Below are 55851 nucleotides of genomic sequence, written 5' to 3'. Positions count from 1 at the left end.
CTGATCGGGCGCTCAGGGGCGGGGAAATCGACGCTGGTGAAGCTGCTGCTGCGTTTCTACGACCCGGAAAACGGCCGCATCCTGATCGACGGGCAGGACGTGACGGCAGTGACACAGGACAGCCTGCGCAGCCATATCGGCATGGTGCAGCAGGATTCCGCGCTGCTCCATCGCTCGATTGCCGAGAACATCCTTTATGGCCGCCCGGAGGCCAGCCAAGCCGAGATGATCGCCGCCGCGAAACGCGCCGCGGCGCATGAGTTCATCGAGGAACTGGCCGACCAGGAAGGCCAGTCCGGCTATGAGGCGAAGGTAGGTGAGCGCGGGGTGAAGCTCTCCGGCGGGCAGCGGCAGCGGATCGCGCTGGCCCGCGTGATCCTGAAAGACGCGCCGATCCTCGTTTTGGACGAGGCGACCTCGGCGCTCGACAGCGAGGTCGAGGCCGCCATCCAGGACACGCTTTATGGCGTGATGGAAGGCAAGACGGTAATCGCCATCGCGCACCGTCTGTCCACCATCGCCCGGATGGACCGGATCCTCGTGCTGGACGCGGGCCATATCGTCGAGCAAGGCACACATGCGGAACTGCTGGAAATGGGCGGCCTCTATGCGAAATTCTGGGAACGCCAATCGGGCGGTTTCATCGGAATGGACGACGCGGCGGAATGAAGATTTCGGACCTGATCCCCGCCTTCGCCCCGGCAGAAGGCCCGCCTCCGACGCAGCTTGGAGCCTTTCTGCATTGGTGCCTGAAGGGCACCCTGCCAATCCTGTTTGGCGCGGGGCTGTTATCGGCGCTTGTCGGCACGCTGGAAGTGATCAGCGCGTTGCTGCTGGGCCGGATCATCGACACCGCGCTGGATACCGGCCCGGAGAACTTCTTTTCCGGCAACCTGCCGCTCCTGCTCTTCGCGCTCGCCTTTTTCGTAATCCTGCGCCCGCTCTGTTTCGGCGCGGCGGCAACCGCCAACTCCGTTGTCGTTCAGCCGAATGTGACGCCGCTCGTTCTGTCGCGGCTGCACCGCTGGACGATGGGCCAATCTGTCACCTTCTTCGACAATGATTTCGCCGGCCGGATTGCGCAGAAACAGATGCAGACTGCGCGGGCGGTGACGGATGTTGTCTCCGAAGTCATCAACGTGGTTTTCTTCGCGCTGGCCTCGCTTGTCGGTTCGGCACTGCTGCTGACCTCCATCGACTGGCGGGTGGCTCTCGCGCTCTCGCTCTGGCTGGCCTGCTATCTCTGGTTGATCTCGCTTTTCCTGCCACGCGTCCGCAAACGCTCCAAAGCGCGGGCCAACGCGCGCGCTGCCGTTTCGGGGCAGGTTGTCGACACAATCACGAATATCAAGACCGTGAAGCTCTTTGCCCACGCCGGCCACGAGGATCGGGCAGCACTCGGCGCGATGGACGGCTTTCGTTTGACCGCGATCGATTTCGGCATCATCGCCTCGGGGTTTCGCGCGGTCCTGATGACGCTCGCCGGAATCCTTCCGGTTCTGCTCATCGGCGGCACGCTCCTGCTCTGGTCTCAGGGGCAGGCCAGCGCCGGAGACATCGCAGCGGCCGGGGCCATTGCCATTCGCATCGCCCAGATGACCGGATGGGTCAGTTTCACGGTAATGGGGATCTATGCCAATGTCGGCGAGGTCGAGGATGGCATGCGCACGCTGGCAGTGCGCCACGGGCTGACCGACGCTGCGGATGCCCGGCCGCTGAAGCCGTCGCGCGGGCGGGTCAGCTTCGAAAACATCTCCTTCACCTACGGACGCGGCAAGGGTGGCGTGGACGGTATTTCGTTGGAACTGCATCCGGGCGAAAAGGTCGGGCTGGTGGGCGCCTCGGGTGCGGGTAAGTCCACGCTTGTCAGCCTGCTCCTGCGCCTGCACGACCCGGAAAGCGGGATAGTGCGGATCGACGGGCACGATATTTGCACGATCACGCAGGACAGCCTGCGCCGACAGATCGGGATGGTCACGCAGGAAACGGAGATGTTCAACCGCTCCGCGCGCGACAACCTGCTCTATGGCCGACCCGACGCTACCGATGCCGAGATGATCGCCGCCGCCAAGCGTGCCGAGGCGCACGAATTCATCCTCTCCCTGCGGGACTTCAAGGGACGCGAGGGTTATGACGCGCATCTGGGCGAACGCGGCGTGCGCCTCTCGGGCGGGCAGCGGCAGCGGGTTGCGCTCGCCCGCGCGATCCTGAAGGACGCGCCGATCCTGGTACTGGACGAAGCGACCTCGGCGCTCGACAGCGAGGTTGAGGCACAGATCCAGGCTGCGCTGGACCGGGTCATGGAGGGCAAGACGGTGCTCGCTATCGCGCACCGGCTCTCCACCATTGCGCGCATGGACAGGATCGTGGTGCTGGAAGAGGGCCGCGTGGCAGAGCAGGGCAATCATGCTGCGTTGCTTGCCGCGGGCGGCCTCTATGCACGCTACTGGGAGCGCCAGTCCGGCGGCTTCCTCAACATCCCGGAGGCGGCGGAATGAACGAGTGGGTGATCGAACGCCTTGGCCATCGCGGGGACGGAATTGCCGCCGGCCCTGTCTTTGCCCAGCGCTGCCTGCCCGGTGAACGGATCACCGGCAGGCTCGAAGGCGACCGGATCGAGGATGTGCGTATCCTTGAACCCTCACCGCATCGCGTCTCGCCGCCCTGTCGGCATTTCAAGTCCTGCGGCGGCTGCTCGGTGCAACATGCCGATGAGGCATTCGTCGCCGAGTGGAAGCTGGGCATCGTGCGCACGGCGCTGGAAGCGCATCGACTGGAGACGGAGTACCGCCCGGTCCACAGCTCCCCGGCGCGCAGCCGCCGTCGGGCGGTGTTTTCCGGTCGTCGCACCAAGAAGGACGTTCTGGTCGGCTTTCATGGCCGTGCCTCGGATGTGGTGATTGATGTGCCGGGTTGCGAGCTGGTCGAGCCGGCCCTGCTTGCCACTCGCCCCGCACTCGCGGAGATGACGCGGCTCGGCGGCTCGCGAAAGGGCGAGCTGAGTTTCACCGTCACTCTGAGCGCGGAGGGGCCTGATATCGCGGTATCTGGCGGCAAGCCGCTCGACCTTGACCTGCGCATTGCGCTCGCGGGGCTGGTCGAAAGCCATGGCATGTCGCGGCTGAGTTGGGGAGACGAGGTGGTCGGCCTGCGGGCCGCGCCGCGTGTGGATTTCGATGGAATCGCGGTGGTGCCGCCGCCCGGCGCCTTTCTGCAGGCAACTCGGGACGGAGAAGCGGCGCTGCGAAAAGCGGTCACGGAAGCCGTCGGATCAGCCGGGCATATCGTTGACCTCTTTGCCGGTTGTGGAACCTTCACCCTGCCGCTCGCCCGGCAGGCCGAACTGCACGCGGTCGAAGGGGAGAAGGCGCTGACCGACGCGCTGATTTCCGGCTGGCGCAATGCATCCGGGCTCAAGAAGGTGTCTGCCGAAACACGAGACCTGTTCCGTCGCCCGCTCCTGCCCGATGAACTGCGCAAGTTCGATGGCGCGATCATCGACCCGCCGCGCGCGGGCGCCCTCGCCCAGGTTGAGCAAATAGCCACTTCGGGAATCGACAACATCGCTGCCGTGTCCTGCAATCCCGTCACCTTTGCCCGCGACGCGAGTCTGCTGGTGGCGGCGGGGTTCCGCCTCGATTGGGTGCAGGTCGTGGACCAGTTCCGCTGGTCCACCCATGTCGAACTTGCAGCATGCTTCTCGCGTAGCCATATCGGCGGCTAACGGAATCGCCCAAGGAAGGCTCATGCGCGCAACCCTTACAACCTGGCTCGAACGGCCGGCCACGCGAAATCTCGTGATCGGTGTGATCATTTTCAACGCCATCCTGCTCGGGTTGGAGACCTATCCGGCCGTTATGGATCGCGCGGGCGGGCTGATCATCGCGCTGGACTATGCCTGCCTGACGATTTTCGTGATCGAGATCACCGCGAAGCTGATCGCCTATCGCTTCCGGTTTTTCCGCAGCCCTTGGAATATCTTCGACTTCGTAATCGTCGGCATTGCCCTCATTCCGGCCGCCCATGCCTTCTCGGTCTTGCGGGCGCTGCGGATCCTGCGGGTCCTGCGGGTGATCTCCGCCCTGCCACGCCTGCGCCGCGTGGTCGAAGGCTTCATCTCGGCGCTTCCCGGCATGGGCTCCGTATTCCTGCTGATGGGACTGGTTTTCTATATCGGCGCGGTGATGAGCACCAAGCTCTATGGAGAGAGTTTTCCGGAATGGTTCGGCTCGCTCGGCCGCTCGCTCTATTCCCTGTTCCAGATCATGACGCTGGAAAGCTGGTCGATGGGAATCGTGCGCCCCGTCATGCAGGTACATTCCGGCGCCTGGCTGTTTTTCGTGCCTTTCATCCTCCTGACCACCTTCGCGGTGGTGAACCTGTTGGTCGGCCTGATCGTGAATTCCATGCAGGACGCCCATCACGAGGAAGATGTCGAGAAGACTGATGCCTACAGGGATGAGGTGCTTTCCCGGCTGAATGAAATCGAGCGACACCTGAAGGCGAATGCCGCGCGAAACGACGCCGAAATGGGCCGCGAGAAGGCACCGCTCACAACGTCGTAAATCCGCCGATGGCTTCGTGAGCGCTTCATTTCACGGTGATTCTGAGGTAATTAATTCGGAAAACACCCATAGAGGCAGTGTTCGAGCATGTTGTTTCCCAGACGTAGTATTATCGCCGGTGGCGCAGCGCTGACGCTTGCGGCCTGTTCTTCCAGCAAGTTCCGGAGCTATAACGGACCGGAGGTGACCCGGCTTCAGGTGGTCAAGCACCGCCGCAAACTTTACTTGTTTCACAATCAGGAACTGCTGGCCGATTTCAAGGTCCACCTCGGCAACACGGCCGAAGGTCCCAAGCAGTTCCGCGGCGACGGCAAGACCCCGGAAGGCGCCTATTACATCGACCGCCGCAATCCACGCAGCTCGTTCCACCTGTCCCTCGGGATCTCTTATCCGAATGCCGAAGATTTCGCCTATGCGCGCGCTCAGGGGCGCGATCCGGGAGGCGATATCTTCATCCACGGAGACCGCCGCAAGACCGACCCGCGCGGCAAGGACTGGACCGCCGGCTGCATCGCGGTGAAGGACCGCCAGATCGAAGAGATCTATGCGATGGTCCGCGTCGGCACACCGATCGACATTCACGCTTGAGAGGGGAATGCGAGAACCGGCGGCGCGTTAGCCGCCGGTTATCAGCGTCCACCAGATCTTGCCGTTCTTCTCCTGGTACCAGGAGAATCCCAGATCCCGCGCGGCCGGATCCATGATCACGTTGCGCGTATCGGGCTGGCCCATCCAGGCGGAGAGGGTTTCGACCTCGGACTCGTAGGTCTCGGAGATATTTTCACCCAACATACGGCCGGTGTAGCCAACGCGGGCCACGCGATCGAGCGGCGAGGATCCGTCCGAGCCGAAATGCCAGGGCCGGTTTTGAGCCGACATGTCGCGCGAATGCGTCGCTGCGGCAGCGTTCAGCTGCGCATTGAGTTGCAAGCTCGACAGACCGGCGGCCGTCCGCGCGCTGTTGATCGAATCAAGCGTGCGATACTGGATCTTTGCCGTGTCCCCCGCGGAAATCCGGTAAGAGCCGGAACCACCGCCGGTAGGCGCTCCACAGGCAGACAGAACAAACGCCATTGCGGCAAGTAGAGCGAAAAGGCTTTTCATTTCGTGAGCACCATTCCCTTTGATCCTGTTCCCTCTAGCGGGAAGCCGGCTCCGTTTCAAACAGTTCGGGAGGAGATTACTATCGATTGATTTGCGAACGCTATCTTGACGCAATAGTATTCTTGCCGTTGCGAGAGGGTTGATTACCGACGAGGACGCTATGACCGATTCGATTTCTAACAAGCTAAACCGCCGACGGTTTCTTGGCACGGGTGCCGCCCTTCTGGGTGGGCTCGCAAGCCCCGCCATTGGCCAGAATTCGGTTTTCGAACCTGTTCCCGAGAGCGACCCGGCCATTCAACGGAATATTTCCAGCTTCCGTTCGCTGAGCTGGCAGCCCTATTTCTCCAACACGAATGGCGGCGCGATCCTTGTCGATACGACCTCGCGGGCGCTGCATTACTGGTCTGCCGACCAAACCATCTACAAGCTTTACCCGACCAGCGTGCCGATTTCCGAGGAAATGACCCGACGCGGCCGCACTTCGGTGACCCGCAAGGTCGAGGGGCCCTCATGGGCGCCGACACCGTCGATGAAGAAGCGCAACCCGGAATGGCCGGATTTCGTTCCGCCGGGACCGGACAACCCGCTTGGCACGCATGCGCTCTACCTGGGCTGGAAATATTACCGTATTCACGGCACGCATGACACGCGCAAGATCGGTCGCCGTTCCTCGAATGGCTGTATCGGGCTCTATAACGAGCATATTTCCGAGTTGTTCGCGCTGGTTTCCCCGGGTGCGCAGGTGCTCCTGATCTGATCAGTATGGCGTAACACCCTGTGACGCCTTGCGTAATTGGCAATGTACCCTTCGTCTGAGAGAATCGCCCCACGAGGAACTCATGGGGCACGGACGGACCAATTCCGGGCCGTCCAGTGCGGTACACGGAGGTTGTCATGAAAAAACTCGCTCTTGCAGCTGCGCTTTCTCTCGTAACGACTGCGGCTTTCGCCGGTGGCTATGAAGAACCGATCATCGAACCGGTCATCATCGAAGAAGAAACCGGCTCGTCCTCGGGCGCCTGGATACCGCTTCTGGTGTTCGCCGTGATTGCCGCCGCAGCAGCGTCCTGCAACTGACTTTGCCTTTACTACAAGGGGAAACGGGTGTTGCCAATTTGACGACATCTGGTCCATGCTCATCAGGTAAGTTCGTGAACAATTGCCAAAACAGAATCGGTCTGCGAGGAATTGATCACGAGGTACTACAACTTGGGGCGTGGGCGTCCTCACTAAATACGTCCGCGCAGAAACTGGAGGTTAACATGAAGAAGTTTGCTCTCGCCGCTGCTCTCTCGCTCGCCGCGACCGCCACTTTTGCTGGTGGTTACGAAGAGCCGATCATTGAGCCGGTTATCATCGAAGAAGAAACCGGTTCGTCGAGCGGCGTCTGGATTCCGCTGCTGGTCTTTGTTGTGATCGCTGCTGCTGCTGCTTCGCACCACTGATCTGCGGATCTGATGAATTGGAAAAAGGCGGACCGACCGGTCCGCCTTTTTTCGTTGTTGCCTTTGTCGACGCGATCCGGCTCTAGCGTGATTCTTCAAGAAACAGGCGAACTTCGGGAAGGGTGGGGATCGCCTCCGAGGTGCCATCCCGCGTGACCTTCAGCGCCGCGGCGTTCACAGCCAGTTCGAGACATTCCACAGTTTCCACTCCCTGGTCCCGGCCGGCGCAGAAATAGCCGACAAAGGTGTCGCCTGCCCCGGTGGTGTCGACCGGATCAACCTCCGGCGCGGGGACAGTCAGCATCTCGCCGTTCTTCAGGTCATACCAGGTGGCGCCCTTCGCCCCATGTGTGACCAGCAATTCCGGGACCGGCAGATCGGTCATGGCAAGCCCCATCGCTTCGGCCAATTGCTGCGCTTCCACCTCGTTCACCGCCAGAAGATCCACATGCGGCATCGCTTCGCGAACCGCCGCCAGTTGGAACGGCGCCGCGGAATAGACGACGCGCATACCGCGGGCCCGCGCAAGCTTGGCGGCATAGACCTGCGCATTCGTCTCGTTCTGCATCAACAACATGTCTTCGGCTTTGGCCCGAGCCAAAGCCGTTTTCACGTCGGCCTCCTCGATCATCCGGTTCGCGCCCGGATAGATCACGATGCGGTTTTCGCCATCCGGCGTCACGAAAATCAGCGCGTGGCCCGTCGGTCCGGCCAGTTCAATAGCGACATGGGTCGCATCGACCCCCATCGCCTTGAGTTGTTCCATCGCCCAGACGCCTTCGCCCCCGACGGAGCCGATATGGTGGACCACCGATCCAGCGCGTGCGGCCGCGACGGACTGGTTTGCCCCTTTGCCGCCAAGGCCGTTGACACAGCCCGTGGCGGCTACCGTTTCTCCGTTCACCGGACAGTTATCCACCCGGTAGAACCAGTCGATATTGATGGAGCCCAAGTTGTAGATTGCCATTTCGCTAGCCGATCTTGCAGGCCGCGATCGAGGCCATGTGGAGGATATCGTTCACCGTCGCCCCCATTCGGCAGATCTGGATCTGCGCGCCGACACCGGAGAGAATGGGCCCGATAATCGTCGCACCGCCCATCTCCTGCAGCAGCTTGACGGAGATCGAGGCGGAGTGACGCGCCGGCACCACGAGGATATTGGCCGGTCCCGACAAGCGACAGAACGGGTAAAGCGCCATCTGATCGCGGTTCAGCGCGACATCGACGGTCATTTCGCCATCATATTCGAAGTCGACGCCCCGCTTGTCCAAGGCATCCGACGCCTTGTGCATCTTCTGAGCGCGTTCGGAGACCGGGTAGCCGAAGGTGGAGAAACTCGCAAAGGCCACACGCGGCTCCAGACCCAGGCCACGGGCGACCCTGGCGGCTGCAATGGCGATATCGGCGAGATCCTCCTCGTCGGGCCATTCATGCACCAGCGTATCCGCGACCAGAACAATACGACCCTTGTGGATCAGGGCCGTCACGCCGACGGCGCCATCTTCGGCCGAAGCGGGGAAAACGCGGTTCATCTGATGCAAGACATGCGCCGCCTTGCGGGTCACGCCGGTAACGAGTCCGTCGCCATGACCATGAGCCAGCATCAGCGCCGAAAAGACGTGCCGGTCGCGGGCCGCCATCCGGTAAATGTCGGACGTGTCGAAGCCCTTGCGCTGAAGTTTCTTGTAAAGAAACTCCGTATAGGCATCGAGATGGCGGGTGTTGGCGGCGTTAACCACCGTTAGTTCCCGAAAGGCCTCGCCCATGCCGGCTTCTTCGAGCTTCAACTTCACATCTTGCTCGCGCCCGACGACGAGCGCCTTGCCGAAACCCTGCCGTTGATAGGCGACGGCCGCGCGCAACACCGTGGGATCGTCACCCTCGGCAAAGATCATCCGGGCCTGCGCGGCCTTTGCGCGGGCCGAGATCGAGGACAGGATTGTCGCCGTCGGGTCCATCCGGGCACGGAGGGTTTGCTCGTAACCGTCCATGTCCACGAGCGGCCGGCGCGCGACGCCGGTATCCATGCCCGCACGCGCTACCGCGGGCGGGATGGTAAAGATCAAGCGCGGATCGAACGGCGTCGGGATGATGTAGTCGCGCCCGAAGCTGAGCTTGCGGCCATAGGCCATGGCAACCTCGTCGGGCACGTCTTCCCGCGCAAGCTCGGCCAGGGCCCGGGCGCAGGCGAGCTTCATCTCGTCATTGATGGCCTTGGCCTGGATATCCAGCGCGCCGCGGAACAGGTATGGGAAGCCCAGCACGTTGTTGACCTGGTTGGGGTAGTCCGACCGGCCGGTTGCAACGATGGCGTCCCCGCGCACCTCGTGCGCCTCTTCCGGGGTAATCTCCGGATCCGGGTTCGCCATGGCGAAGATGATCGGATCGTCATTCATCGAGGCGACCATCTCCGGCGTCAGCGCGCCCTTGGCGGAGACACCAAGGAACACGTCGGCGCCCTTCATCGCGTCTTCGAGCGTGCGGTCATCGGTCTTGGCGGCATGGGCAGATTTCCACTGGTTCATGCCCTTCTTGCGGCCCTGGTAGATCACACCCTTGGTGTCGCAGACGATGCAGTTGTCCTGCTTGGCGCCCATCGTTTTGATCAGTTCGATACAGGCAATACCGGCGGCGCCGGCGCCATTGAGCACGATCTTGCAGTCCTCGATCTTCTTCTTGGTCAGATAGAGCGCATTCATCAGGCCCGCCGCACAGATCACCGCGGTGCCGTGCTGGTCGTCGTGGAAGACCGGGATGTCCATCAACTCCTTGAGTTGCTGCTCTATGATGAAACATTCGGGCGCCTTGATATCCTCGAGGTTGATGCCGCCGAAGGCCGGGCCCATCAGCTTGACCGCGTTGATGAATTCCTCGGGGTCCTGGGTGTCGAGCTCGATATCGATGGAGTTGATATCGGCGAACCGCTTGAAGAGAACCGCCTTGCCTTCCATCACCGGCTTGGAGGCGAGCGCGCCGAGATTTCCCAGCCCCAGAATGGCGGAACCGTTGGAGATCACCGCAACGGTGTTGCCCTTGGTGGTGTAATCATAGGCGCTTTCGGGGTTTTCCGCGATGGCCTCGACGGGAACCGCTACGCCGGGGGAATAGGCGAGCGAAAGGTCCCGCTGGGTCGTCATTGCCTTGGTCGCGACAACTTCGAATTTTCCCGGTGTCGGGTCCATGTGGTAATGGAGTGCTTCGTCTGATGTGATCTTGTTCTTGGCCATGATTGCTCTTTCTCCCCCCTGTCCAAACCTCTGAGATTTGGACTATCCCGCCTTTCAAGGAAAAGCGAAACCGCCGATTGACGCGGTTTGACCAAGGAAGCTGTGGATAGCTTTGCCGATGCGCTTCAAAGCCGGACACAGCTCGACTAACCTGCGCCGAACGTAACGCCGATGCCTGGGGAGATGCCCGTGACCGTCACGCCAATGATGGCACAGTTTCTGGAGATCAAGGCCGACCATCCGGAGGCGCTGTTGTTCTACCGGATGGGCGATTTCTACGAGATGTTCTTTGACGACGCGGTGGCCGCGGCCGCCGCACTCGATATTGCGCTCACCAAGCGTGGAAAGCACGAGGGCGAGGATATCCCGATGTGCGGGGTGCCAGTTCACGCCGCAGAGGGCTACCTGCTCACGCTTATCCGCAAAGGGTTCCGGGTTGCCGTCTGCGAGCAGATGGAAGACCCCGCAGAGGCGAAGAAACGTGGCTACAAATCGGTGGTGCGGCGCGAGGTGGTGCGTCTCGTTACCCCCGGCACCCTGACCGAGGACAGCCTGCTGGAGGCGCGCAGGAACAACTTCCTCTGTGCCTTTGCCCAGGTCCGGGACAGCGCGGCGCTCGCCACGGTGGATATTTCGACCGGAGAGCTGCGCGTCGGCCCCTGCCCGCTTGTGCGGCTCGGGCCGGAGCTGGCCCGGCTGGCCCCGCGGGAAGTTCTGCTCCCCGATAGCGAGGAATCGGGTATTCGCGAGCTCGTCGAGGAGTCCGGCGCCGCGGTAACGCCGATTGCGCGGAGCAGTTTCGACAGCTCCGGAGCGGAAACGCGGCTGAAGGAGGCCTTCGGTATCGCGGATCTGCAGGCTTATGGCAATTTCGGACGGGCCGAGCTTGCCGCGCTCGGCGCGGTCGTCTCCTATTTGGAGATTACCCAGAAGGGCAAGCTGCCGCTACTACGTCCCCCGCAACGGGATATCGGCGGCGAGGTGATGCAGATCGACTCCGCGACCCGTCGCAACCTGGAGTTGACCGCGAGCCTGTCGGGCGGGCGTGAAGGCTCGCTCCTTTCTGCCATCGACCGGACGGTGACCGCTGCGGGTGGGCGCCTGCTCACGCGACGGATTTCGAGCCCTTCCTGCAAGATCGAAACCGTGATCACCCGGCTCGATATCGTCGGCGGTTTCGTGGACGACATTGACGGCTGCAACCGCTTGCGCGATGCGCTGCGAAAGGTGCCGGACATGGACCGGGCGCTCTCGCGGCTGTCGCTCGAACGCGGCGGGCCGCGAGACCTCGCCGCAATTCGCAATGGTCTTGGACAGGCAGTCGATATCGCGCAGGTGCTGCGAGGCTTTTCCGACGGTGACGGGCTGACGCCCTTCATCGGCGATCTGGAAGGGCATGACGACATCGTCGAGCGGCTCGATGCCGCGCTTGTAGCGGAACCGCCGTTGATGCTGCGCGATGGCGGTTTCATCGCCAGCGGATATGACGATGAACTCGACGAAGTACGCACCCTGCGCGACGAGGGGCGCGGCGTGATCGCCTCGCTTCAGGCACGTTACGCAGAAGCGACCGGCATTTCATCTCTGAAAGTCAAACATAACAATGTGTTGGGCTACTTCATCGAGACGACGGCGACACATGCGCAGAAGATGCTTTCCGCGCCGCTCTCGGATAGCTTCATCCATCGCCAGACCACGGCCAACGCGGTTCGCTTCACGACGGTGGAGCTTTCCGAGCTCGAAACCCGGATCCTCAATGCCGGCAACCGGGCACAGGAGATCGAGAAGGCGCTTTTCGAGGGGCTCCGGCAGGAGATCTTGCGCGCCGCGGGCGAGATCGGCACCGCTGCCGCCGCACTCGCCGAGATCGATGTCTCAACTGCACTGGCGGACCTAGCGCGAGCAGAGAACTGGTGCCGCCCGACCGTCGATGAAAGCCGTGATTTCGATGTGGTCGGTGGACGGCACCCGGTGGTCGAGCTGGCGCTGAAACGCGATGGCAAGAGCTTCGTTGCCAACGATTGCTTGCTGACGGCAGCGCAGAACGCGGCCCATGTCCGGCTGCTGACCGGTCCGAACATGGCCGGCAAATCGACCTATCTGCGGCAGAACGCGTTGATCGCGCTGCTGGCGCAGGCCGGCAGCTTCGTGCCGGCGGAATCGGCCATGATCGGCCTCGTCTCATCGCTTTTCAGCCGTGTCGGTGCCTCCGATGACCTGGCGCGGGGGCGCTCGACCTTCATGGTCGAGATGGTGGAAACCGCAACCATCCTGAATCAGGCCGACGAACGCTCGCTGGTGATCCTCGATGAGATCGGGCGCGGTACGGCTACCTATGACGGCTTGTCGATCGCCTGGGCAACGCTGGAACATCTTCACGCCGCGAACCGTTGCCGGGCCTTGTTCGCAACCCATTACCACGAGCTAACCTCCTTGGCTGCGAAGCTCGACGGGGTCGAAAACGCAACCGTCGCGGTGAAGGAATGGGAAGGCGAAGTGATTTTCCTGCACGAGGTCCGCGAGGGCGCCGCAGACCGCTCCTACGGCGTTCAGGTGGCCCGTCTGGCGGGTTTGCCGGCCTCCGTCGTGGAACGGGCGCGCGTGGTGCTGGACCAGCTGGAAAAGGGAGACAGGGAGGGCGGAAAGCGGCACCTGACGTTGATCGACGATCTGCCGCTCTTCTCGGCGGTTCCAGTGGCCCCTGTCCCGGCAGCGGCAGAGCTTCCGAACGAGATTTCGGCACGACTGGAGAAGGTCCTGCCCGACGAGTTGACGCCACGCGAGGCCCTGAACCTCGTCTACGAGTTGAAGGCGCTTGCGCGGAAGGACTCGTAAGCAGCCGAAACTGAAAAAGCTCCGGCTCCGGAAATGAAAACGCGCCCCTACCGGGGAAACTCCCGGTAGGGGCGCGCGAATTTTCTGTTGTTCCGGTTGCTTTAACCGGCGGGTGCCGAGGAGACACCGACCTGGGCCGGGCGCAGCAGGCGCTCATGCAAAAGGAAACCCTCGGTCATGACCTGGATGATGTCGCCAGCGGAAGTGTTGGGCACCGGAGCCTCGAACATGGCCTGGTGGATCTGCGGGTCGAACTTTTCCCCGATCTCCGGCTTGATCAGCGTGATTCCGTGCTTCGTGAACACGTTCAGCAATTCGCGCAAGGTCAGCTCAACCCCCTCGATCAGGGCCGCCGCCTGTTCGCGCTGCTCTGTCGTCGCCACTTCCAGCGCACGGCTGAGGTTGTCATAGACCGGCAGCATGTCGCGGGCGAGCTTCGAGCCGCCATATTGCTCGGCTTCCCGGCGATCCCGCTCGCCACGCTTGCGGGCGTTCTCGGCATCGGCCAGCGCACGCATGAAGCGGTCGCGGAACTCGTCGCGCTCCGCCTTGATGGCGTCCAGTTCATCATCCGTTTCCAGTGGATCGCTCATGAAGTCCTCAGCTTCTTCGGCCAGACCTTCAATGGAGATCTCTTCGACCTGTTCTTCCAGGTTTTCGTCTTTCTTCGCTTCCGCCATCGTACCCTCTAGCTACGGTCCGATATCATCCTGCCCACGAGCTGCGCTGTGTAGTCCACGATGGGCACGATGCGTCCATAATTCAGTCTTGTGGGGCCGATCACACCGACCGCGCCCACAATCTTTCGATCCGCGTTCATATAGGGAGAAACCACCAGAGAGGAACCCGAAAGTGAGAAAAGCTTGTTCTCCGAACCGATAAAAATGCGCACACCCTCGCCCTCGTCGGTGAGTTCCAGAAAATCGGCGATGTCGCGCTTTCGTTCCAGGTCGTCGAAGAGCGACCGAATGCGGTCGAGATCCTGTGCCTCGGCGTTCTCCTCCAGCAGGTTTGCCCGACCGCGGACGATCAGGCGCTCGGTGGCGCCGCCCTCGCCCGACCACGTCGCGAAGCCACTTTCCACGAGCTCGCGGGCCAGTTTGTCGATCTCCCGCCGGTGTTCCTTGATCTCGCGTTCAATGGTTCGGCGCAGCTCGGAGACGGTCCGGCCTTCGGCCAGCGAGTTCAGGAAGTTCGCGGCTTCGCGCATCGAGGATGGCGTCTGCCCCGGCGGCGGGGTGAAGATCCGGTTCTCGACCTGACCATCGGCGAAGACGAGAACGACGAGCGCCCTGTCGGCGGCCAGTTGGACGAATTCGATATGTCGAATCGGTGCCTCGTGTTTGGGCGCCAGAACCAGGCTGGCAACGCGGGTTGCTCCGGAAAGCGCCGTACCCACCCGGTCCAGCAGGTTCGAGATTTCCTGCTCGCCCCCACCGAGGGTCGCATCGATACGCTCCCGATCCTGCTGCTCGAGATCCCGGACCTCCAACAGGCCATCGACGAACATGCGCAGCCCCTGCTGCGTGGGGATTCTGCCCGCGGAGACATGGGGTGAATTCAGCAGGCCCAGAAATTCCAGATCCTGCATAACGTTGCGGACCGTTGCCGCAGAGACCTTCTCGGACATGGAACGCGTCAGGGTGCGGGAACCGACAGGTTCTCCGGAAACAAGGTAGCCTTCGACAACCCGGCGAAACACTTCGCGCGAGCGTTCGTTCATCTGTTCGAGGATCTGTCCGGTGTCGGTCTTCATTCCCTACGAAACTCCGTGGATCAGACTATGATTTAGGTACCGAATGGGTCCGGGGTCAATCGGGGTTGCATCCTTGAGCACTCCAAGCCTAGAGGAGGGCAACGCGAGAAGGAGAAAGCCCATGCGCCCGTCCGGCCGAGACGTAAACCAGATGAGAGAGATTTCGATCGAGACCGGAGTGACCCGGCACGCGGAAGGCTCATGCCTCATCAAATGCGGCGATACGCATGTGCTGTGTACCGCGACGATCGACACACGGGTACCTCCGTTTTTGAAAAACTCGGGACTCGGCTGGGTAACGGCGGAATACGGGATGCTTCCGCGCGCCACCCATAGCCGGATGAACCGCGAGGCCAAACGCGGTCAGTCTGGAAGAACAAAAGAAATTCAAAGGCTTATAGGTCGGTCTCTTCGGGCAGGCGTTGACAGGGTTGCGTTGGGCGAACGGCAGATCGTGATTGATTGCGACGTTATCCAGGCCGATGGCGGCACGCGGTGTGCCTCGATCACCGGTGGCTGGGTAGCGCTTCGGCTTGCGGTCAACAAGCTTATCAAGGCCGGTGACGTTCTGTCCGATCCGATGACGGATCACGTGGCGGCGGTCTCCTGCGGGGTTTACGGGGGTCAACCGGTTGTCGATCTCGACTATCCGGAGGACAGCGAGGCCGGAACGGACGCCAATTTCGTGATGACCGGTCGCGGACGTTTGATCGAAGTTCAGGCATCTGCGGAAGGCGCGACCTTCGGACGCGAGGAGCTGACGACGCTGATGGACCTGGCCGAGAGTGGAATCGCCGAGTTGGTCAGCGCGCAGAAAGCTGCCGTGGAGGGCTGAGATGCGTCACTTTGAAGGTAAAGAACTGGTGATCGCGTCCCATAACGCGGGCAAGATTCGCGAGATCGGCCAGTTGCTGGCGCCGTTCGGGGTTTCGGTAAAATCCGCCGGAGAGCTTGGGCTCGCGGAACCCGAGGAGACGGAAGACAGCTTTGCTGGCAATGCCCGCATCAAGGCCCATGCCGCGGCGCGGGCCAGCGGCCTGCCGGCCCTGTCAGACGACAGTGGCCTGAGCGTGGATGCGTTGAATGGTTCGCCCGGTGTCTATACCGCCGACTGGGCCGAGACGCCGAATGGGCGCGACTTCAAGATGGCGATGAAGAAGGTTTGGGACAATTGCGAGAAGATCGCGGCGCCGGAGCCCAGAACGGCCCGTTTTCATTGTGTTTTGTGCCTTGCCTGGCCGGACGGACATGACGAGATCTTCGATGGGCGTGTAGAGGGACATCTGGTGTGGCCACTGCGGGGTGAACATGGGTTCGGCTTCGATCCGATGTTCCAACCCGTGGGCGAAACCGAAACCTTCGGTGAAATGGATCCCGAACGGAAACATGGCATGAGCCATCGCGCAGATGCGTTCGCCAAGCTGGTCGACGGATGTTTTGCCGGTAGCTGATTGGCAGAACGCGGGCTTCGGCCTGTATTTGCACTGGCCGTTCTGCCAGTCCAAATGCCCTTATTGCGATTTCAACTCCCATGTTGCGGCATCCATCGACCAGGTTCGGTGGGCCGCAGCATATGTTCGCCAGATCCGCGCCGCGGCGGAGATTGTTCCGGACAGGAAGCTCGATTCGATCTTTTTCGGTGGCGGCACGCCGAGCTTGATGGCGCCGGAGACGGTGGGACTGATCCTCGAGGAAATTCGAAAGACCTGGCCTGTTTCCAACGATTTGGAAGTCACGCTGGAAGCCAACCCATCTTCGGTCGAGGCCGGAAAGTTTGAAGGGTTTCGGGATGCCGGCGTTAACCGGGTGTCGCTGGGTGTTCAGTCTCTGAATGACGATGATCTGGCCCGGCTAGGGCGGCTGCATTCAGCGGCAGAAGCCAGGAAAGCCTTTGAAATTGCAAGAAATACCTTTTCGCGTGTTTCCTTTGACCTGATCTACGCGCGACAGGACCAATCCCTGGATGCGTGGCGCGGAGAGTTGGAACGCGCGTTGGAAATGGCAATCGATCATCTCTCGCTGTACCAACTGACAATCGAGCCAGAAACGGCGTTCGGGCGGCGTTTTGCAGCCGGTGGATTGCACGGCTTGCCGGACGAGGATCTTTCGGCGGACATGTATGATCTGACGGTGGATCTGTGTGCGAGAGCGGGGTTGGAGCTTTATGAGATATCCAATTTCGCGCGGAAAGGCTCCGAAAGCCGCCACAATATATTGTATTGGACTGGTGGAGATTACCTAGGGATTGGCCCAGGCGCACATGGGCGCTTGACCATTGATGACAACCGGTGGGCTAGCGTGGCGCCATCGAACCCGGCGAAATGGCTCGAAGAAAGCGAGACGCGCGATACCCCATGTTGGGTAAAGGAGCGGCTCACTCCGCAGGATCGTGCAGAGGAATACCTGATGATGGGGTTGCGCCTGACGGTGGGGATATCTTTCGAACGGTTGATGATGCTTGGGGCCGACGCGGGAATGCCCGAGCGGCTGAGAGAGATGGAGGACAGCGGGATGATCTGCTGGACTGCTGACCGGGTACGGACGACGGAACGCGGCCGTTCTATACTGAATGCCGTTTTGCGAGAGCTTCTTGCGGGGCAGACATGAAGGTTCTTTGGCTCTTGGCGGGAGGAACTTCTCTCGCGCTTGGCGTTGTGGGGGCCTTTTTGCCCCTGTTGCCTACAGTTCCTTTTGTCCTACTCGCAGCGTTCTGCTTTTCGCGGTCTTCAGAAAGGCTGCATGACTGGTTGCTCGATCATGCGCTTTTCGGGCCAACCATTGCAGATTGGCGCGAATATGGCGCGATATCTCGCCGAAGCAAGAGTCTCGCAACCTTGTCGATCCTGTTGGTGCTACTTCTCTCCTTTGGCTTCGGATTCGCATTCTGGATCATCGCTGTCCAGGCTGTAATCCTGAGCGCGGTCTCGTTGTTTGTATGGACTCGTCCAACGGGCTCGTCGAAAGCAACTGACACAGCGCATCGAGTTGGTCCAACGATCGGTAACGGATGACCATTTGTCCGGAGCCATCTACGTCCAGATGATCAATCGAAACCTTCATTCGAAGATTGGCGGATAAATCCGACTCAAGTGCCCGCGTGTCCGCATCTTTCTGCGGCGGTTGTCTTTTGTTGATAGGCTTAGGTTGCCTGGCTGGATCTGATCTTTTGGCTAGAGCTTCCGTTTCGCGAACGGACAGACCCTTGGAAATGACCCGGCGCGCGAGAGCAGAAGGCTCGTCCGATGTGATGATTGCCCTGGCATGTCCAGCAGAAATCTTTCCTTCGCGGAGCATTCCCTGCACTTCGTCCGGCAATTGCAGCAGTCGCATTACGTTCGCGATATGGCTGCGGCTTTTTCCGAGCGCCTGAGCCAGTTTTTCCTGGGTATGTCCAAAGCGCTCGATCAACTGGCGATAACCCAGACCCTCCTCGATCGCGTTCAGATCGGCTCTCTGCACGTTCTCGATTATCGCGATTTCCAGGACTTCCGTGTCATCTAGTTCCCGGATAACAACAGGAATATCATGCACTTGCGCCATCTGAGCGGCCCGCCAACGGCGCTCGCCGGCTACGATCTCGTATTGAGACTTGTCGCGGGGATTCTCGCGTACAATCAGGGGTTGGATGATCCCCTTTTCGCGAATGGAATCACATAGTTCCTGCAATGCCGTTGGTGAGAAGTCTTTTCTGGGCTGATCGGGGTTCGCAACAAGGCTTTCGATTGGCAAGGTCCGTTCGGCCGCAACCGGTGTTGCATTCGTCGGATCCGACGAGTCCATAGAGACGTCGGCCATCAGGGCTGAAAGGCCACGGCCCAATCCTCTGGTTTTTCTGCTTTTCTTTTCCATTTTCACCCCGGTTTAAAGCGATGATCCAACACTGCGAGAGACCATTTCCTGCGCGAGCTCCCGGTACGCCACGCTTCCTTTGGAGCGCGTGTCGTATTCAAGGACTGACTGGGCGAAGCTGGGCGCTTCACTGATGCGCACATTGCGCGGTATCCGAGTCTGAAACACGAGGTCACCCAAAGCTTCGCGCGCATCCTGTTCGACTTGAAGCGACAAGTTGTTTCTTATGTCATACATCGTCAGGAGTACGCCTTCGATGCGGAGATCGGGATTGGCCGTCTGTCGAACCTCCCGTAAAGTCATCATAAGTTGCGACAACCCTTCGAGGGCGTAAAACTCGCTCTGGAGCGGAACCAATACGGAGTGGGCTGCCACCATTGCATTGACAGTCAAAAGGTTCAACGACGGTGGACAATCGATGAGAACATGATCGTAACCAAATTCGTTAAAACTCGGTTTTCGCAAGGCGTCGTGAAGGAGGAAGCTCCTTCTTTCGTTGGAAACAAGCTCGATATCGGCAGAACTGAGATCGGTTGTGGAAGGCGCGAGCGACAGGTTTGCAATATCGGTTTGCTGAACGATCGAGGAGATTGGAGCGTCCTCAAGCAACAGATCATAGGTTGTCATACCACGATCCGAAGCAGAGACACCCAAACCTGTTGAGGCGTTTCCCTGCGGATCCAGATCGACAATCAGTACTTTATGACCGGTTTCGGCCAGAGCAGCGCCTAGATTGATCGTCGTTGTGGTCTTTCCCACCCCGCCTTTCTGGTTGGCGACAGCAATGATTTTTGCCGAATTCGGCCTTGATCTGTCAGACACGGGCGATATCTCCAAGCACCAAAATGGCTGCGTTGTCGTCGGTTATACTTGGCTTTTGCGACAACTTGAAGTTCCACTGCTTTCGGGCATCGCGTAGCTCGTCCTCAAAGCGCTCCCCCTTTGGAAAAATACACTTTCCGACATCTGAAAGGTGCGGCTTCGCGTATTCCAGGAGTTTCGCTAGGTTCGCCACAGCGCGGGCCGAGATGATGTCCGCGTTTTGAGGTGGCACATCTTCGATTCTCTTTGCCAGAATGGTCACTTTCAGATCGATGGCTCGGGAAGTGTTAAGAAGGAACGCCGATTTTCTCTTGTCGCTCTCGACCAGGGTGAACCTGAGATCCGGCGCCAACTCCTGTGCGAGGATGGCGCAGACGAGACCTGGAAATCCTCCGCCCGATCCGAAGTCGAGCCAAGAGCTTTCGCCTCCTGTGATGCAGTTCATCAATTGCGCGGAATCTGCAATATGCCTGACAGCACCTATAGCAAGTGTCGAAGGGGACACGAGATTGATCTTCGGGTTCCACTTCCGAAGCAACTCAAGGTGGGTTCTCAAGCGATCGAGTGTTTCACGTGAAACATTGAGCCCGAGCGTGTCTGTCATCAAGCGTTCAAGTTCAGGCACGCCGGCGTTCCCCGCGCCGGATATGTGCAAGGATCAGGGTCAGAGCAGCCGGAGTCATGCCTCCTATGCGACCCGCCTGAGCCAAAGTCCGCGGGCGCACATTCTCAAGTTTGCTTCGCAGTTCATTGGAAAGGCCATCAAGACCGTCATAAGAAAAACCATCTGGAATGATCCAAGCCTCGTCCTTTTTCAAGGCTTCAACGTCCTTCTGCTGTCGATCGATGTAATTTTTATAGAGCGAGTCTCGCTCAACCTGCTCCAGGATATCCCGGTCAATCTGATCCAAGCCCGGAATCAAGGGCGATAGTCCTTCCACACTTGCCCCGGGAAGAGTCAACGAATCCAAGCCCGACCTCTTGGGACCGTCCAAGTTTACCTTGACACCTACCCCACCCAGTTCCCTTGAACTGACCATATGGGTACCAAGTAATTCCTTTGCCGCCTTGATTTTCGAGAGCTTCTTGTCGAAAGCCTCGGCTCGTTGCCGGGAAGCAATCCCCAGTGAGATGGCTAAAGGCGTCAATCTCTGGTCGGCATTGTCCGCTCTCAAAGACAGACGGTACTCCGCCCTTGAGGTAAACATCCGGTATGGCTCGATAACACCTTGGGTGATCAGATCGTCAACCATCACACCAATGTAGCTTTCGCTTCGATCGAAAGTAACCGGTTCCAGTTGCCTAGCATGCCGCGCCGCGTTCAACCCTGCAACCAAGCCTTGAGCCGCCGCTTCTTCGTACCCGGTGGTTCCGTTAATCTGTCCTGCAAGAAAAAGCCCAGAGAGGTGTCGCAGAGCCAAACAATGGTCCAAACTCCTCGGATCAATATAGTCATACTCGATGGCATAACCCGGTTGAAGGATCCGAACATCCTCAAGTCCACGAATGGAATGAACATATGCCTCCTGAACATCTTCCGGCAGGGATGTAGAGATTCCGTTTGGATAGACAGTGAAATCGTCCAATCCCTCCGGCTCCAGGAAAATCTGGTGAGAGTCTTTCAAAGAAAACCGAACCACCTTGTCTTCGATGGAGGGACAATATCTGGGGCCAACACCTTCTATATGCCCACCATACATAGCTGATCGGTCCAGATTGGCTCGTATGATATCGTGCGTAGCGGCGTTCGTATGGGTGATTCCGCAAGAGATTTGCCTGGCAATCGGTCTCGTCGACAGGAAGGAGAACATCGACGGATCAAGATCTCCCGGTTGAGACTCCAGAATGCTCCAATTGATCGTACGCCCATCCAGTCTCGGAGGTGTACCAGTTTTCAATCGGCCAATGGGCAGATCGAAGCCACGTATCTGATCTGCCAACAGGACCGAGTTACGGTCTCCGATCCGGCCTCCAGCGTGCTTTCTATCTCCGATATGGATCGTTCCGTTCAGAAATGTACCAGTCGTCAAGACAACGGCCGCAGCGCGAATTTCACTGCCATCTGAAACGGAGATCCCGGAAATACGCCGGTTCTCTTCCAAGAGCCCACAAACCTCAGCCGTCACGAGATCAAGGCCGTCTGTACCCGCAATCTCTGAGGTCATGGCTTCCGCGTACAGCTTTCGGTCGGACTGTGCGCGCGGGCCTTGAACCGCCGGCCCTTTCTTCCGATTCAGTAGCCGAAACTGGATTCCCGAGCGGTCAGCAACGCGCCCCATCAAACCGTCTAGCGCATCGACCTCGCGGACAAGATGGCCTTTCCCAAGCCCGCCGATCGCTGGGTTGCAGGACATGACTCCAAGATCCGTCGCCTTCAGAGTAACCAGCGCAACCTTGGCACCGGCCCTCGCCGCAGCGGAAGCGGCTTCACAACCGGCATGTCCACCACCAACAACGATGACATCATAGTCCTGTTTCACGTGAAACATCCTCACTTTCCAATGCAGAAGTTTCTGAAGATCTCGCCGAGGACATCTTCGACGCCAATGCGACCCACCAAGGCATCAACGCTCCGAATGGCTGCCCTTATCGTTTCCGCAACCAGTTCCTCCAAGCCCGATTCCAGCGCCAGGTAGTCGAGCGCATGATCTAGGGATTCGACCGCAATTTGCAATGCCTCTTGATGACGAAGATGCGTAGCAAGATGCGCTTGGGAAACGCGCTTGCCAAGAACCGCGGAAATCTGCTCCAAAAGATCGGTAACACCTTCACCCGTCACCCCGGAAATCGGGTTTTCTACCGCCTCATCCAAAAGATCAGATTTCGGGATCAAAACCAGATCCTCGGGCTCCAGTTTCAAACCCGGACTTGCCACCCCCAGAACAACCCGAAGATCCGCTTGGTTTGCCCGATCAAGCGCCCGCTGAACGCCGATTGCTTCAACGACATCCTCTGTTTCACGCAATCCTGCTGTATCCAGGAATGTCACCGGAAGCCCGTCGATATCCATGCGGACCTCGATCACATCTCGAGTCGTACCCGCGATTTCAGACGTAATCGCTGCGTCACGACCCGCCAGACGATTCAGCAAGGTCGACTTACCAGCGTTCGGCGGACCAACAATTGCGACCTCAAAACCGGATCGGAGACGCTCTGAAACAGCGACTCCCTCAATTTCTCGGGCAAACTCGTTCCGAAGAGATCGCAACAAGCTTTCCACTTCGGGTGACACATTCTCCGGCACCTCTTCATCCGCGAAATCAATCGTGGACTCGACCAAGGCCGCCGATCTCAGCAGTTTGGATCTCCAGATCTCGACTTGCCGGCCGAGCTCGCCATCGAAAATCCGAAATGCCTGACGTCTTTGCGCTTCCGTCTCCGCGGTCAAGAGATCCGAAAGCCCCTCGACCTCCGCGAGGTCCAAACGTCCGTTCTCCAGTGCCCGACGCGTGAACTCACCGGGCTCGGCAACCCGCGCTCCCTCTTGTGCCGAGAGAGTCTTCAGTAAGAATCCGACGACGGCAGGACTGCCATGGGTCTGAAATTCGACAACTTCTTCTCCGGTAAAGCTCTCGCCAGCCGAAAAAGCCAAAATCAAAGCCTCATCAATCACGACACCGGAACTAACCAATCGACGCAAAGAGGCCCGGCGAGGTGCCGGGACATCTCCGGCAAGGAGACGACATATCTCCCAGGCTCTCGGGCCCGAAACACGTACCACCGACACCCCGGCACGGCCAGGCGCCGTCGCCAGGGCAAAGATCGTATCCATTTCTCTCCCCTAGTAGCCCGTATCAGGTGTTCATGGAGTCGAAGAAATCAGAGTTCGACTTCGTCTGCTTCAACTTCGAGATCAGGAATTCGATCGCATCCGTCGTACCCATCGGGTTCAGGATCCGACGCAGGACAAACGTCTTCTGCAGGTCTCCCTTATCGACCAGAAGCTCTTCCTTCCGGGTACCGGACTTGAGAATATCCATCGCCGGGAAGACACGTTTATCCGCAACCTTACGATCGAGCACGATTTCCGAGTTACCCGTTCCCTTGAATTCCTCGAAGATCACTTCGTCCATCCGACTGCCTGTGTCGATCAGAGCCGTCGCGATGATCGTAAGCGACCCACCTTCTTCGATATTCCGGGCTGCACCAAAGAACCGCTTCGGGCGTTGCAGCGCATTCGCGTCCACACCACCGGTCAAAACCTTGCCCGAAGACGGCACGACTGTGTTGAATGCCCTACCAAGTCTTGTGATAGAGTCTAGAAGAATAACAACATCTCGTTTATGCTCGACCAAGCGCTTGGCCTTCTCGATCACCATTTCCGACACGGCAACGTGCCGCGTCGCAGGCTCGTCAAAGGTCGAGGAGATCACCTCGCCCTTCACGCTCCGCTGCATATCGGTCACTTCTTCCGGGCGCTCATCGATCAGCAGAACGATCAGGTAGCACTCCGGATGATTCTTCTCGATCGAATGCGCGATGTTCTGAAGCAGCACCGTCTTGCCGGTCCGCGGAGGCGCCACGATCAAGCACCGCTGACCTTTTCCAATCGGCGCCACCAGGTCGATGATCCGGGCAGAGCGATCCTTCGCCGTCGGATCGTCCGTCTCCATCTTCAACCGTTCATCCGGGTAGAGCGGGGTCAGGTTGTCGAAATTGACCTTATGACGTGCCCGTTCGGGGTCCTCGAAATTGATCTGCGTAACCTTCGTCATGCAGAAATAGCGCTCATTCTCGCGCGGCGCCTGGATCACGCCATCAACCGTATCGCCCGTGCGCAGCGAGTATTGCCGGATCATATCGGGCGACAGGTAAATGTCGTCCGGACCAGGCAGGTAGTTTGCTTCCGGCGATCTCAGAAAACCGAAACCGTCCTGCATGACTTCCAGAACGCCATCACCGGCGATTTCCCAGCCATCCTCGGCACGCTCCTTCAAAATGGCGAACATCATGTCGCCCTTGCGCATCGTGGAGGCGTTGTCGATCTCCAGCTCCTCTGCCGTGGACAGAAGATCCTTCGGGCTCTGCGCCTTGAGTTCGGAGAGTGTCAGCGATTGTTCGGCCATGAATAATATTCCTTCACCGGCGCAACCGGTGGCGATTTCGTATTTGAATGGAGAGACCTGGCAGGACTGCCGTTGACGCGCATTTAAGGACTCCAGGCCATGGAGTCAATTCCCACGCAACACGGACCCTTCAGAAACGAACGATGACCGAGAAGACGATGATTAGCATCAAGACCGTCGGCAGCTCGTTCATGATCCTGTAGGTGCGCCCTGACAGCTTGAAATCCCCATCTATGAAGTCGCGCCGATGCGCCGCGAGCCACATATGGAACCAGGTCATTGCCAGGATCGACACAGCCTTCGTGTAAGGCCACACAGCGCCCCAGTCGACAATCCCGGGGGTCAGCACCAGCATCAGGCCAAAGACCCAGCTGGCGATCATGGATGGGTTCATGATGAGCTTCAAAAGCTTCCGCTCCATCATCTGGAAGACGGTATCCATCTCGGTACCTGGCGTCGTCTGTTCCGTGTGATGAACGTACAGACGCGGCAAGTAGAACAAACCCGCCATCCATGCGATCACGGAGACCACGTGTAGCGACTTGATCCAGACATAATATTCGGTCAGCCAGTCTTCTATCATGGTCGTCCTCCCAGGAAATCCGACCTACCCTAAATAAAAAATAAAAGAAGAAATAAAAGATGTTGTTGATGTAGTCCCTGTGCATTTGTGGATTATTGGAAACTCCACCGAGTCATCCCCAATGTGAAAAAGATCAGACAGGCTCGTCACACTCTGTGGATAAGTATTTTATTTCTCTGTTTTTCATATAGTTAAAAAATTTCCCGCTGTAGACAGTTCTGGGTGCGGGTCCGGGACAGCGGTGGACAGCAGGATTCATCCCAAGTCACCCGGCTCAAACTGCACACCGTGGACGGGGTGTGACCGTAATCCCCGATATGCTCTGCCAGTCCCCTACTGGAAATCTTCTTCCAATCAGGTCACAAGATTTACAGTCCGGAGTCCCAGAGCTATCCACGAGGATATCCACATGCCAGTTCTGTGTCTTGCGTCCGGGTCGGAAATCCGGGCCGAGCTCTTGCGCAATGCCCACGTTCCGTTCGAGGTGGCGAAAGCCCGTATCGACGAAGAGACCGCGCGCCATGCGATGCAAGCCGAAGGCCTCTCGCCGCGCGACATCTCCGATCATCTCGCCGAGCTCAAGGCGCTCAGGGTGTCGGCGCGCGCACCAGAAAAGCTGGTTCTTGGATGCGACCAGATTCTCGAACTCGATGGAACGATCCTGACCAAGCCCGCTGATTCGGCCGATGCCTGCGAACAGATTCTGCGGCTTTCGGGCCGGGAACATCGCCTTCACAGTGCGGCGGTGCTGGCCGAAGACAATCGCCCTGTCTGGCGGTTCACAGAAACGGTTCGAATGAAGATGCGAACGTTGTCGGAAAGCTATGTCGACTCCTATGTCACGCGGAACTGGGACCAGATCCGTTACTGTGTTGGCGCCTACCAGCTCGAATCCGAAGGTGTCCGCTTTTTCGAGCGTGTCGATGGCGATTTCTTTTCCGTCCTTGGGCTTCCGTTATTGCCCCTGTTAGATCATCTTGCACTCAGAGGGGTGATCGAAACATGACTGCCAGAATACCACTTGCCGGGGTGATCGGATCTCCCGTCGCCCATTCGTTGTCTCCCAGGTTGCATGGCCATTGGTTGAAGACGTATGGCGTGGCGGGCCACTACATTCCGATGGATATCGCTCAATCCGATCTGGCCGAGGTGTTGCAAATGCTCCCCCGGATGGGTTTCGTCGGCGTCAACGTTACCATCCCGCACAAGGAGACAGCGCTTTCCCTTGCCAACCTGGTAACTGATCGCGCCGCCCTTATCGGTGCAGCCAACACATTGATTTTCCACGAAGATGGTCGAATTCACGCTGATAACACGGATGGCTATGGTTTCCTCGCCAACCTGCGCCAAAACGCTCCCGGCTGGGATCCGCAATCGGGTCCGGCGGCGGTGTTCGGCGCCGGTGGCGCCGCCCGTGCAATCGTCACGGCCCTGATTGATGCCGGTGCCCCGACCATTCGCCTGACCAACCGCACACGCGGTCGCGCCGAAGCGTTGAGATCGGAATTCGGGCCCAAGATCGAAGTCTACGATTGGGTGCATTCGGGTCCGATGCTGGCCGGCGCGGCCACCGTCGTGAATACCACCTCGCTTGGGATGGTCGGCAAGCCGGAATTCCGCGTTTCGCTCGATGCGCTCGATCCGGCTGCCACCGTAAACGATCTCGTCTATGCTCCGCTCGAAACGCCGTTTCTCAGGCACGCAGCCGAGCGTGGTTGCCGGGTTGTCGATGGTCTCGGAATGCTTCTGCATCAGGCCGCGCCCGGTTTCGAGCGTTGGTTTGGCATCCGGCCCGAAGTGACAGACGAACTCCGTCAGGCGGTGCTCGCTCAATGACGAAACCTTTCCTGATCGGACTGACCGGTTCCATCGGAATGGGAAAGTCGACAACCGCCGGCATGTTCGCGGATGAAGGCGTGCCGATCTGGGATGCCGATGCCGCCGTGCACCGTCTCTATTCACCGGGGGGTGCCGCAGTGGATCCGATCGGCGACATCTGCCCGTCTTCCATCGTCGACGGTGCAGTGAGCCGCGAGGCATTGAAAGAGTGGATCAGCCAGGATGACACCGCGCTGGCGCGGATCGAAGCCGTCGTGCATCCGCTCCTTGCGAAGGATCGCGCCGAGTTCATTGCGGCGACCGATGCGCCGATCCTGCTGCTCGACATCCCGCTTCTGTTCGAGACCGGCGCGAGCGCAGGGATGGACCTGAACGTGGTCGTCTCGGCCCCGGCGGCGGAACAACGCAAACGTGTCCTTGCCCGCCCCGGCATGAGTGTTGAACAATTCCACCGAATCCTGTCGAAACAGATGCCGGATTCCCAGAAACGCGCCCGCGCGGATCTGGTCATTGACACGACTACTCTGGAAGGCGCACGAGCACAGGTTCGGACGCTGATGACGGAGTTGAGGAAATCGCATGCGTGAGATCGTGATGGATACGGAGACAACCGGACTGGACCCCTACGATGGCCACCGGATTGTCGAGATCGGCGGCGTGGAGCTCGAAAACCATGTTCCCACCGGCCGCACCTATCACCAATATATCAACCCCCAGCGAAGCATGCCGACGGAAGCCTATGAAGTTCATGGAATCTCCGATGAGTTCCTGGCCGACAAACCCCTTTTCGAGGCGATCGCGCAGGATTTCATGGATTTCATTCAGGATGCCGTGCTGGTCATCCACAACGCGCCCTTCGACATGAAATTTCTCAATGCGGAGCTGGAATGGGCGGGCTTTGCGAAACTGCCAAAGGCACAGGCGCTGGACACGCTGGCAATGGCGCGAAAGCGTTTCCCCGGTTCCCCCTCCTCGCTGGACGCGCTTTGCCGCCGCTTCAACATCGACAACTCCTCGCGCACACTACACGGAGCGCTTCTCGACTCCGAGATCCTCGCGGATGTCTATCTGGAACTCATTGGTGGCCGGCAGCCCGATTTTGCTCTCGCCTCCAATTCCCAGAGCAGCTCCAGTTCCGGATCCGCATGGCGTCCGCGCCCGCGTCCGGCCCCCCTGCCCTCGAAGTTGACGGAGCCGGAACGCCTCGCGCATCAGGCGTTGGTGGAAAAGCTCGGTGACGGCGCGCTCTGGAAGACCTTTTTGGACTGAACCGGCGATCAGTTCGGGTAGCTCTTCCACGCCTGCTGGGAGCCGTGGAACACGTTGATATCGACCTTGCCTGACACGCCCGGCACGAGCCCGGTGCCGGTATATTGCCAGAAGTCCCACTGCGCTCCGGGGAAACGTTTCGAGGGATGGTCCGCGACTGAGCGCAACCAGAAGCGCGTTCCGTAGAGCTTTCCAATATCGGTGTCCTCCCAGAAATCGACCGATGTATAGAGAATGGGCCGCTGGCCGAAATGGCGTTCCAATATGTCCAGAAATGTCTTCGCCTCCGCGCGGACTACCGCGCCATCGGGTCGTAACGTGCAGGTGGGCGAATAAGGATTCCATTCCATATCAAGTACATGGGGCAACCCACCCGCCTCGCGCGGGACATTGGCGATGAACCATTTCGCCTGCGCCTCGGCCGGTGCGCAGAAGTAATAGAAATGATAGCCCGCGCGCGGAATCCCGGCCCGCCCGGCATTCTGCCAATGTTCCTGGAACATCGGGTCGATCTCCTCGACTCCTTCGGTCGCCTTTATGAAGACAAAGGAAATCCCGGCCTCGCGCGCGGTTGCCCAGTCGATGGAGCTTTGCCAGCGCGACACGTCCAGCCCGTGCACGGCATAGGATTTTGGTGTGCGGCCCGACCACGGATGCGGATCGGCATCGCCAAAATCTGGATGGGTCACGGCGACCGGACGGGAGCCGGTTCTGGAAACCTCCCCCTTGTCCTTTCCCCCGCCTCCACAGGCCGAAACGAGAAAAAGCAACAGCGAGACAAAAACTTTCAGGCGCATATCAAACTCCGGTCAGTCCGGGAAAAAAGGATCGAAAATCCCGGCAATGAACGCATGAGAAGTGATTCCGGGCAACCGTGAAGGCTTGCGTCTGACGCTGGGGTGACTACCTAGGCGACAATATTGCCAGCAAAGGCCGAGAACATGACCGACCTGACCCCCCGCGAGATCGTGAGCGAGCTCGACCGTTTCATCATTGGCCAGAAGGATGCCAAGCGCGCCGTGGCCGTGGCGCTCCGCAACCGCTGGCGGCGCAAGCAGCTCTCCGACGACCTGCGCGACGAGGTTTACCCGAAAAACATCCTGATGATCGGCCCCACGGGCGTCGGCAAGACAGAGATCTCGCGCCGCCTGGCCAAGCTCGCCCGTGCCCCTTTCATCAAGGTGGAAGCGACCAAGTTCACGGAAGTCGGTTATGTCGGTCGCGACGTGGAACAGATTATCCGCGATCTGGTTGATACCGCGATCCAGCAGACGCGGGATTTCATGCGCGACGAGGTCAAGGCCAAGGCGTATCAGAACGCCGAGGAGCGGGTTCTGGAAGCCATCGCCGGCGTGGATGCGCGCGAACAGACCCGCGAGATGTTCCGCAAGAAGCTCAAGAGTGGCGAGCTGGACGACACGATCATCGAACTGGAAGTCGCCGATGCCGGTCCCTCCATGCCCATGTTCGAGGTTCCCGGCCAGCCGGGCATGAATATGGGTGCGATGGATCTCGGCTCGATCTTCGGCAAGGCGTTCGGTGGACGGACTGTGAAACGCCGCCTGTCCGTGGCCGACAGCTACGAGGTGTTGCTCTCCGAAGAGGCCGACAAGCTTCTCGACGACGAGGCCGTGACCCGAATGGCTCTGGAATCCGTGCAACAGAACGGCATCGTGTTTCTCGATGAGATCGACAAGGTCTGCGCCCGCCAGGAAGCGCGCGGCGGCGATGTGAGCCGCGAAGGCGTGCAGCGCGACCTGCTGCCCCTGATCGAGGGGACCACGGTTTCCACCAAGCACGGGCCGGTCAAGACGGACCATATCCTCTTTATCGCATCCGGCGCTTTCCACATTGCCAAGCCGTCCGACCTGCTGCCGGAACTCCAGGGCCGCCTGCCGATCCGCGTTGAATTGCGCGCCCTGACCGAGGACGATTTCGTTCGCATCCTGACGGAAACAGACAATGCGCTTACCCGCCAATACACCGCGCTCATGGCAACCGAAGAAGTGGTGGTCGATTTCACCGAAGATGGCATCGCCGCATTGGCCCGCATCGCGGCCGAGGTGAATAGCAGCGTCGAGAATATCGGCGCGCGTCGTCTCTACACTGTCATGGAACGTGTTTTCGAGGAGTTGAGCTTCACAGCGCCCGACCGGCCAGGCCAGGCCGTGACTGTGGATGCCGATTTTGTCAGCGAGAACCTTGGCGAACTGGCCGGGTCGGCAGATTTGAGCCGCTACGTCCTCTGAACGGCCGCGGCGAATTGCCGAATACATGGCGCCTGTCACATCAACGGTCTAGACGGGCATCATGTATACATCGTCACCGATACGGATCCTAGTGATCCTGGCGCTCGTTCTGGCATCCTGCACGGGACGCTCAGAGATCGCCCCACGCACGGCCCCGTCCGGGATCGGTACAGATGTGGAAATCCTTGTCGGTTCTACCCGCCAGCGCGACGAAAGCGGCGCTTTTGGCGCTGCAAGTCGCGGGCAGATCCGTTTTTCCAGTATGGAAATCTCGATCCCGCCCGAGCATGCGGAGGGAAAGGTCGAGGTCGGTGGAAAGAACCCCGATCCGGAGCGGCACTTCCTGACCCGTTCGATCCAGCCCTTGTCCGCTTCGGAATTTCGTGCGGATATCGCGCGGAGGCTGGCTGAAAACCCGCAATACAACGGGGAAGTCTTCATATTCATCCATGGTTTCAACAACACCATGGCCGATGGCGTTTTCCGTGCGGCCCAGATCCATTCCGATCTCGGTATCAATGCCCTGCCGGTCCATTATGCCTGGCCGTCGAGCGGCTCCCCGCTCCGATATGCCTATGACCGCGACAGTGTGCTTTTCGCGCGCAGAGGGCTTGAAACCTTGATCGAGGAAATTGCCGCCGCTGGTGGTCGGAACATCGTCTTGCTTGCCCACTCTCTTGGATCCCAGGTGACGATGGAAACGTTGCGGCAGATGTCCCTGAGAGGCCGCGGCAAGGCTTGGGACAGGATCGGCGGCGTGGCCCTAATGGCGCCCGATCTCGATATCGACCTGTTCCACAGTCAGGCCGCCGATATTGGCACGCTGCCGCAACCATTCCTGATCCTGGTTTCGAACCGAGACGGGGCCTTGCGGCTCTCGGCACGCCTGACCGGAGAGAAGGCGCGTCTGGGAAATATCAGTTCGGCTGCCGATGTCAGTTCGCTCGATGTCACCGTGATCAACGTCTCCGAGTTCGGCGATGCCCGCAACACGCATCTGACCGCTGTCAGTTCTCCCACACTGATCGCGCTGATGTCCAGGACCGACCGGATAGAGCAGGCCTTCAGAGGCGACATTACCACCCGTCCCGGTCTCATACCGGGAACCATCCTGACCGTGCAAAATGCGACCGAGATCATCCTAGATCCTGCGCGTATCCACCAGGAAGCGGGTTACTGACATGCAGGCCAGACCGCTCGGTTTCCTGCGCGAGAATGCGGCCTGGCTCAGCGCAGGCTTCCTGCTGACGCTGACTTCCAGCTTCGGCCAGACCTTTCTCATTTCGGTTTTCGCCGGTGAAATCCGTTCCGCATTTTCGCTGAGCCATGGAGATTGGGGCGCAATCTACGCGCTTGGGACACTGGCTTCGGCTGTCACGATGCTTTGGGTCGGCCCGCTTACCGACCGGTTCCGCGCACGCGATCTCGCCCTGATTGTTCTGCCGATCCTTGCTGCCGCTTGTTTGGCGATGGCCGCCATTCCAACCGCCTGGGCGCTGCCATTCGTGATCTACGCCTTGCGGCTTTCCGGACAGGGCATGACCTTTCACATCGCGATTGTCGCCATGGGGCGCTGGTTCGATGCAAACAGGGGAAAGGCGCTCGCGGTGGCAACGCTCGGGGTGACCATCGGGCAAGCGCTGCTTCCGCTGGGCTTTGTGGCCCTTCTGCCGGTTTTCGGCTGGCGCGCGCTCTGGGTCGTCGCAGGTCTCCTTGTCCTTGCGGTGGTGCCGGTCTTGACGGGGTTGCTTCGCCGGGAGCGAACACCGTCGGAGTCCGCGCACTCCCAATCGTCCACCGGCATGGAAGGTCGCCACTGGCATCGCAACGAGATGCTGCGGCATTGGCTATTCTGGGCGATGGTGCCGCTCTTGCTTGGCCCGTCCGCCTTCATCACGGCGCTGTTTTTCTTCCAGGTGCATGTCGCCGATATCAAGGGCTTTTCCCATCTCTCCTTTGTTGCCCTTTTCCCGGTTTTCACGGGCTGCGCCACAGTGATGATGCTGGCCAGCGGGATCGCGCTGGACCGGCTGGGAACCGCGCGGCTTCTCCCGTTTCTCGCCTTGCCCATGGCGCTTGGTTTCCTTGTGCTCGGCCTCGGCAACGGTCTGGCCGGCGCTGCGCTCGGAATGGCTCTCGTCGGGATGACTACTGGCGCAAGCGCGACCCTCGTGAGCGCGTTCTGGGCCGAGTTTTACGGCACGCGAAACCTTGGAGCGATCAAGTCGGTTGCCGCTGCGATCATGGTCCTCGGTTCGGCGATCGGTCCGGTCGTCTCGGGATATCTTATCGATACAGGGCTCGGGTTCGAGAAGCAGATGGTGTTGATAGCCGGGTATTTCATCGTCACGGCCATCATCGTGACCCTGGCGATGCGGGGGGCCCGGAACACACTACCGCCTGCGGGAAAGGTAGACGTAATAGGCGCCTGAGCCGCCATGGCTGATATGGGCGTCTATCACCTGCAACACCATCGTACTGAGCGGCGCAAGGTGCAGCCATTGCGGCACCTGGTTGCGCAGAACGCCCCGCGGAGTCGGGATCGGACCGTCGTCCTGCCTGCCCTTGCCCTCACCCTTGCCTGTCACTACCAGCACGAGCCGGCATCCGTCGGCATGGGCGGACATGATGAAACGGTTCAGGGCCGGATGCGCCTGCGAGAGAGTCATCCCGTGCAGATCGATCTTGCGCTCTGGTTTCAGCTTGCCCTTCTTCATCCGGCCAAAGGTCTTCTTGTCCATCCGAACCGGCTGGCCCGCGAGCCGCTGCTCCAACGTATGGCCGAGGTCATGCCCCTTTGACTGATCGTAGCGGGCGGCCTGACCAATTCGGAATTCTGTAACGACTTTCAGTTCCGGCTCCGACTTGGACGGCTTCTTGGGTTTGGCCGTCACAACCGGGTCCGAAACACGTTTCTTGCGGTTCGGGTGCAGCGGATTCGTCGTCCGCGCGACCTGTTTCCAGACCGCCAGGTCATCCTCCGAGAGGCGGCGCTTGCGAGGCATCCGTTACTCCTCTTCGGTCATGGCATAGGCGCGCTGGATGGGAACCAGTACAACCATGCGCCCCGGATCACGGACCTTTCCGGCAGCCTTCCCCGCCTTGTCGCCGCTGCCAAAGAAGATATCGGCGCGTTGCGATCCCTTGATCGCGGAGCCGGTATCCTGCGCGATCATCAGCCGACGGATCCGCTCGGCGCCGTTCTTTTCGATCCAGACCGGTGCGCCCAGCGGCGTGAAGTCCGGATCGACCGCGATACTGCGCCCCGCGGTAACCGGCCGGTTCATCGCGCCGATCGGTCCTTCGCCGGGATCGTTTCCCGTCACCTTTCGAAAGAACACGAAGGACGGATTGTGGCGGAGCAATTCCTGACCGTCCACCGGGTTTCGGCGGACCCAGTTCTTGATCACCTGCGCCGAGACCTGATGCGCCTCATAGATCCCGCGACGGATCATTTCCTGCCCAATAGAGCGATAGTTATGTCCGTTATGGCCACCATATCCGACCCGGATCACCTGTCCGCCGGGCAAGCGGATGCGGCCCGATCCCTGGATCTGCAGGAAGAACAATTCCACTGGATCCTCGACCCAGGCAATTTCCAGACCGCGCCCGGCCAGAAGCCCTTCTTCCTCGATCTGCGCCCGCGTGGCCCAGGGCTGCCCGTCTGGCAGTTCCCTGGGCTTGGCGAAAAGCGGGAAACGATACCGGGCCGACGGTGTGAGCGAGCCACGCAGCTCCGGCTCGTAATAGCCGGTAAACAGCGCCTCCTCGTCTCCTCCAATCAGAACCGGGCGAAAGAACAGCTCGAAGAAACTCCGTCCGCCGCCCTGCGCCTTGGCCAGCTTGCACAGGCCGCGCCATTCCGGTTCGCTCGGGATGTCACAGGTCTTCAGAAAGGTCTTGAGGGCCGCTTCATGATCGTCCTCCGCCCAACCGGACAGGTCGTCAAAGGACAGGATCTGAAGGTCGGACCCTCCAACCGCGGGGCTGGCAGCCGCCAGCAGGGCCGCGAAAATTGCCGCGCGGCCCGCAGGTGTCATTCGCCCGTGGCCACCAGTTGCCAGTTCGGGTCGCCCGTGCCCATGCGGCGGGCAAATGTCCAGACATCGCGCTGGCGCTTGATCTCGTTCTCGGACCCTTCGAGCACTTCGCCCTCGGCATTACGGACAACCGACGTCAGTTCGCCAACGAAGCGGACGGTGATTTCGCCGGTATCGGTGGCCTGGTCGAATTCCGCACGCACAAGGGAAAGCTCCCGGACGCCAATGAAATTCGCGTCAATTGTCAGCCCCTGCGATGCGCGATGTTCAAGAACCTGGCTGAACGCGTCATGCACATCCGGGCTCAGGAAACGGGCCACCTGTTCGATGTCGCCATGCTCGAACGCCATCAGGATCATCTCGTAGGCACCACGCGCGCCATGCAGGAACTCGCCGACATTGAAGCTGGGCTCCGCACGCTTCATCTGGGCGAGCGCGTCGGCGGACGGGCTGGCTTCTTCGACGTGGTTGGTGATGTCATGGTCGACACCGCCTTCGATCACTTCAAACTCCGGACGTCCGGCCATGCGGTCCGCCTTGCTTTCGTTCACGGGGAGCGGCGGTTTCTCGAAGCCTTCACGGGTTCCAAGGACGGACCTGAGCCGCAGTATCAGGAAAATCGCAATCCCGGCCAAAACCAGGAGCTGGATCACAGCAGCACTCATCTAAGTCCTCTTCTTTCGTGTCGGGGTTGGTATCCGGCTTACAGGGCACTTATGTAAGCGAGCACGGATAACAAGTCCACAAACACCGCCCCCGGGAGAAGGCTTATGCCCCTGCTATTGCTGTTTATCGCCATTCCGCTGATCGAGATCGCCCTGTTTATTCAACTGGGATCGTTCCTCGGGCTCGGCTGGACGCTGTTTATCGTCGTGCTGACGGCGGTGATCGGCACGTGGCTGGTAAAGCAACAGGGGATGCGGGTGCTGATGGATGTCCAGAATTCCTTCAACGATCTCAACGACCCGACCGAACCGCTGGCCCACGGCGCCATGATCCTGTTTTCGGGTGCGCTGCTGCTGACACCGGGCTTTTTCACCGACACGGTCGGCTTCCTCCTGTTGATCCCGAAAGTGCGTGAGGCGATGTTCCGCTACATCCGCTCCCGCATCGTGATCCACTCCTCGGCAACGATGACGGGTACCGGATTTCGTACCGGCCCGCGCCGGACTGGCGAAGACGTGATCGACGGTGAATACAACGAAATTTCCCAGGAACCGCGCCGGACAAGCGGTCCATCCGGCTGGACTCAGGATTGAGGCGCCGGTCGCACTCTGATAAGGCCGCATCAGCCCGAAGAATTGCAATTTTCTGGAGACAAATATGTCCGATCAACCCACCGATAGCGGCGCAACCCCCCAAGATGGCGCGCAACAACCGCCTGCACAGCCGAAGATGCAGGTTCTCGGACAATTCATCCGTGACCTTTCCTTCGAGAACATTGTCGCCCAGAAGGGCGTGAATGGCGAGGTTTCGCCCGATGTGCAGGTGCAGGTCAATCTCGACGCCAAGAAGCGGAACGTCGAGAACCAGTACGAAGTGGTCACCAAGTTCAAGGTCGAATCCCGGAACAAGGACGAAGCCAAGTCTCCCCTGTTCCTGATGGAGCTGGAATATGGCGGCATTTTCCTGATCGAGAACGTGCCGGACGAGCAACTGCACCCGTTCCTGCTGATCGAGTGCCCGCGGATGCTCTTCCCCTTCGTGCGCCGCATCGTTTCCGACATGACCCGCGATGGCGGCTTCCCGCCGCTCAATCTCGACACCGTCGATTTCGTGGCCCTTTACCGCCAGGAACTGATTCGTCGCGCCCAGGCCGAGCAGGCGGCGAAGGCGAAACCGGACGCCTGAGTTCCACGGAACCTGTGAAGCGAATACGGGAGGCACCGCGCCTCCCGTTTTTTTTGGTCTAGCCTGGTTTCGATTTGCGCCGTTTATGATCGTTGCGCGCGCTGCTCCGCTGCCATTGGTTGTTCGGCCCAATGGCGTGACCTGATGCGGACTCCGGGATTTTTCCGGTCAGAAGATAACGAAGCGGCCGCATTCACTTCTTCTGACAACAAGTATCCCCGCCGGAGGCGCGGTCCGCAGGACCGTTCGCGTGCATCTCGGGGCGGCATTCAGGTCAGGAGCGGATGCGTTCCACGGTCAGGTTACCATTGGTATAGACACAGATATCCGCCGCGATCGCCATCGCCTTGCGCGCGACTTCCTCGGCGGACAACTCGCCGTCCATCATGCCCCGCGCCGCCGCGAGAGCGAAATTGCCGCCCGAGCCAATCGCCGCGATTCCGTGTTCTGGCTCCAGCACATCGCCGGCCCCGGTAATCACCAGCAACTCCTTGCCATCGGTCACGATCAGCATTGCTTCGAGCTTCTGAAGGTACTTGTCCGTCCGCCAATCCTTGGCCAACTCGACTGCCGCCCGCGCTAGCTGTCCGGGCGTGGCTTCCAGTTTCTTCTCCAGCCGCTCCAACAGCGTGAAGGCATCTGCCGTCGAACCCGCGAAACCGCAGACAACGTCATGCCCGCCGGGCGAAAGCCGCCGCACCTTGCGCGCCGTGCCCTTGATCACGGTCTGGCCCAGGCTCACCTGCCCGTCGCCCGCAACGACAACCTCGTCGCCCTTGCGTACGCCAATGATCGTTGTCCCGTGCCAGCCGGGGAATTCGCTCTTGGCCATAATCGTCTCCATGTCTGGTCGCGCTCTATATGGTCGTGCCGCGCTCCGCGCACAACCGGGCATGAAAAAGGGCGCCGAAGCGCCCCTGTCCATGGGAATTCCTGTTCGGCTCAGACGGATTCGTCGATCCAGGCCTTCAGCGCGGCTTTCGGGGCGGCGCCGATCTTGGAGGAAACCACCTGGCCATCCTTGAACAGGAAGAGGGCCGGAATGCCACGAACGCCGAGCATGGCGGGCGAATTCGGGTTCTCGTCCACGTTCACCTTGGCGATCTTGACCTTGTCGCCATATTCAGTGGCCAGTTCTTCGAGCGCCGGGCCGATCTGTTTGCAGGGGCCACACCATTCGGCCCAGAAATCCACCACCACGGGAACTTCGGAATTCTTCACGTCAGCGTCAAAGCTGTCGTCAGTCACAGCAACGGTTGCCATTAATCTTCTCCTTCGCATCAGGCGTTGCAGCGGAACGTAAGGAGCGCCCCCCGTAGCGTCAAGGCAGGGCAGCACTGCTCACGGCAGCGTGCACCATTTCGTCGGGGAGCGCCATGAGGCGACCGCTCCGTGTCCAGAGGATCGCAGTTTCGACACGCCGTCCCGGAAATACCTGTTTCAGCGCTGCCGCATAGGCGCCCATCTGCCGCAAGAGCCCCTCTGGGGTTTCACTTGCCGTGGCGGGTTCCCTGGCATTGGTCTTGAAATCGACGGCCTGAACCGAATCCGGACGGATCACGAGCCGGTCGATGGCGCCATGCACGCGCCGTCCTGCCAGCTCGGAAAGATTGGCGGAAATGTCGACTTCCGCCAGCGTGTCGGCGGCAAACAGAAATTCCAGTGCCTCGTTTTCGAGGATATGGCGCGCGCCCGTGAGCATTTTGTTTGCGTCCGCTGGCGACACATCCGGTCCCAGAAGGGTCTCGACCGCTTCCGGCCAGCTTTCCGCTGCGAAATTCGGCAATTGTTCCAGCAGGAGGTGGATCCGGGTGCCATGCAGCTTGGCCTCCTCCTCGGAAAGCCCATCGGAATCGCCTGGCACGATCTTGGCCCCGCCAAGATCGGACGGCGAAAGGGTTCCCTCCGTTCGGATCGGAGGGCTGGCCGGGCTGCTGGCCCAGGCCGGCAATTCAGTGGTTTTCCGTTCTTCGCTGTCCATACCGTCGGGGCGACACGCACTGTTCCATGCCTCCGCCTGAAGCCGAAGCCCCTCGCCGGCCGGGAATTCCTGCGCGCCTGCACCGGCTTCCTCGAGCCCCGCGCGGACCTGCTCGTACCAGCTATCCCCGGCCTTGCCGAGATCGCCCGCCGCGGCCACGATCAGCCATTGCTCCGCCCGGGTCATCGCCACGTAGAGCAGGCGCTGGGATTCCTCGGCGCGCTTGTCGATGGCGATTTGCCGTAGCGCATTGACGGGTTCGGGGCTCTGCGCCTTCGCGGCGTTCCAGAGCGGCGCGCCCTCGGTCGGCAGAAGGTCACCGCGAAACTCGCGCGACTGCCGCCGGTTGCCGCAATCGGGCAGGATCACGATGGGGGATTCCAGCCCCTTGGAGCCATGCACGGTCATAACCCGCAATTTCCGACCCCTGCCCTCCGCACGCCGCTTCACATCGACCTCAGCCCCCTCCATTCGGGCAAGAAAGCCCGTCAGGCTGGTCGCTTCCGCCTGTTCGAAGGCCAGCGCCTGCGTCAGCAACGCATCCACGCCGTCCGAGGCCTCCTCGCCCAACCGCGCCATCAGCCGCCGCCGCCCGTTATGGCGTGTGAGCAGCCGTTCGATCAGGTCATAGGGGCGCAGATAATCCGCCACATCGCGTAAATCGCGCAGGATCGCGTAGGTCTCGGCAAACTCTTCCTGTCGGCGGCGCAGCGCGGCCCAGAGATATTCCTTCTCTGCCCGCTCCGTCGCCAGATCGTAGAGCGCCGCCTCGCTCCATCCGAGCAGCGGCGAGCGCAGCGCCTCGGCCAGCGCAAGGTCGTCCTCCGGCATCGACAGGAAAGCCAGGACCGAGAGGATATCTCGCACCGCAAGCTCCTCGCCCAGCTTGAGCACATCGGCGCCTGCCACATCGAGCCCCTGCCCCTTGCAGGCCGCGATGATCTCCTGGAACAGCGACACGTTGCTGCCGCCGCCCCGCCCCTGCACGAGGATCAGGATATCGCCCGCGTGAATGGGGCGCGGATGGAAACCGCCATCGCGCTCTTCCCAAAGGAACCCGCTATCCACCATCTCGCGCGCCTGCCGGGCGACATGCTGGGCCAGCTCGACAACATGGTGTTCGTCGCTGACCATGTCGATCGGGTCGTACCATTCCCTTTTCTCGGGTTTCGGCTTCGGCTCGATCACCGGCCACAGGTCCACCCGCCCCGGAAGAGCGGATTTGAAGGCGACATGGCTCACCGCACCGCCCATGCCATGCGTGTTGTCGGCGCCGAAAGTCACGTCGACCGTGCTCAGGATCTCGCCCGAGGAGCGGAAGGAGTATTTCAGCTCCAGTTGCTGCAACGTCAGATCGATATGCGTGAGTTTTTCGGCAAATGCCCGGCGCATGTTGATGAACCCGGTCGGGTCGGCGCCCTGGAAGGAATAGATCGACTGTTTCAGGTCTCCGACGACAAAGATCGAGCGCTCGCCTGCCTCGGACACACCCGTCCCCGAGGTGAATTCACGAGTCAGGTGCTCGATTACCCGCCATTGCAGGGGGCTGGTGTCCTGCGCTTCATCAACAAGGATATGGTCGATGCCGCCATCGAGCTTGTAGAGCACCCATTCGGCCACGCCCTCGCGCGCCAGCAACGCCTCGGCCTTCTGGATCTGGTCATCGAAATCGAGCCAGCCGCCAAGCTCCTTCTGGCGCGCATATTCCGGCAGGAAAGCCGCCGCGAAACGGTGCAGGACATGCGATTTCAGCGCCACGTCATGCGCCAGGAAGGCCTGTTTCGCCGCCGCGACGGTTTCGGCAAGAGCGTCTATATCGTCGGCCAACGGTCCCAGATCGGTGCGCGCGTTCTTGGTTAGAACCGAAGGTTTGGGCTGGTTCATGTTGTCGCCGGAGGCGTAAAGGCAGCGCTTAACCAGCAATGTGAACCCGTCCGCACCCAGCCCGGTGGCACGCAGGCTACGCAACTCGGCAGCGAATTCCTGCATGGTCTTCGACTGTGCCAAGAGCAGGTCCGCCACCTGCTCCATGGCCGGATCTTCCAGCGCAGCCGCAATCTCGGCCAGTGCGGTTTCGGGCGTGAACCCATCGGGCAGCCCCACTGAATGCAGCGCCCGGTTCCAGTCGGGCGGCTCCTTGAAGTTTTCACGGTTGGAGGAAAGCTGCGCAGCCAGCCCCGTCATGTCGGCATCGCTGACAAGCGCGGCCATCTCCGCGAAAAGCGCGGGTTCCGTCGCGGCGACATGGTCCAGAACCTGTACCTGCAGCCGGGCGGCGGCCTCGTCGTCCATCTCGGTAAATCCGGGACTGACGGCAGCCTCCAGCGGGAAGCGTCGCAGGATACCGGCGCAGAAGGAGTGGATCGTCTGGATCTTCAACCCGCCCGGCGTCTCGATGGCCCCCGCGAACAGACGCCGCGCCTTGGAGAGCGTCTCTGCGTCGAGCGCGACCGGCACGCCCAGCTTGCCAAGCGCCGTGCGCAGGTTGGCGTCCTCCAGCATCGCCCATTCGCCGAGCCGTTTGAACAGGCGGTTCTGCATCTCGGAGGCCGCCGCCTTGGTATAGGTCAGGCAGAGGATGTTTTGCGGCGGCACATCACCCAGAAGCAAAAGCGCCACCCGGTCCGTCAGAACCCGCGTCTTGCCCGAGCCGGCATTGGCCGACAGCCAGGTAGATGCACGCGGGTTCGCGGCCTCGATCTGGCGCTGGGTTGCCTCGTCGAAACCGCTCATGATGCGTCCTCCGGCCCGACCATGATCCGCTCGACCTCGCTGGTCAGGTCCCATTCACCGTAACGCGCGAGGTGATCGTAATCGCCCGCGAAATTGGTCAGCTGCGCGGCGCGGATCGAGCTGTAGCCATGCGCCCGGTCCCGAAAGCGCGTAATCAACTCCCGCAGCCCGTCCAGCGTGACATCGGCAAGGCGTCCGTCCTTCGTGTCGACGTCCAGCAGTCGGTCCTGCCCGCTGGCGCCGATGGCGATATAGCCCAGCTTTTCAACCGGAGCCTTGGGTAGAGCCGTGAACCCGTTCTGCTCCAGCATCGCCGCTTCCAGCGGGAGCTGTTTCTCGAAATGCAGAACCATGTCCTTCGAGGGCGGCTGGCCGGATTTGTAGTCGTACACCGCGTAGCCGCCACCGTGCAGACGGTCGATCCGATCCGGCCGCGCGATCAGTGTGAAATCGAGGTCGGACAGTTCCAGACGCCCCCATTCCTCGGTCAACGCCGGTTCGCCTTCCTCAAGGCGGGCAAATTCTCCGTCGATGATCCGGTCGGCCACGGCCATGAGTCGCGCATGCCAGAGCGCCTGCATGGACAGCACCGGCGTCGCACGGGCAAGCTCCTCGCGCGCGAACCCGGACAGGCATTGCCGGGCGGCGTCCCGGTCGCCTTGCCAGCTTTGGCGTGCCAGTACGAATTTCTCCATGATCTCATGCAATGCGATGCCGCGCAGCCGGGCATCGGGTTCCGGCGCCAGCGGGTTCAGCTTTCGCAGCCGCAGGATGTGGCGGGCATAGACGGCGTAGGGATCCCGGATCAGTTGCGTGATCCGCGTGACGGCAAGTTGGCGGGGGCGAACGGCCACGGGCGGGCAGGGGGACGGGCGCGGGGCGCGGGGCAGGGTCGTTTCGGGTTGCTCAAGGGCGAATGCGCCTTGGAGCCAGCGCTGTCCGCGCGCGCGCATCTCCGAAAGGGCTTTCTCGCCCTCCGGGCCCAACCCGCCGAGCAGATTGGTGAGCCGGTTGAGCCAGCGCGAGGGAACGGTCTCGGCCTCCTCGTCGCGCTCCGGTCGGGTCAGCAGGACTTCGCGCGCCGCAATCGCTTGCTGGAAGTCATGCGCCGACAGGCCGATCCGGCGTTCCGGGCTGAGCAACCCGGCCTCCCGTCGCATCGGCCTGTTGAGCCATGTGTCGGGCTGGGGCAGATCGGGCCAGGTACCATCGGTCAGGCCGGCAAGGATGACGAGGTCGGCGCCACCAACCCGCGCCTCCAGCGTGCCCCATATCATGACATTCGGATGGGGCCGCACCGGGTCCAGCACGTTAAAGCCGGACAGGTGGCCATGCAGCAGAGTCGCGTAATCGCGGGCGGTCATCGCTCCGCCCCGATCGCCGGCATCGTGCAGCGCCTGCATGGCGCTGGCCGCCGTCTCGCCGGAGTCTTTCTTCCAAAGCTTGCCGGTATCCTCTCCCCCAAATCCCGTGGCCAAACGTTCCGCCAGATCGAGATGGTTGACGACATGGTCGGAGAGGCTTGCCGCCTTGCCTCGTCGGACGGAGGCCAGAAGACCAGCCAGCCATTCGGCCCAGTCCTCGCGTCCATCTTTGACTTTCTGATCTTCGGCAAAGCCGCGCAATTCCGCCGCGCCGGGATGGGTGGTGCCCCTTGCCCGCAGGTACAGTTCCAGCTCCCGTGTCCAACGCAAATGCGGCCCCCGAACTTCCCTGGACGAGGCCGTGATCGGGTGTTTCAGAAGCACAAGCAATTGCGGCAGCTCCGGCGCAACTTCCAGCAATTGCGCGACATGCCGCAGGAACCGGCCTGGCGCGGCCTGATGCAGGGGCTCGCCGGCGCTGTCATCGGGCTCGATATCCCAGCGTTGAAGCGCGGCTGTGACGCGGCGGGTGAGCATCCGATCGGGGCTGATCAGCGCCGCTTTCCGCCCGTCTTCGACTGCCTTGCGCAGGCGCAGGGCAATCGCGCCGGCTTCCGCGCGTTGGTTCGGCGCCTCGACGAGGGTCATTTCGGCGGTTGCCGCGGTCAACCCGGTCAGACGCCGGCCCTCATGGCGCCACTGGTCGGTTACTGGCGCCGGGCGTAGCGCCAGAGATAACAGGCGGTTGCGTTCCGGCACTGCCGGCGGTGTGTCAGCCCAGGGGTTGATCTCGTCCGGTGCAAGCTCCAGCCCATCCAGCAGGGCCTTGAAGCGATATTGCGGATGATCCTCGGCGGGAATGCCGCGCTCCAGCGCTTTCCAGACCGACGGGGGTTGATCGAAATCGAAACCGGGCAGAACGACATGCCCGTTCGGGAGCTGCGCGACGGCTTCCATCAGTATCCGCGTCGCGCCCCTCGAGCCGGTCGAGCCCGCGATGACGATGGTGCCCTTGGGCGGGGTATGCTCCCAGCGTTCGGAGAGAGCTTTCACGATCAGCCGCCGCCGGGCTTCCGAACCGGCGAGCCGGTCGGATCGGTCGCCGAAATAGGTGAAGGCGGCTTCGACAATCGCGCGCCCCTGCTCCCAATGCTGGGCAAAACCACCGACATCCAGCGCGGCCAACGTCTCGGGCCCAACGCCCTCGCCATGCATCTCGTCCAGCAGCGCGGCGAGGCTTTCGGCCAGGTCGAAAACGGCAGAGCGCGGCGCAAGCTCCGGGTTGGTCTCGATCAGGCTCATCAGCAGCTCGGCCAGGTCGAGTTTCAGCTCGAGCGGCTTGAGCGCCTGCGGGATCTCGGGAAAATCGGCTGCGTCCGAGAGCTCCGACAGAAGCCGCAGCTTGGGCAGAAGGCGCGGGGGGCCGGCGTCGAACTCATCGCGGATGCGGCGCAGCATCCGCCCACTGTTCACATAGATCGTGCAGCGCGCCCAGGCGGTCGGGTCGCTTTCCGGCAGCCGTGCGGCCAGCCCGTCGACGAGCGCTTTCGGGTAGTCCTGCCCCAGCCCGACGGCGAAGAGTCTGGCGGCTTCACCCATTGATCTGTCCGGCCAGCATCCGTTCGGCAGTGGTGATTCCTTCAGGGCGCCCGACATCGCACCAGTTCCCTTCATGCAGCAGGCCGAAAAGCCGCCCCGCTTCCAACATCCGGTCCCACAGCAGGTTCAGCGAGAACGCGTCCTGCGAGATTTCGTTCAACCCCTCCGTCCGCAGGATCTGTGCCCCGGTATAGATCGCGCCGGGACCACGTTGCAGGCGCCCGTCGGGCCCCGGTTGGAAATCGCCTGCGCCGTTGTGACCAAGGGCATTTTCCGGTGCGACCAGCATCAGAAGGGCATCCATCCTGACCGGATCCCAGGCCGCGCGCAGGGCAGCGAGCGGGTTCGGTCCGGTCCAGACGGCATCGGTGTTCAGGGTAAAGACAGGGCTATCCCCAAGCAGTGGCAGCGCCTTGCGCAGGCCGCCACCGGTTTCGAGAATGTTGGGCAGTTCCCGCGAGACGGCCACGTCGGAGCGTACCGAGAGGTGATCTTCGATCTGATCGGAATGATAATGCGTATTGACGACCTTGCGCCGCACGCCAGCGGCATCGGTCAACGCCAACGCGTGGTCGAGCAACGCCTGCCCGGACACTTCCAGCAGCGGTTTGGGACGGTTCGCTGTCAGGCTGCCCATCCGGGTTCCGAACCCGGCGGCAAAGAGCATCACGGCGTCGGGCATGTTCCGCATTTCTCCCTGATGGATTGGAGCACCTCTTCGCTGGGCGCGGGAAGGGTCTCAGACACGAAATCCGCGATATCGGCAAGCGAAGGATGGGTCAGGTCTCGTTGCAGATGGGACCAGACGCGCGGCATCAGCTCGACGTAATGCGCCTTGCCAAACTGCATGCAAAGCCGTGCGAAAACGCCGAGGATTCTCAAATTCCTTTGCGCGCCCAGCGTTGCGCAAGCACGCGCAAGCTCCTCCGGCGGGTGATTTCCGAGGTCGCCGAAGCGGGAGAGCGCCGCCTTCCGTGCGGTTTCCGAGACATCGCGTCGCGCGTCTTCGAGCAGCGAGATCAGGTCGTAAGCCGGATGGCCGGCAAAGGCGTCCTGAAAATCCAGCAAGCCCACCCGGCGTGCGCCCTGCCTGTCTGGAAGCCAAAGCAGGTTCTCGGCATGGAAATCGCGCAACGCCAGAACCGGTGGTGTGTGGGCGAGGGTATCGAGATGCGGGCGGAGAAGTTGGGCCAGAGTGTCCGGAGCGTCGGACGGAAAGGTCTTACCGGCGCCGGAGGCATAACAGGTCAGCACAAGATCGACAGCCCGCGACATTTCCCGAGGGCCAAGCGTTGGAAGCCCGGCAGGCGGCGTATGGCGGTGCAGTTCCAGAAGCACGTCTACGGCGGCTTCGTAGAGACCGGTTTCCCGCGCGGGGTCGTCCTCTATGAGGCGCGCGAAAAGGGCGTCGCCGAAATCTTCGAGCAGCAGGAACCCGAGTTCGGGATTCTCGGCGAGGATCCGGGGAGCCGAAAGTCCGCTATCGGCAAGGAAGTGCGCGATCTTGCAGAAAGGGCGGATATCCTCGCCGGTTTCGGGCGGCGCATCCATCAGCACCGCGGTTCCCAGCGACGGGTCGTTCAGGCGGAGATAGCTGCGGGCGGATGCATCGCCGGCCAACGGCCGGGTCGCGGCCGCACCCCATCCGCAGGACGACAGGAAATGTTGTCGGTCAGCCTGTCGTGTCATCGGGACCCTTCATCGCATTCTCCACCCGCAATAGCCTGTTTCGCCAGCGGATTTCCGGTCCCCTCAGAACTGCACGCCGGCCTTGTCCCCGGTCGGACAACTCGACGGTGAGCGCATCGCCGGGTACCTCCGAGCCAAGCCGGTCCGGCCACTCGATGAAACAGATCCCGCTCTCCAAACCTTCGTCGAGGCCGAGTTCCATCACTTCCGACGGGTCGGTCAGGCGAAACAAATCCGCATGCCATAGCTCGGTATCGCCCGCCGGGTAGGTTTGAACGAGTGTATAGGTCGGCGAGGGAATGTCTTCCGACGCCTCACCGTTTTCTTCCATGAGGCAGCGTATGGCGGCGCGGGCAAGATGGCTCTTGCCAGCACCGATCGGACCGGACAGCAACAGGCAGTCGCCCGGTTGCAGGAGCCGGGCCAGATGCGCGCCAAGTTGTGCGGTCGCCTCCGCATCGGGAAGGTCGATGGAGCATTGGTAGAGGGATATCTGGCTTGGCCCGGTCATGGGCGCAGACTAGCGTTCTGCCCCATGCCTGCAAGCTGCAATGGGCCGCGATCAGCGCAACGCGACGGGCATCCGTGTCCAGATCTTGGGCGGCGCGTTGTCGTTTCCGTTGGTCTCGTTGACGATCGAGAAGGAAACGAGCGTGTTATGCCCGATCAGGGGGACAAAGCGGCACTCCAGCAGCAAGCCGTTGGTTCGCCGGATCTGGGCATTCCATTCGGCACGCTCATGCGTCGCGCCGACGAAATCCCTTAGATCGCCCCAAGCGGGGCTCGGCACGCAGGCTTTCTGCCAAAGCCGCGTCGCCTCGATGATTCCGGTATCGCCAAGCGTCGCGTTTGGGTCGTGATTCCACAGGTTGCAATAGGCCGTGTTGAACTGAACGAGGGTGCCGGAGACAGAGAACACGGCAATGGCCTCCTCGACGCCATCGAGCACCGCTTGTCCAAGTTCAAGCTCGGCGCGAAACTGGCGCGTCAGGGTCATTTCTTCGCTGATGTCTTCGAACAGGAACGCAATCGCGCCGTCGGGATGTGGCCGGCCGGTGACACGATAGGTCTCGCCGGTCGGGAGCGACCATGTCTCCTGGTAGGTTCCGGAGGCCGCGGCGCTTTCCAACTCCAGGATTTGCTGCCGCCATTGTCCGAAATCCTTGGGCTCCGGCGCGCGTTGCTTTTGCCGAAGCTTGTCCAGGAATTCGAACAAGGTCGGTTGCGCGCTGAGAAATTGCGGCTCCAGCGCGGACAGGTCCGCAAGCGCCGGATTGAACAGGGCAAGGCGGCGCTCGCGGTCGAACACGGCGAGGCCGGTCGGCAGGTGCGCGAATGTCTTGGTCAGGGTCTGAACGAACTCGCGCAGGGAGGTCTCCGCCCGCACGAGCGCGTCCGCCGGCAAGGCAAAACCAAGCGTTTCCTCGCCGACAGGTTCGAAATAGCAGTCGAACCACGCCTTTTCCGATCCCGGCAGGCCTATCGACATCCGTTTCGGAGACCGCGTTTTCTCTGCACCGATCGCTCGAAGATCGAAAATCCGGGGCAATGGCCAACCGATTGTCTCATCGTCAACCAGGGTCCGTTCGACGATATCGACATAGGCGCTGTTCGCCCAGCGCACCTGGCCGGCGGCGTCCTGCTTCCAGACGAGCATAGGCGCGAGGTCCACAACCTTCTGCAAGGTGTCGACTTCTCCGCCATGGACGGCTTTGGTCAAGCTCTCGCCTGTATCGGAATGCTCCGCGTCGGGGTTCGCCCTGACAACGATCCGTGCCAGCCCGCCCCGCCACTCCGCTTCGAGAGTTTCGCCGTTGGGGCTGTGAAGCACGAAATACTGGCTCTCGGCCAGGGTTCCGATTTTTTCGGGAAAATCCGTAAAACGTTGCTCCAACACGGCCAGAAAGCGCGGCCAGTCCGCCAGGAAGTCCGGACCGCTTTCAAGCAGTGTGCGCGCGCCGGGGCTGGCATCGACCAGAACCATGTCCTGGAACAGAAAGACGATCTTTTCGTCGAGCGTCTCGATGGGATTCCATGAAATTTCTCGAGTGGGCTGAAAGTGGGAGATCACGATCAGGGCCAGCATGGCCGTTCCCAAGGACGATACGACCATGACAAGCCCAAGTGTCAGGTCAATCTGTTGTATCAAGAGAAAGCCCTCTGCCTGAGTTCGGTCGATCTACTCCTATGAGATCAATAGTTAACCTCTCGTTAAGGAAAGCGGGTCAGCCCACGCGGAACGGCAGATTTTCCCCGAGGCCTTCGCTCGTTTCGGGATCATCTGCTGCAATATCGTCACGGTTCCAGGCCACTTCGATGATGGCCCCACTGCGCTCCGGCCGCTCGGATTCGGTCAGGAACGGATCGGACCCGTTGGAGAAGGTCAGCGTTCCACCGGACCGCTCCAGCAAGGTCTTGGCGATGAACAGGCCAAGCCCCATGCCCTCGTATTCCGGGCGCTTGGCCCGTTCGGCGGAGGATTTGCGGATCCGCATGAACGGGTCGCCAATCCGGCCGAGGGCTTGCGGCGGGAAGCCGTGGCCGTCATCGGCAATACGGATGATGATCTGCTCGGGTGTCCAGCGGGCATCCACCCACACGTTTTCCTGCGAGAAATCGACCGCATTCTGCACCAGGTTTCGCAGTCCGTGGATGATCTCCGGCCGCCTGTGAACCGAGGGTTGCCGGCTCCCGCCTTCGGGCCCCGGGGACACTTCGAAATGAAGTGTCTTGCCGCGATCGCCATGCGGTTCGGCGGCTTCGCGGATGATCGTGTCCAGCGGCGCCTGGCGCATGTGCAGGTCGTCCTTGCCGGCCCGTCCCATGGATCGCAGGATGTCGCGGCAGCGGTCGGCCTGGTCTCGGATCAGCTCGGCATCCTGGCGCAAGATCTCGTCATCTTCGAGCTCCTCGATCAGCTCCGCGCTCACCAGCTTGATCGTCGCCAGCGGGGTTCCCAACTCATGGGCCGCCGCCGCCACGACACCGCCGAGATCGGTCAGCTTCTGCTCGCGGGCCAGCGCCATTTGCGTGGCGACCAGCGCGTCGGACATGGAGTGAACCTCGTTCGCCACGCGCCGGGCATAGAGCGCCATGAACCCGATCCCGACCACGATGGAAATCCAGAAGCCGAAGCGGAAGATGTCGGGGATGCTCAGCAGCGTCCCATCCTGGGTCCTCAAGGGCAGGTAGAAAAACCCGACCAGCGTGATGAACAAGATGGCGGCGCCGGCGAGAACGGCGGTGTAATGCAGCCTCAGGGTGGTCGCGGCAATTGTCACGGGCGCCAGGACCAGAAGGGCAAACGGGTTGTTCAGTCCCCCGGTCAGGTAGAGCAGAAAGGTCAGCTGCGAGAGATCGAACAGCAATGTCAGGAAGGTCTCGTGCTCGGACAGCCGCTTGTTCTGCGGATAGACGAACACGGCCAGCAGGTTCGCCACGATCGCCACGCCGATTGCCATCAGGCACAGCCCGAGTTCGAGCTGAAGCCGATAGACGCTCAGTGCGATCACGATGGCAGCGAGCTGCCCGGAGATCGCGACCCATCGCAGAACGATCATGGTGCGCAATCTCACCCAATGGCTTCTCGACATTCCGTCGAAAACCGGGAAGGAAGGTTCAGCCATTTCTGCTCCTGTGTCTCGACAAGGCGATGCGTTCGCTCTTGATAGCGAGACGCCGGGGCATCGGCAAACGGGTTCGAATCCGGAGTTGACACGATGAAGACCAGCACCATTGCCATACTGGCCGGCGCAACGGTGGTTGCCGTGCTCGGCGCGATGACCGTCTTTGTGATGACCGGCGAGAAAGACGAATTCGCCGAATGCCGTTCCGGCGCGGTGGCCGCCGGCCCCGGCGGGATTGGCGGTCCATTGGAGTTGGTGAGCGAAACCGGCGAGACCGTGACCGACAAGGAAATCTTCACCCGGCCGTCGCTGCTCTATTTCGGCTATACCTACTGCCCGGATGTCTGTCCGATGGACACGGTGCGCAATGCCGAAGCCGTGGATATTCTCAAGGAACGCGGTTTTGACGTGCAGCCGATCTTCGTGTCGGTGGACCATGGCCGGGACGATGCGCAGTCGATGGCCGATTTCACCTATAACATTCATCCGGACATGCTCGGGCTGACAGGATCGGAGGAGCAGATCCGCGCGGCGTCGAAAGCATACCGGACCTATTTCAGCATACGCGATCCCGAGGACGAGTATTACCTGATCGATCACACGACCTTTTCCTACCTGGTTCTTCCGGATACCGGTTTTCTTGAGTATTTCCGGCGCGAACTGACGCCGGACCAACTGGCCGACAAGGTTCAGTGCTTCCTAGAGAAGCTCTGAAACAGTGTTTTGCGTTGCAAAGACGCCACTTCCGTCGCGCAACTGTTTGACGCTGCGGCGTCGTGACACTAGTGTCCGGTCGAACAACAAGAACTCAAAGGTTAAAGCCGGAGGCTGCCGATGGTGGAGCGCGAACTGCAGGATATCGGCGAGGACAAGTCGCTTCTGATCGTTGACGACGACGAGCCATTCCTGCGCCGTCTGGCCCGTGCCATGGAGAAACGTGGCTTCGAGCCGGAGATGGCCCAGTCGGTCGCGGCCGGCAAGGCCGTTGCGACGGCCCGTCCGCCCGCCTACGCGGTGGTGGATCTTCGTCTGGAAGACGGCAACGGCCTCGATGTGGTTGAAACCATTCGAGAAAAACGACCCGATGCGCGCATTGTCGTGCTGACGGGGTATGGCGCCATCGCCACCGCCGTTGCGGCGGTCAAAATCGGCGCGACGGATTACCTGTCCAAGCCCGCCGATGCAAATGACGTGACCGCGGCGCTTCTGGCCAATGGCGACGCGCTGCCGCCGCCGCCGGAAAACCCGATGTCGGCCGATCGCGTGCGCTGGGAACATATCCAGCGAGTCTACGAGCTGTGCGACCGCAACGTCTCCGAGACGGCGCGGCGGCTCAACATGCATCGCCGGACGCTGCAGCGAATCCTTGCCAAGCGCAGCCCGCGCTGAGGCAATGACAGGCAGGATAACGAGAATGCGAAAACCGGCCCTCGCGGTCGGTTTTTTGCTACTCGCCGGCTGCACGTCTGGCAACCCGCAACCGGAGGCTTCGATTTCGGAATACCGGTCTCCAGTGGCTGAGCCCGTCTTCACGCAGGACGGGATCAATGCTGGCGCGACCGGACAGGAGATCGATTTCAACCGCGCCGAGCCCGGGGTCATCACCGCGATGTCCAAACTGATGGGTGCGGGGCCGGTTTCGGTGGGTGCGGCTTGCTCCGGGTTGCGGGAGGCGCGTTGGAAGGATGGCACCGCGCTCTATTTCGAACCGCGCGCCTATGATCCTGCCGCCTTTGTCGGCTGGCAGCATGGTGCCGAAAGCGCAGGACGAACCTGCGCCACCTGACAGGGCAAGGTTTACTTTGCGGTTTCGGACGGCGCTGGCAAACTCGTTATGAGCCTGTCGAGAACCTCGCTCGCGCGTTGCGCAGCGGCTCGCTCGTCGGGCTCCGTCCCGGTCAAGCGCATCTTTACCATGCAGTCGCCCCAACCGTGGATTGTCAGGTAATCGTTGATAAAGGCTTGGGTATCGCTCTCGGTATGGAGGTCCATCCGAAAGACGACGGTCTCGGCCTGATCACCGAGTTCGATGCGCTCGAATCTCGGTTTTCCCTTTGGCCGGTGACCAAGTGACTTGTTCACCCGGATAACATCCTGCGCGCCGAGAAAGAAATACTTCTCGACCAGCGCTTCGTCGATCTCTGGCGCATCCGCGTCGAAGAAGAAGACCGACAACGCCTCCGGATCCGGGTAGTCAAAGCGTATTCCAAACCCAAGGCCGGGCGTGTCGTACTCGGTTCGCTCGACCTTCAGGGCAGAGTCCGCGATGTCCGGTGTGTTTTCGAACAGTGTCCGGCACCAGTCGTGATCCGCCTGTGCGGTTGCCGCGCATAAGACCAGCGGGGCGACCAACCCAATGAGAGATTTCATGTTTCGATTTCCCTTCGCCCCACCAATTGCCGTCAAGGTGACATTGTCATGCGATGCTGTCGAGAAGCTCTTTGTGCCTTCGGGTAAAGGCCTCCCGTGTCTCGACCGGCGGGCGCAGATGCAGCACCAGCCCGTCAATGATTGCCGGGTCCGGCTTGCCAAAGAACTTGTTGGATTCGGTTATCGAGAATCCGGCCAACTGTGTCGCCTCCAGCCAGGCGCTGATTCGATCCGCCTTCTTGATCTTCTTTTTCACCATGGCGGGTATCTGCGCGGGCAGTCCGAAACGAATATGAATCGCCGCCGTCAACCGTTCGTCCAATGCACCGTAATTTGCACCGATGGCGGCCTTCACCGGCGAGATCATGTCGCCGATCACGTATTCCGGTGCATCGTGCAGCAGCGCGGCCAGTCGCCATTTCGGCGGTGCATCGGGCACCAGCCGACTAAAGATCTCTTCCACCAGCACGGAATGTTCGGCCACCGAATAGGCGAAATCGCCCTTTGTCTGACCGTTCCAGCGCGCCACGAAGGCCAGCCCGTGGGCGATATCCTCGATCTCAATATCCATCGGCGTCGGGTCGAGCAGGTCCAGGCGCCTGCCGGAGAGCATACGTTGCCAGGCGCGGGGAGCTTTGGCCATGAAGCACATCCTTGGGTGTTGCGGCTTTGTTCTGGCTGCGTACCGAAATCTCGACGCCATGTGTAGCCCCGAGATGCGATCGGCACGGTTCATGCTGCCTGGATTCGTGGAATCTGCCGTCCGCCCTTGCCGCAGAAGCGCGCCGACGCTATGTGCCCGCTCAACCCAATTCGATTTTGCAAGGAGCGCAGCATGGCGCAGGACTATATCGTCAAGGACATCTCGCTGGCCGAGTTCGGTCGCAAGGAGCTGGACATCGCCGAGACCGAAATGCCCGGCCTGATGGCGCTGCGTGCCGAATTTGGCGCGAGCAAGCCTCTTTCCGGTGCGCGGATCGTCGGCTCGCTGCACATGACCATCCAGACCGCCGTGCTGATCGAGACGCTGGTGGAGCTTGGCGCCGATGTTCGCTGGGCTTCGTGCAACATCTTCTCCACTCAGGACCACGCCGCCGCGGCGATTGCCGCCGGTGGCACGCCGGTCTTCGCGGTCAAGGGCCAGTCGCTTGAGGAGCACTGGGATTACCTCGACCGTTCGTTCCAGTTCCCCGAGGGCCCGAACCTGATCCTGGACGATGGCGGTGACGCGACGCTCTACGTTCTGCTTGGCGCTCGTGCCGAGGCTGGCGAAGACGTGCTTGGCGTGCCCGGTTCCGAGGAAGAAGAGGTCATCTTCAACCAGATCCGAAAGCGGATGGCTGCAAGCCCGGGCTGGTTCACCAAGATTCGCGACCAGATCAAGGGCGTCTCGGAAGAGACCACCACCGGCGTCCACCGCCTTTATGACCTGCACAAGAAGGGTCAACTGCCCTTCCCGGCGATCAACGTGAACGACTCCGTCACCAAGTCGAAATTCGACAACAAGTATGGCTGCAAGGAGTCGCTTGTGGACGGCATCCGCCGTGCCACTGATACGATGATGGCCGGCAAAACCGCCGTCGTCTGCGGTTATGGTGATGTGGGCAAGGGTTCGTCCGCCTCGCTGCGCGGCGCCGGTGCCCGTGTGAAAGTGACCGAGATCGACCCGATCTGTGCGCTTCAGGCGGCGATGGACGGGTTCGAGGTGGTCCGGCTCGAAGACGCGGTTTCCACCGCCGATATCTTCATCACCACCACCGGCAACAAGAATGTCATTCGCCTCGAGCATATGCGCGAGATGAAGGACATGGCGATCGTCGGCAATATCGGCCATTTCGACAACGAGATTCAGGTGGCTTCGTTGAAGAATCTGAAATGGACCAACATCAAGGACCAGGTGGACATGATCGAGATGCCGAACGGCAATCGCATGATCCTGCTCTCCGAAGGCCGCCTGCTGAACCTCGGCAACGCCACCGGCCACCCGTCCTTCGTCATGTCCGCCTCCTTCACCAACCAGGTGCTGGCGCAGATGGAGCTATGGCAGAACGCCGAGAGCTATGGCAACGAGGTCATCATCCTGCCGAAGCACCTCGACGAAAAGGTCGCTCGACTGCATCTGGACCGGATCGGCGTGCGCCTGTCCGAGCTCAGCCCCGAGCAGGCAGACTATATCGGCGTGACGGTCGAAGGTCCTTTCAAGCCGGAACATTACCGCTACTGACGGTTTCGTTTCCACGGTTTCAAGCGCCCCGCCTCCGAGCGGGGCGTTTTGTTTTGAAAGTGCCGGATGCGCCCGTGACGTTACAGAATCGCGCCGTCTTGCCACGGATTTGGGCTTGTTTCGTGAGGGCGGGCGATTAACGTGCTGGGAAGACGGAAGACCGTCTGTCCATTGTAGATAAGTGTTACGAACGGGAGGAAGGCCATGAGCAAGCGCGACGAGTTGATCGCCAAATACGCCGATGATCTGAAAAACAAGTGCGGAATGGAGCCCGACATGGATCTCCTGACCAAGGTGACCATCGGTTGCGGCCCGTCGATCTACAACGCGGATTCCTCGACCGTGGCGTCCAGCCAGGAAAGCGAGCTGGAAACCGTAAAGAACAATTTCCTCATCAAGAAGCTTGGGCTTTCCGATGGCCCCGATCTTGACGCGGGCATCGCGAAGGCCGTCGAAACCTATGGCTCGGGCGAGCGCAACAAGTATCGCGCCGTGTTCTATTACCTTCTGGTCAAGCAATTCGGCAAGGAATCCGTCTACAGCTGACACGGGTCGCGGTATCGCGCAATTTGAGAAAAATGCGCGATACTAGATGTTTGCAAGGAATCATCTCGTCGGGTAGCTATGTCTTGCGGGTCAAGGATGACCCCGGAGATACTTTCCGACGCGTGTGGTGCAACTGAGGCACGTGGGGTAATGGAGGGTTCCGGGGTGGGACCCTCCATTTTCATTTTCAGACCCGAAACTTGGCGATCCGACTGAGCCATCAGGCCCAACCGGGCACTTGCAAGCATGGTCGAATTCAGATGCAGGCAATGAAAGTCATGTTCTCTGGACAGGCAGTTTGAGAAGCGGGCCATCCAATTGGTTTCGGGCCGTGTTTCCCTACCTGGATCTCGTCTTGCCGCAATCCGTACAGCAATCAGTCCTGGCTGAGAAAGGCGACGATCTTTTCGATGCTGTCGAAATTCTCCAGCACGACATCGGATTGTGCAATCGTCTTGCCCGTCTCCTCTTCCAGGAACTCGATCAGGCCGGCCATGGCGAAACTGTCGATCAGCCCGTCCGAGAACAGGGCCGTCTGTGCATCGAGCGCGACGTCTTCATCGTCGATCTCGTCCCGCAGAAATTCGAGGATCTTCTCAGCCAGTTGAGCTGTATCGGCCATTGTCTTCCTTTCCGACGATACGCAGCGGGCAGGGAGGCGAAGATTACGTAGCCTGCCATCGGTCTGTAGGCTGTTTGCAGTGCTTTTTTCCATCGGTCAATGGACACAACTTGCAGACGCGCAGCCTCCTGTCCCACCTCGAGACAATTGTCGGGGAAAATCCCAGCCTGCCAACACCTTGCTACATCTATGACGCCCCCATACTGGAGCAGTGCATGGCGGAGTTGACCAGTCTTTTCGGTGGCGAAGTCACCATTAGAGCGTGTCGCGGCCTATCCGATTCAGGATTCCCAGATTGGTTGTGATGTGTTTCCCTTCTGTTGAGGCAGATATAGGGGTCGCAGGTGGGCAGACCACATCCAATAGAGTTACGCGAGCGCGTCGTCGCTTTTGTCGATGAAGGTCACGGGCACCGCGAGGCGGCGCGGCACTTCCGGGTCTCGCCGAGATTTGTGAACGATCTGATCAAGCTGCGGCGGGAAACCGGATCACTGACACCGCGGCCGCAAGGTAACGGAGGTGGCCACCGCAAACTGGCCGGCGTGACCGGCTGGATTGTGGCGCGCATCGCCGACAAGGGAGAGATCACACTCG

General features: G+C 60.8%; 55 protein-coding genes and 1 pseudogene (1 of these 56 only partly in view). 28 read left to right on the top strand and 28 right to left on the bottom strand.

Features of this window, described 5'->3' with window-relative positions; translation table 11 throughout:
• The 5 genes from BLR85_RS05155 to BLR85_RS05135 all read left to right on the top strand — a co-directional run.
• Positions 1-669: the 3' end of an ABC transporter ATP-binding protein gene (locus BLR85_RS05155; protein ID WP_093150937.1), read on the top strand. It extends 1176 nt beyond the left edge of the window; only the last 669 of its 1845 coding nucleotides appear in the window; its start codon lies beyond the left edge, outside the window; the stop codon is at positions 667-669.
• A complete protein-coding gene (locus BLR85_RS05150; protein WP_093150933.1) occupies positions 666-2498 on the top strand; it encodes an ABC transporter ATP-binding protein in 1833 nt (610 codons plus the stop codon). Before BLR85_RS05155 ends, BLR85_RS05150 begins: the two co-directional genes overlap by 4 nt.
• Positions 2495-3724, top strand: a complete 1230-nt coding sequence (locus tag BLR85_RS05145) for a class I SAM-dependent RNA methyltransferase (protein WP_093150930.1) — start codon at positions 2495-2497, stop codon at positions 3722-3724. The genes BLR85_RS05150 and BLR85_RS05145 overlap by 4 nt, the downstream gene beginning before the upstream one ends.
• Positions 3725-3746: 22 nt before the next feature.
• Complete coding sequence (locus BLR85_RS05140; protein ID WP_093150926.1) at positions 3747-4565, top strand: ion transporter; 819 nt, start codon at positions 3747-3749, stop codon at positions 4563-4565.
• An 87-nt stretch (positions 4566-4652) separates the two neighbouring features.
• On the top strand, positions 4653-5153 hold the full coding sequence (locus BLR85_RS05135) for a L,D-transpeptidase family protein (protein ID WP_093150922.1): 501 nt from the start codon (positions 4653-4655) through the stop codon (positions 5151-5153).
• Between the two features lie 27 nt (positions 5154-5180).
• Here the strand turns inward: BLR85_RS05135 and dalA are convergent, their stop codons facing one another.
• Complete coding sequence (gene dalA / locus BLR85_RS05130) at positions 5181-5669, bottom strand: divisome-associated lipoprotein DalA (protein WP_093150918.1); 489 nt, start codon at positions 5667-5669, stop codon at positions 5181-5183.
• Positions 5670-5829: 160 nt separating this feature from the next.
• Here dalA and BLR85_RS05125 point away from each other — a divergent pair, with 160 nt between their 5' ends.
• The 3 genes from BLR85_RS05125 (at position 5830) to BLR85_RS05115 (ending at position 7117) form a co-directional block, all read left to right on the top strand.
• Positions 5830-6429, top strand: coding sequence for a L,D-transpeptidase (locus tag BLR85_RS05125; protein WP_093150914.1), 600 nt, complete (start codon positions 5830-5832; stop codon positions 6427-6429).
• Positions 6430-6566: 137 nt separating this feature from the next.
• Positions 6567-6749 carry a hypothetical protein gene (locus tag BLR85_RS05120; protein ID WP_093150910.1) on the top strand — a complete coding sequence of 61 codons (183 nt, stop codon included), beginning with the start codon at positions 6567-6569 and terminating at the stop codon, positions 6747-6749.
• Positions 6750-6934: 185 nt separating this feature from the next.
• Positions 6935-7117, top strand: coding sequence for a hypothetical protein (locus tag BLR85_RS05115; protein WP_093150907.1), 183 nt, complete (start codon positions 6935-6937; stop codon positions 7115-7117).
• A gap of 82 nt (positions 7118-7199) precedes the next feature.
• Here BLR85_RS05115 and BLR85_RS05110 read toward each other — a convergent pair whose 3' ends face one another.
• Both BLR85_RS05110 and BLR85_RS05105 read right to left on the bottom strand, forming a co-directional pair.
• Positions 7200-8084, bottom strand: a complete 885-nt coding sequence (locus BLR85_RS05110) for a ribokinase (RefSeq protein ID WP_093150903.1) — start codon at positions 8082-8084, stop codon at positions 7200-7202.
• Between the two features lie 4 nt (positions 8085-8088).
• Positions 8089-10344 carry an NADP-dependent malic enzyme gene (locus BLR85_RS05105; RefSeq protein WP_093150900.1) on the bottom strand — a complete coding sequence of 752 codons (2256 nt, stop codon included), beginning with the start codon at positions 10342-10344 and terminating at the stop codon, positions 8089-8091.
• Positions 10345-10548: 204 nt separating this feature from the next.
• Here BLR85_RS05105 and mutS point away from each other — a divergent pair, with 204 nt between their 5' ends.
• Positions 10549-13179 (top strand): DNA mismatch repair protein MutS, encoded by a 2631-nt coding sequence (gene mutS / locus BLR85_RS05100; protein ID WP_093150896.1) that lies wholly within the window; start codon positions 10549-10551, stop codon positions 13177-13179.
• A 101-nt stretch (positions 13180-13280) separates the two neighbouring features.
• Here the strand turns inward: mutS and BLR85_RS05095 are convergent, their stop codons facing one another.
• Positions 13281-13859, bottom strand: a complete 579-nt coding sequence (locus BLR85_RS05095; protein ID WP_093150892.1) for a nucleotide exchange factor GrpE — start codon at positions 13857-13859, stop codon at positions 13281-13283.
• Between the two features lie 8 nt (positions 13860-13867).
• On the bottom strand, positions 13868-14935 hold the full coding sequence (gene hrcA, locus BLR85_RS05090) for a heat-inducible transcriptional repressor HrcA (RefSeq protein ID WP_093150888.1): 1068 nt from the start codon (positions 14933-14935) through the stop codon (positions 13868-13870).
• A gap of 121 nt (positions 14936-15056) precedes the next feature.
• Here hrcA and rph point away from each other — a divergent pair, with 121 nt between their 5' ends.
• From rph to BLR85_RS05070, 4 genes and pseudogenes are all read left to right on the top strand, one after another.
• Positions 15057-15770, top strand: coding sequence for a ribonuclease PH (gene rph / locus BLR85_RS05085; RefSeq protein WP_093150884.1), 714 nt, complete (start codon positions 15057-15059; stop codon positions 15768-15770).
• Between the two features lies 1 nt (position 15771).
• Entirely contained in the window at positions 15772-16386 is a 615-nt protein-coding gene (rdgB, locus tag BLR85_RS05080) for an RdgB/HAM1 family non-canonical purine NTP pyrophosphatase (protein ID WP_093150880.1), read from the top strand.
• On the top strand, positions 16343-17542 hold the full coding sequence (hemW, locus tag BLR85_RS05075) for a radical SAM family heme chaperone HemW (RefSeq protein WP_093150878.1): 1200 nt from the start codon (positions 16343-16345) through the stop codon (positions 17540-17542). The genes rdgB and hemW overlap by 44 nt, the downstream gene beginning before the upstream one ends.
• Positions 17539-17826: pseudogene (locus tag BLR85_RS05070) on the top strand (YbaN family protein); the annotation flags it as partial. The gene hemW and the pseudogene BLR85_RS05070, both read left to right, overlap by 4 nt.
• Here the strand turns inward: BLR85_RS05070 and BLR85_RS05065 are convergent.
• The 7 genes from BLR85_RS05065 to BLR85_RS05035 all read right to left on the bottom strand — a co-directional run bounded on the left by BLR85_RS05065 (position 17825) and on the right by BLR85_RS05035 (position 25255).
• Positions 17825-18784: a ParB/RepB/Spo0J family partition protein gene (locus tag BLR85_RS05065; protein ID WP_093150874.1), complete on the bottom strand. Its 960-nt coding sequence runs from the start codon at positions 18782-18784 to the stop codon at positions 17825-17827. The pseudogene BLR85_RS05070 and the gene BLR85_RS05065 sit on opposite strands and share 2 nt — an antisense overlap.
• 12 nt (positions 18785-18796) lie before the next feature.
• Positions 18797-19606, bottom strand: coding sequence for a ParA family protein (locus BLR85_RS05060; RefSeq protein WP_093150869.1), 810 nt, complete (start codon positions 19604-19606; stop codon positions 18797-18799).
• The gene (rsmG, locus tag BLR85_RS05055; RefSeq protein ID WP_244520606.1) at positions 19599-20231 is read right to left on the bottom strand and encodes a 16S rRNA (guanine(527)-N(7))-methyltransferase RsmG; all 633 of its coding nucleotides are present in this window, start codon (positions 20229-20231) and stop codon (positions 19599-19601) included. The genes BLR85_RS05060 and rsmG overlap by 8 nt, the downstream gene beginning before the upstream one ends.
• On the bottom strand, positions 20224-22095 hold the full coding sequence (gene mnmG / locus BLR85_RS05050) for a tRNA uridine-5-carboxymethylaminomethyl(34) synthesis enzyme MnmG (RefSeq protein ID WP_093150865.1): 1872 nt from the start codon (positions 22093-22095) through the stop codon (positions 20224-20226). Before mnmG ends, rsmG begins: the two co-directional genes overlap by 8 nt.
• Positions 22096-22097: 2 nt before the next feature.
• Positions 22098-23378 carry a tRNA uridine-5-carboxymethylaminomethyl(34) synthesis GTPase MnmE gene (gene mnmE / locus BLR85_RS05045; RefSeq protein WP_093150861.1) on the bottom strand — a complete coding sequence of 427 codons (1281 nt, stop codon included), beginning with the start codon at positions 23376-23378 and terminating at the stop codon, positions 22098-22100.
• A 22-nt stretch (positions 23379-23400) separates the two neighbouring features.
• On the bottom strand, positions 23401-24672 hold the full coding sequence (rho, locus tag BLR85_RS05040) for a transcription termination factor Rho (protein ID WP_093150857.1): 1272 nt from the start codon (positions 24670-24672) through the stop codon (positions 23401-23403).
• A gap of 130 nt (positions 24673-24802) precedes the next feature.
• Positions 24803-25255, bottom strand: a complete 453-nt coding sequence (locus BLR85_RS05035; RefSeq protein WP_093150854.1) for a CopD family protein — start codon at positions 25253-25255, stop codon at positions 24803-24805.
• A gap of 409 nt (positions 25256-25664) precedes the next feature.
• On the opposite strand from BLR85_RS05035, the gene BLR85_RS05030 reads away from it, so the two are divergent.
• From BLR85_RS05030 to dnaQ, 4 genes are read left to right on the top strand one after another with little or no spacing between them, the layout of a single operon-like run.
• Positions 25665-26261, top strand: coding sequence for a Maf family protein (locus BLR85_RS05030; RefSeq protein WP_093150850.1), 597 nt, complete (start codon positions 25665-25667; stop codon positions 26259-26261).
• Positions 26258-27091, top strand: a complete 834-nt coding sequence (locus tag BLR85_RS05025; protein WP_093150846.1) for a shikimate dehydrogenase — start codon at positions 26258-26260, stop codon at positions 27089-27091. Before BLR85_RS05030 ends, BLR85_RS05025 begins: the two co-directional genes overlap by 4 nt.
• Positions 27088-27681, top strand: coding sequence for a dephospho-CoA kinase (coaE, locus tag BLR85_RS05020; protein WP_093150842.1), 594 nt, complete (start codon positions 27088-27090; stop codon positions 27679-27681). The genes BLR85_RS05025 and coaE overlap by 4 nt, the downstream gene beginning before the upstream one ends.
• Positions 27674-28363, top strand: coding sequence for a DNA polymerase III subunit epsilon (gene dnaQ, locus BLR85_RS05015; RefSeq protein WP_093150838.1), 690 nt, complete (start codon positions 27674-27676; stop codon positions 28361-28363). The genes coaE and dnaQ overlap by 8 nt, the downstream gene beginning before the upstream one ends.
• 8 nt (positions 28364-28371) lie before the next feature.
• Here dnaQ and BLR85_RS05010 read toward each other — a convergent pair whose 3' ends face one another.
• Positions 28372-29160, bottom strand: a complete 789-nt coding sequence (locus tag BLR85_RS05010; protein WP_093150833.1) for a glycoside hydrolase family 25 protein — start codon at positions 29158-29160, stop codon at positions 28372-28374.
• 144 nt (positions 29161-29304) lie between these two features.
• On the opposite strand from BLR85_RS05010, the gene hslU reads away from it, so the two are divergent.
• The 3 genes from hslU to BLR85_RS04995 all read left to right on the top strand — a co-directional run bounded on the left by hslU (position 29305) and on the right by BLR85_RS04995 (position 33044).
• A complete protein-coding gene (hslU, locus tag BLR85_RS05005; protein ID WP_068307828.1) occupies positions 29305-30612 on the top strand; it encodes an ATP-dependent protease ATPase subunit HslU in 1308 nt (435 codons plus the stop codon).
• Between the two features lie 61 nt (positions 30613-30673).
• Entirely contained in the window at positions 30674-31792 is a 1119-nt protein-coding gene (locus BLR85_RS05000) for an alpha/beta hydrolase (protein ID WP_093150828.1), read from the top strand.
• A gap of 1 nt (position 31793) precedes the next feature.
• Positions 31794-33044 carry an MFS transporter gene (locus BLR85_RS04995; protein WP_093150823.1) on the top strand — a complete coding sequence of 417 codons (1251 nt, stop codon included), beginning with the start codon at positions 31794-31796 and terminating at the stop codon, positions 33042-33044.
• Here the strand turns inward: BLR85_RS04995 and BLR85_RS04990 are convergent.
• From BLR85_RS04990 to BLR85_RS04980, 3 genes are read right to left on the bottom strand one after another with little or no spacing between them, the layout of a single operon-like run.
• The gene (locus BLR85_RS04990; protein ID WP_093150819.1) at positions 33006-33617 is read right to left on the bottom strand and encodes a Smr/MutS family protein; all 612 of its coding nucleotides are present in this window, start codon (positions 33615-33617) and stop codon (positions 33006-33008) included. The two genes, BLR85_RS04995 and BLR85_RS04990, sit on opposite strands and share 39 nt — an antisense overlap.
• A 3-nt stretch (positions 33618-33620) precedes the next feature.
• Positions 33621-34652, bottom strand: coding sequence for a murein transglycosylase A (gene mltA, locus BLR85_RS04985; protein ID WP_093150816.1), 1032 nt, complete (start codon positions 34650-34652; stop codon positions 33621-33623).
• A complete protein-coding gene (locus tag BLR85_RS04980) occupies positions 34649-35317 on the bottom strand; it encodes a Tim44/TimA family putative adaptor protein (RefSeq protein ID WP_093150813.1) in 669 nt (222 codons plus the stop codon). Before BLR85_RS04980 ends, mltA begins: the two co-directional genes overlap by 4 nt.
• Before the next feature lie 105 nt (positions 35318-35422).
• Here BLR85_RS04980 and BLR85_RS04975 point away from each other — a divergent pair, with 105 nt between their 5' ends.
• Both BLR85_RS04975 and secB read left to right on the top strand, forming a co-directional pair.
• The gene (locus tag BLR85_RS04975) at positions 35423-35911 is read left to right on the top strand and encodes an FxsA family protein (RefSeq protein ID WP_093150810.1); all 489 of its coding nucleotides are present in this window, start codon (positions 35423-35425) and stop codon (positions 35909-35911) included.
• 64 nt (positions 35912-35975) lie between these two features.
• Positions 35976-36503 (top strand): protein-export chaperone SecB, encoded by a 528-nt coding sequence (gene secB, locus BLR85_RS04970; protein ID WP_093150806.1) that lies wholly within the window; start codon positions 35976-35978, stop codon positions 36501-36503.
• A gap of 274 nt (positions 36504-36777) precedes the next feature.
• Here secB and hslV read toward each other — a convergent pair whose 3' ends face one another.
• The 9 genes from hslV to regB form a co-directional block, all read right to left on the bottom strand.
• Positions 36778-37335: an ATP-dependent protease subunit HslV gene (gene hslV, locus BLR85_RS04965; RefSeq protein ID WP_093150800.1), complete on the bottom strand. Its 558-nt coding sequence runs from the start codon at positions 37333-37335 to the stop codon at positions 36778-36780.
• Between the two features lie 110 nt (positions 37336-37445).
• A complete protein-coding gene (gene trxA, locus BLR85_RS04960) occupies positions 37446-37766 on the bottom strand; it encodes a thioredoxin (protein ID WP_093150796.1) in 321 nt (106 codons plus the stop codon).
• Positions 37767-37824: 58 nt separating this feature from the next.
• Positions 37825-41217 (bottom strand): double-strand break repair helicase AddA, encoded by a 3393-nt coding sequence (addA, locus tag BLR85_RS04955; RefSeq protein ID WP_093150792.1) that lies wholly within the window; start codon positions 41215-41217, stop codon positions 37825-37827.
• Positions 41214-44180, bottom strand: a complete 2967-nt coding sequence (gene addB / locus BLR85_RS04950) for a double-strand break repair protein AddB (RefSeq protein WP_093150788.1) — start codon at positions 44178-44180, stop codon at positions 41214-41216. Before addB ends, addA begins: the two co-directional genes overlap by 4 nt.
• Positions 44173-44871: a nucleotidyltransferase family protein gene (locus tag BLR85_RS04945; protein ID WP_093150784.1), complete on the bottom strand. Its 699-nt coding sequence runs from the start codon at positions 44869-44871 to the stop codon at positions 44173-44175. Before BLR85_RS04945 ends, addB begins: the two co-directional genes overlap by 8 nt.
• Positions 44847-45869 (bottom strand): aminoglycoside phosphotransferase family protein, encoded by a 1023-nt coding sequence (locus tag BLR85_RS04940; RefSeq protein WP_093150780.1) that lies wholly within the window; start codon positions 45867-45869, stop codon positions 44847-44849. The genes BLR85_RS04945 and BLR85_RS04940 overlap by 25 nt, the downstream gene beginning before the upstream one ends.
• On the bottom strand, positions 45853-46380 hold the full coding sequence (tsaE, locus tag BLR85_RS04935) for a tRNA (adenosine(37)-N6)-threonylcarbamoyltransferase complex ATPase subunit type 1 TsaE (RefSeq protein ID WP_093150777.1): 528 nt from the start codon (positions 46378-46380) through the stop codon (positions 45853-45855). Before tsaE ends, BLR85_RS04940 begins: the two co-directional genes overlap by 17 nt.
• 51 nt (positions 46381-46431) lie before the next feature.
• Positions 46432-48018 carry a PAS-domain containing protein gene (locus tag BLR85_RS04930; protein WP_093150774.1) on the bottom strand — a complete coding sequence of 529 codons (1587 nt, stop codon included), beginning with the start codon at positions 48016-48018 and terminating at the stop codon, positions 46432-46434.
• A gap of 76 nt (positions 48019-48094) precedes the next feature.
• On the bottom strand, positions 48095-49495 hold the full coding sequence (gene regB, locus BLR85_RS04925) for a sensor histidine kinase RegB (RefSeq protein ID WP_093150770.1): 1401 nt from the start codon (positions 49493-49495) through the stop codon (positions 48095-48097).
• 93 nt (positions 49496-49588) lie between these two features.
• Between regB and BLR85_RS04920 the strand changes: the two genes are divergently transcribed.
• The 3 genes from BLR85_RS04920 to BLR85_RS04910 all read left to right on the top strand — a co-directional run bounded on the left by BLR85_RS04920 (position 49589) and on the right by BLR85_RS04910 (position 51281).
• Positions 49589-50209 carry an SCO family protein gene (locus BLR85_RS04920; RefSeq protein WP_093150765.1) on the top strand — a complete coding sequence of 207 codons (621 nt, stop codon included), beginning with the start codon at positions 49589-49591 and terminating at the stop codon, positions 50207-50209.
• 120 nt (positions 50210-50329) lie between these two features.
• Complete coding sequence (locus BLR85_RS04915; protein ID WP_068307788.1) at positions 50330-50884, top strand: ActR/PrrA/RegA family redox response regulator transcription factor; 555 nt, start codon at positions 50330-50332, stop codon at positions 50882-50884.
• A gap of 25 nt (positions 50885-50909) precedes the next feature.
• Positions 50910-51281, top strand: a complete 372-nt coding sequence (locus BLR85_RS04910) for a hypothetical protein (RefSeq protein ID WP_093150761.1) — start codon at positions 50910-50912, stop codon at positions 51279-51281.
• 11 nt (positions 51282-51292) lie between these two features.
• On the opposite strand, the gene BLR85_RS04905 is transcribed toward BLR85_RS04910, so the two are convergent.
• Together BLR85_RS04905 and BLR85_RS04900 are read right to left on the bottom strand one after the other, a co-directional pair.
• On the bottom strand, positions 51293-51865 hold the full coding sequence (locus BLR85_RS04905; RefSeq protein WP_093150757.1) for a hypothetical protein: 573 nt from the start codon (positions 51863-51865) through the stop codon (positions 51293-51295).
• A 46-nt stretch (positions 51866-51911) separates the two neighbouring features.
• Positions 51912-52508 carry an HD domain-containing protein gene (locus BLR85_RS04900; protein WP_093151171.1) on the bottom strand — a complete coding sequence of 199 codons (597 nt, stop codon included), beginning with the start codon at positions 52506-52508 and terminating at the stop codon, positions 51912-51914.
• Positions 52509-52700: 192 nt separating this feature from the next.
• Between BLR85_RS04900 and ahcY the strand changes: the two genes are divergently transcribed.
• Together ahcY and BLR85_RS04890 are read left to right on the top strand one after the other, a co-directional pair.
• Positions 52701-54089: an adenosylhomocysteinase gene (gene ahcY, locus BLR85_RS04895; protein WP_093150753.1), complete on the top strand. Its 1389-nt coding sequence runs from the start codon at positions 52701-52703 to the stop codon at positions 54087-54089.
• Between the two features lie 204 nt (positions 54090-54293).
• A complete protein-coding gene (locus BLR85_RS04890; RefSeq protein WP_093150747.1) occupies positions 54294-54635 on the top strand; it encodes a DUF2853 family protein in 342 nt (113 codons plus the stop codon).
• A gap of 376 nt (positions 54636-55011) precedes the next feature.
• Here the strand turns inward: BLR85_RS04890 and BLR85_RS04885 are convergent, their stop codons facing one another.
• A complete protein-coding gene (locus BLR85_RS04885; protein WP_093150743.1) occupies positions 55012-55257 on the bottom strand; it encodes an acyl carrier protein in 246 nt (81 codons plus the stop codon).
• Between the two features lie 344 nt (positions 55258-55601).
• Between BLR85_RS04885 and BLR85_RS28395 the strand changes: the two genes are divergently transcribed.
• Positions 55602-55851 (top strand): helix-turn-helix domain-containing protein (locus BLR85_RS28395; protein WP_139188308.1); only part of this gene is annotated, 250 nt, incomplete at its 3' end.

This window comes from Aliiruegeria lutimaris (genome assembly GCF_900099935.1).
Taxonomy (GTDB): Bacteria; Pseudomonadota; Alphaproteobacteria; order Rhodobacterales; family Rhodobacteraceae; genus Tropicimonas; species Tropicimonas lutimaris.
Note: the sequence above shows the minus strand (reverse complement) of the source record. Positions and strands in the feature narration are given on the sequence as shown.

Excerpts from the sequence above, each read along its gene's own strand:
- BLR85_RS05115 (WP_093150907.1), top strand. The coding sequence starts at position 6,935 with ATGAAGAAGTTTGCTCTCGCCGCTGCTCTCTCGCTCGCCGCGACCGCC.
- BLR85_RS04885 (WP_093150743.1), bottom strand. The coding sequence starts at position 55,257 with ATGGCCGATACAGCTCAACTGGCTGAGAAGATCCTCGAATTTCTGCGG.
- BLR85_RS04995 (WP_093150823.1), top strand. The coding sequence starts at position 31,794 with ATGCAGGCCAGACCGCTCGGTTTCCTGCGCGAGAATGCGGCCTGGCTC.
- BLR85_RS04905 (WP_093150757.1), bottom strand. The coding sequence starts at position 51,865 with ATGAAATCTCTCATTGGGTTGGTCGCCCCGCTGGTCTTATGCGCGGCA.
- addA (WP_093150792.1), bottom strand. The coding sequence starts at position 41,217 with ATGAGCGGTTTCGACGAGGCAACCCAGCGCCAGATCGAGGCCGCGAAC.
- BLR85_RS05150 (WP_093150933.1), top strand. The coding sequence starts at position 666 with ATGAAGATTTCGGACCTGATCCCCGCCTTCGCCCCGGCAGAAGGCCCG.
- coaE (WP_093150842.1), top strand. The coding sequence starts at position 27,088 with ATGACGAAACCTTTCCTGATCGGACTGACCGGTTCCATCGGAATGGGA.
- BLR85_RS05110 (WP_093150903.1), bottom strand. The coding sequence starts at position 8,084 with ATGGCAATCTACAACTTGGGCTCCATCAATATCGACTGGTTCTACCGG.
- BLR85_RS04945 (WP_093150784.1), bottom strand. The coding sequence starts at position 44,871 with ATGCGGAACATGCCCGACGCCGTGATGCTCTTTGCCGCCGGGTTCGGA.
- tsaE (WP_093150777.1), bottom strand. The coding sequence starts at position 46,380 with ATGACCGGGCCAAGCCAGATATCCCTCTACCAATGCTCCATCGACCTT.
- BLR85_RS05095 (WP_093150892.1), bottom strand. The coding sequence starts at position 13,859 with ATGGCGGAAGCGAAGAAAGACGAAAACCTGGAAGAACAGGTCGAAGAG.
- regB (WP_093150770.1), bottom strand. The coding sequence starts at position 49,495 with ATGGCTGAACCTTCCTTCCCGGTTTTCGACGGAATGTCGAGAAGCCAT.
- trxA (WP_093150796.1), bottom strand. The coding sequence starts at position 37,766 with ATGGCAACCGTTGCTGTGACTGACGACAGCTTTGACGCTGACGTGAAG.
- BLR85_RS04900 (WP_093151171.1), bottom strand. The coding sequence starts at position 52,508 with ATGGCCAAAGCTCCCCGCGCCTGGCAACGTATGCTCTCCGGCAGGCGC.
- BLR85_RS05010 (WP_093150833.1), bottom strand. The coding sequence starts at position 29,160 with ATGCGCCTGAAAGTTTTTGTCTCGCTGTTGCTTTTTCTCGTTTCGGCC.
- rph (WP_093150884.1), top strand. The coding sequence starts at position 15,057 with ATGCGCCCGTCCGGCCGAGACGTAAACCAGATGAGAGAGATTTCGATC.
- BLR85_RS05025 (WP_093150846.1), top strand. The coding sequence starts at position 26,258 with ATGACTGCCAGAATACCACTTGCCGGGGTGATCGGATCTCCCGTCGCC.
- BLR85_RS05135 (WP_093150922.1), top strand. The coding sequence starts at position 4,653 with ATGTTGTTTCCCAGACGTAGTATTATCGCCGGTGGCGCAGCGCTGACG.
- mnmE (WP_093150861.1), bottom strand. The coding sequence starts at position 23,378 with ATGGATACGATCTTTGCCCTGGCGACGGCGCCTGGCCGTGCCGGGGTG.
- addB (WP_093150788.1), bottom strand. The coding sequence starts at position 44,180 with ATGGGTGAAGCCGCCAGACTCTTCGCCGTCGGGCTGGGGCAGGACTAC.
- BLR85_RS04890 (WP_093150747.1), top strand. The coding sequence starts at position 54,294 with ATGAGCAAGCGCGACGAGTTGATCGCCAAATACGCCGATGATCTGAAA.
- mutS (WP_093150896.1), top strand. The coding sequence starts at position 10,549 with ATGATGGCACAGTTTCTGGAGATCAAGGCCGACCATCCGGAGGCGCTG.
- BLR85_RS05030 (WP_093150850.1), top strand. The coding sequence starts at position 25,665 with ATGCCAGTTCTGTGTCTTGCGTCCGGGTCGGAAATCCGGGCCGAGCTC.
- BLR85_RS05140 (WP_093150926.1), top strand. The coding sequence starts at position 3,747 with ATGCGCGCAACCCTTACAACCTGGCTCGAACGGCCGGCCACGCGAAAT.
- BLR85_RS04920 (WP_093150765.1), top strand. The coding sequence starts at position 49,589 with ATGAAGACCAGCACCATTGCCATACTGGCCGGCGCAACGGTGGTTGCC.
- mnmG (WP_093150865.1), bottom strand. The coding sequence starts at position 22,095 with ATGTTTCACGTGAAACAGGACTATGATGTCATCGTTGTTGGTGGTGGA.
- rdgB (WP_093150880.1), top strand. The coding sequence starts at position 15,772 with ATGCGTCACTTTGAAGGTAAAGAACTGGTGATCGCGTCCCATAACGCG.
- hrcA (WP_093150888.1), bottom strand. The coding sequence starts at position 14,935 with ATGAAGACCGACACCGGACAGATCCTCGAACAGATGAACGAACGCTCG.
- dnaQ (WP_093150838.1), top strand. The coding sequence starts at position 27,674 with ATGCGTGAGATCGTGATGGATACGGAGACAACCGGACTGGACCCCTAC.
- hslU (WP_068307828.1), top strand. The coding sequence starts at position 29,305 with ATGACCGACCTGACCCCCCGCGAGATCGTGAGCGAGCTCGACCGTTTC.
- BLR85_RS04910 (WP_093150761.1), top strand. The coding sequence starts at position 50,910 with ATGCGAAAACCGGCCCTCGCGGTCGGTTTTTTGCTACTCGCCGGCTGC.
- secB (WP_093150806.1), top strand. The coding sequence starts at position 35,976 with ATGTCCGATCAACCCACCGATAGCGGCGCAACCCCCCAAGATGGCGCG.
- mltA (WP_093150816.1), bottom strand. The coding sequence starts at position 34,652 with ATGACACCTGCGGGCCGCGCGGCAATTTTCGCGGCCCTGCTGGCGGCT.
- BLR85_RS05000 (WP_093150828.1), top strand. The coding sequence starts at position 30,674 with ATGTATACATCGTCACCGATACGGATCCTAGTGATCCTGGCGCTCGTT.
- hslV (WP_093150800.1), bottom strand. The coding sequence starts at position 37,335 with ATGGCCAAGAGCGAATTCCCCGGCTGGCACGGGACAACGATCATTGGC.
- BLR85_RS05105 (WP_093150900.1), bottom strand. The coding sequence starts at position 10,344 with ATGGCCAAGAACAAGATCACATCAGACGAAGCACTCCATTACCACATG.
- BLR85_RS04980 (WP_093150813.1), bottom strand. The coding sequence starts at position 35,317 with ATGAGTGCTGCTGTGATCCAGCTCCTGGTTTTGGCCGGGATTGCGATT.
- dalA (WP_093150918.1), bottom strand. The coding sequence starts at position 5,669 with ATGAAAAGCCTTTTCGCTCTACTTGCCGCAATGGCGTTTGTTCTGTCT.
- BLR85_RS05125 (WP_093150914.1), top strand. The coding sequence starts at position 5,830 with ATGACCGATTCGATTTCTAACAAGCTAAACCGCCGACGGTTTCTTGGC.
- BLR85_RS04990 (WP_093150819.1), bottom strand. The coding sequence starts at position 33,617 with ATGCCTCGCAAGCGCCGCCTCTCGGAGGATGACCTGGCGGTCTGGAAA.
- BLR85_RS04975 (WP_093150810.1), top strand. The coding sequence starts at position 35,423 with ATGCCCCTGCTATTGCTGTTTATCGCCATTCCGCTGATCGAGATCGCC.
- rho (WP_093150857.1), bottom strand. The coding sequence starts at position 24,672 with ATGGCCGAACAATCGCTGACACTCTCCGAACTCAAGGCGCAGAGCCCG.
- ahcY (WP_093150753.1), top strand. The coding sequence starts at position 52,701 with ATGGCGCAGGACTATATCGTCAAGGACATCTCGCTGGCCGAGTTCGGT.
- hemW (WP_093150878.1), top strand. The coding sequence starts at position 16,343 with ATGCGTTCGCCAAGCTGGTCGACGGATGTTTTGCCGGTAGCTGATTGG.
- BLR85_RS05065 (WP_093150874.1), bottom strand. The coding sequence starts at position 18,784 with ATGGAAAAGAAAAGCAGAAAAACCAGAGGATTGGGCCGTGGCCTTTCA.
- BLR85_RS04940 (WP_093150780.1), bottom strand. The coding sequence starts at position 45,869 with ATGACACGACAGGCTGACCGACAACATTTCCTGTCGTCCTGCGGATGG.
- BLR85_RS05035 (WP_093150854.1), bottom strand. The coding sequence starts at position 25,255 with ATGATAGAAGACTGGCTGACCGAATATTATGTCTGGATCAAGTCGCTA.
- BLR85_RS05145 (WP_093150930.1), top strand. The coding sequence starts at position 2,495 with ATGAACGAGTGGGTGATCGAACGCCTTGGCCATCGCGGGGACGGAATT.
- BLR85_RS04915 (WP_068307788.1), top strand. The coding sequence starts at position 50,330 with ATGGTGGAGCGCGAACTGCAGGATATCGGCGAGGACAAGTCGCTTCTG.
- BLR85_RS05120 (WP_093150910.1), top strand. The coding sequence starts at position 6,567 with ATGAAAAAACTCGCTCTTGCAGCTGCGCTTTCTCTCGTAACGACTGCG.